The following is a 53,915-nucleotide window of genomic DNA, read 5'->3' as shown; positions in this document are numbered from 1 at the left end:
CCGGGCGGGTGCTGCCGAGGATGATTCCGATCTTGAGGTCGGTCACGATTGTCCCTTCACTGATGGATGACACGTCAACCATACTCCCTATTGGTGATGTGTCAACCACTCGGTAGCATGGGTGCCATGAGCGGGCTCAGCGCCGACGAGCGGCGCCTCTGGATCGACTTCGTCGCCATGCGGCGACAGCTCGATCGCGCCCTCGCCGAGCAGTTGCAGCGCGACGGCTCGCTCTCGTCCGCCGACTTCGACATCCTCATCACGCTCTTCGAGGCGCCAAATCGCCGGCTCCGTGCCGGGGCGCTCGCCGACCTGCTCGGCTGGGAGAAGAGCCGGGTGTCGCACCAGGTGACGCGGATGTCGTCGCGCGGACTGCTCGAACGCGTCGAGTGCGAGGACGACGCCCGCGGCAGTTGGATCTCCCTGACCGCCGACGGCCGTCGCGCCGTGCTCAAGGTCATGCGCGGCCACTTCGCCGAGATCCGACGGCTGTTCTTCGACGCTCTCACCCCCGAGCAGCTCGCGGCCGTGAGCGGCATCTCGCAGTCGGTGCTCCACGCCATCCAGCCGCCCGTCTGCGACGAGGTGCGGCGCGGCGCGTAAGCCACTTCGGCCGAGCGCCCCTCCAACCTGTGGGGGTTCGCGGGCAGGGCATCCACAAGGGGTGGCACTGCGACCCTCGCGTGACCCCCGAACGGGGACTATCGGGGGGTACCGGGTGCAGGGGTACAAATGGAGGACCGGCTACCCGAACCGACGGAATCCCGACCGTCGGAGCCGACCCACCCTAAGGAACCCGAACCCTTGCTTACCGCTACCCTGGCGGCTCTTTCGCGACGTCTCGGACGTCTCGACGCGCTCGCCCACTCCTCCGTCACCCCCGCCGAGCGCTCCTTCATGGGCGCGGTCGCCGTGCTCGCCTTCTGGCTGCTCTTCGTGACCTGCTCAGTGCTCGAGGGCACGTCTGCGTTCGGCCGCTCGGCCAGTGAGGTCGCCGTCACCACGGGCCTCATCACGATCCTCACGTTCTCCGCCCTCACCTACCTCGTGATCCGCACGCTCGGGTCGGAGGAGGACGAGGCCGCCGAGTACGACGACGAGGACCTGCTCGCCGCCGTCTGAGTCAGGCCGATCGCGCTTCCGCGGTCGAGCTGTCAGCCGGTGGGGGCGCCCTCCTCCCTGTTCCCACCTGCTGACAGTCCGACCGCGGATGACGCGGTGCGTGCGCTCGTTCTACGCGGATGCCTCGTGGTGCCGAGGTCTCGATACGCGGGCTGCGCCCGCTGCTCGACCGCCGAGAAGGGCGTCCCGCCACCCGGTGGTCGAGAACAGGCGCCCGTCACTCGTGCCCCCGAGGAGGGCGTCCCGCTAGCCGAAGGCCGGGTCCGCCTCGTCCTCGTCGAGGTCGCTCTTCGGCCCGTGGTCGCGGTAGTGGCGGTTGCGCAGCGCGAGCAGGACGCCGCCGAGCAGCGCCGCGACGAACGAGCCCGTGAGCACGCCGATCTTGACGTGCTCGTCGGCCTCGGAGCCGAGCCCGAACGAGAGCTCCCCGATGAGGAGCGACACGGTGAAGCCGACACCGGCGACGAGCGAGAGCCCGAGCATGTCGACCCACTTGAGCGACGGGTCGATCGCGAGCCCACGCAGGCGGGTCAGCAGGAACGTCGTGCCGGCGATGCCGATCGGCTTGCCGAGCACGAGGCCGAGGATGATGCCGATCGCGATCGGGTCGCCGAGCGCGTCGGCGAAGCCGGCGAGCCCGCCGGTCGTGACGCCAGCCGAGAAGAAGGCGAACACTGCGACCGCGATCGTCGAGACGCCGCTGAAGCGGTCGGCGAAGTGGCCGGCGAGGCCCTCCCAGTGCTCGCGGCCCGAGTCATCCGTGCCGTACGAGACGCGGGCTCTGGCGCTCGCGACGACCGGAACCGTGAAGCCGAGCAGCACGCCGGCGACCGTGGCGTGCACGCCGGACTCGTGCACGAGCACCCAGGTGAGCACGCCGAGCGGGATGAGAATCCACCAGGCGCGGACACCGCGCTGCACGAGCACCGCGAAGAGGGCGAGCGGCACGAGCGCGAGCCCGAGCGCCACGAAGTTCAGCCCGTCCGTGTAGCCGACGGCGATGATCGTGATCGCGATGAGGTCGTCGACGATGGCGAGGGTGACGAGGAAGACGCGCAGCGCCGGGGGCAGGAAGCGCCCGACGACGGCGATGATCGCGATCGCGAACGCGATGTCCGTCGCCGTGGGGATCGCCCAGCCGCGCAAAGCGTCGCCCGATCCGGCGTTGACGACGGCGTAGATGATCGCGGGCACCGCCACGCCGCCGACCGCGGCGACGATCGGGAGCAGCGCGGCGCGCCGGTCGCGGAGGCGCCCGGCGACGAACTCCTCCTTCAGCTCGAGCCCGACGACGAAGAAGAAGATCGCGAGCAGGCCGTCGGCGGCCCACGTGCCGATCGTGAGGTCGAGGTGCAGCGCCTCGGGTCCGATGCGGAAGTCGCGCACCGACTCGTACCAGCCGGCGGCCGGCGAGTTGGCGAGGATCAGCGCGAGCACCGTCGCGCCGAGCAGGAGGGCGCCGCCGAAGATGTCCTGGCGCAGGGTCTGGTAGATGCCGCGCCACAGGCGGTGGCGCTCGACGATGGGGGGAAGGCTCATGGGGATGCCGTTCTCTCGATACCGGGAGGGGACGGATGCGGCGCGCGGGCGCCTAGCGGCGGGGCGGCGGGCAGCCGGCGTCGGCGGCACCCCAGGTGCTGACGCACCCGTTGGTGCCGTTCGAGAGCCGCGTCACGAGCGCGGCGGCGGGGATGTCGTCGACCACGCGCGTCGCGGGGAGGACGAAACCGGGCATGGGTTCGAGCCTACCGAGCCCACTCGCTCGGCGCCTCGGCGCGGGTCGACGGCAGTGCGACGTCGTCCGCCCAGCGCACGAGCCACTCCGGCGCCCGCCACTCGGTGATGTCGACGCCCGAGGCATCCGCGATTTCGCCGATCGACACGGAGCCGCCGGAGCGCTTGAGGAACCGGCCGCGCACGAATCCGCGCGCGTAGATCTCGTCGCCGACGACGAAGCGCTGCTCGACGAAGACGTCGCGGTCGCTGAAACCCGCGATCGCGGTCTCGAGCGTGTAGCGCTGCCCCGGATTCAGGGACTTGCGGTACGTGATGGTCTGCGCGGCGACCACCGGGTACCAGCCGCGGCGCTTGAACTCCTGCCAGATGCCGGCGCGCGTCAGCAGGTCGACGCGGCCGAGATCCATGAGGGAGAGGTAGACGCCGTTGTTCATGTGCCGTAGCACGTCGAGGTCGTCGGGCGTCACCCGGAGCTGGATGCGGCCGACGTCGCGGATCGTCAACGGCGAGCGCCGGCGCATCGTGAGCATGACCCAGAGCATGTGCAGCCACTTGTTCACGAGGGTGCACGTTAGCCGTGGCATCCGACCCGTTCGAAGCGCGCTGTCGCTCCCCGACAACGCGGAGCGGCGACGGATGCCACGGGGTTGCCTCTCCACCACGACGCGGGTGGTCGCGCGTCGTCCGCTCGTGCCATGGTGAGGGCGTGATCGACCTCAACTGCGACCTCGGGGAGTCGTACGGGCGCTGGCGCCTCGGCGACGACGACGTGATGCTGCGCCTCGTCACGAGCGCGAACGTCGCGTGCGGGTTCCACGCCGGCGATCCGTCGACGATGCTCGCGACGTTCCGCCGGGCGGCCGAGCTCGGGGTGAGCGTCGGCGCGCACGTGTCGTACCAGGACCTGGCGGGCTTCGGCCGCCGCGAGATGAACCTCCCCGCCGAGGAGCTGCGGGCCGAGGTGCTGTACCAGCTCGCCGCCGCGGTCGGCGTCGCGCGGACCGCCGGAGCGACCGTCACCTACGTGAAGCCGCACGGGGCGCTGTACAACCGAGCGGCTCGCGACGCCGTGCAGGCCGCCGCCGTCGCGTCGGCCGTCGCCGCGTTCGATCCCTCGCTCGTCGTGCTCGGTCCTCCCGGCAGCCGGCTGCTCGCCGCCGCCGAGGCGGAGGGGCTCGAGGTGCGCACGGAAGGTTTCCCCGACCGCGGGTACGCGGACGACGGCTCGCTGCTCCCCCGCTCGGTACCCGGCGCCGTGCTCACGGACTCGGCGGAGATCGCCCACCGCGCGGTCGCCTTCGCCACCGGTGGACTCGCGTTCGTGCCCGACTCGCTCTGCCTGCACGGCGACACCCCGGGGGCGGTGCAGCACGCGGAGGCGGTGCGCGCCGCGCTCGCCGACGCCGGCATCGAGGTGCGCGCCTTCGCATGACCCGGCGGCTGCTCGACTACGGCGACTCGGCGGTGCTGCTCGAGGTCGACGACCTCGACGCGGTGCTCGCCCTGATGCCCGCGCTCGAGCGCACGCGTCCGCCCGAGGTGGTCGAGCTCGTGCCCGGCGCCCGCACCGTGCTCGCGGTGCACGCGCCCGGTGCCCCGCGCGAAGCCGTGCGGGCGTGGCTGACGAAGACGCCGGCGGACGCGGTCGACGCGTCATCCGCGGCTCTCGTCGAACTGCCCGTGCGCTACGACGGGCCCGACCTCGCGGAGGTCGCGGCGCTGCTCGGGGTGACGGTCGAGGAGGTCGTGCGCCGCCACACCGCTCGCCCGTGGTCGGTCGCGTTCGGCGGCTTCGCGCCCGGGTTCGCCTACCTGAGCGCGCCGGCGTCGGGGCTCGAGGTGCCGCGCCGCACGACGCCGCGACCGCGGGTGCCCGCCGGAAGCGTCGGCCTCGCCGGAACGTTCAGCGGGGTCTACCCCCGCGATTCCCCGGGCGGCTGGCAGCTGATCGGCAGGACCGAGGCGCTGCTGTGGGACGCCGCGCGCACTCCGCCGGCGCTGCTGACTCCGGGCACGCGTGTGCGCTTCGTCGAGGTGCCGCCGTGATCGAGGTGACGGATGCGGGGCCGCTGACGCTCGTGCAGGACGCCGGGCGCCCCGGGCACGCGGCCGTCGGGGTGCCGCCCTCGGGCGCGCTCGACGCCCGGGCGTTCGCCGACGCGAACCGGCTCGTCGGCAACCGGCCGGATGCCGCGGTGCTCGAGCTGCTGCTCGGACCCGTCGTGCTGCACGCCCGAGCTCCCCTGTGGCTTGCGGTCACCGGGGCACGCGGCCCCGTCACCGTGGGCGGTCGCCCCGCGCCCCTCGACCGCGCGGTCCCCGTCGACGTCGGCGAGGACGTCGCGATCGGGCGCGCCGAGTTGGGGCTGCGGTACTACGTCAGCGCGCGCGGCGGGATCGACGTGCCGCCCGTGCTCGGCTCCCGGTCGACCGACACGCTCTCGGGCCTTGGGCCGGCGCCCGTGCGGTCCGGGGACGTGCTCGCCGTGGCATCCGCCGCCGGCCTCGATCCCGTGCCGCCGATCGACTGGCTGCCGACCTCGACGCCGGACGGGCTCGCGCACCTGCGGGTGCTGCCTGGGCCGCGGCGGGACTGGTTCGCGGCATCCGCCTGGCACGCTCTGCTCGGGCAGCCGTGGACCGTGAGCCCGCAGTCGGACCGGGTGGGGCTGCGGCTCGGCGGACGGCCGCTCGAGCGCCGCGTGCACGACGAGCTGCCGAGCGAGGGCACGGTCACCGGAGCGCTCCAGGTGCCGCCGTCGGGCGAGCCGATCCTCTTCCTCGCCGACCATCCGACGACCGGCGGCTACCCCGTCATCGGAGCCGTCGCGTCCGCGGATCTACCGCTGGCTGCGCAGTTGCGTCCCGGAGAGCGCGTGCGCTTCGTCGGAGCCCGGCTATGACCGACGCTGCTGGGCTGAAGGATCGTGGGCTGAGAGGATCGGGGCCATGGTCCTGAGCGCCACCCCGATCTCGTCCACCGCACGGGCGGCCGCCCCCGACCTCGCGCGCGGACTCATGCTGCTGTTCATCGCGGTCGCGAACGCGCCCTGGTACCTGTGGGACGAGACGCAGGGCATCACGTCGGCGCATCCGATCGGAGCGACCGGCGCCGACCTCGTCGTGCAGACCATCGCGCAGATCGCGATCGACGGCCGCACGTACCCGATGTTCGCCGCCCTGTTCGGCTACGGCATCTGGCAGCTGTACCGCCGGCAGCTCGACGCGGGAGCGGAGCCGGCGCTCGCACGACGCCTGCTCCGCCGCCGGCACTGGTGGATGGTCGCGTTCGGTGCCGTGCACGCCGCCCTCCTGTGGATGGGCGACGTCGTCGGCGCGTGGGGCCTCGCCGGGCTCGTGCTCACGTGGCTGTTCCTCGACCGGCGCGACAAGACGCTCGTGATCTGGTCGATCGTGTTCGCGTCGCTGCTCGCCCTCGGCGCGGTGTTCTCCGTGCTCGGCGCCGCCCTCGTGCTCGCCCTCGGGCCCGACGCGATCGCCGACACGTCGAGCTTCGACGCGCGCCTGCCGATCGCGGAGCCCAACTACCTGGTCTCCCTGTCGTACCGGCTCGGTTTCTGGTTGCTGCTCGCACCGTCGCAGGGGCTGCTCGGGCTGGTCGCCCCCGCCGCGATCCTCCTCGCGATCGTCGCCGCACGGCACCGGGTGCTCGAGGCACCTGCCGAGCACCGTCCCCTGCTCCGCCGCGTCGCCTTGATCGGCCTGGCGATCGCATGGGGCGTCGGGGCGCTCGTCGCGGCCCAGAACGCGGGGCTGCTCCTCCCCCGCGACCTCGACTGGGCGTTCGCGCTCAACAATCAGCTCGCCGGGCTCGCGGGCGGCCTCGGCTACGTCGCGCTGTTCGGGCTGATCGCCGCGCGGCTGCGACCGGGCAACCGCGTGGCATCCGCCCTGCAGGCCGTCGGCAAGCGCTCGCTCACCTGCTACCTCGCGCAGTCCGTGGTGTTCGCACCGCTGATGAGCGCGTGGGGCTTCGGCCTCGGGGCGGAGCTCAGCAGCTGGTCGATCGCGCTCGTCGCCGTGCTGACGTGGCTCGCGACCGTCGCGCTCGCGGTGATCCTCGAGGCACGCGGGCTGCGTGGACCCGCGGAGTGGGCGCTGCGACGCCTCGTCTACCCGCGGCGCTGACCATCGCGGGCCGCCCCTGTCAGTGGTGGCGGTGGTCCTGCACCGTCATCCGTGGGCCGAAGCGCGGCTTGCGGAAGCCGCTCGCAACGATGAGCCGCATGATGCGCTGCCGCTGACCCGCCCAGGGCGAGAGCAGTTCGAGCATGCCGTCGTCGTCGACCGGTGCGCCCGCGAGCGCCCAACCGACCACGGCGGGCAGGTGGTAGTCGCCGACCGAGACGGAATCCGCGTCGCCGTGCGCGCGCTGCGTCGTCTCGGCGGCCGTCCACACACCGATGCCGGGGATCGACCGCAGGCGCTTGGCGACCTCCGGGCCGCCGCGGCCGAGCGCGATGGTGCGCTCGAGACCGGATGCCACCGCGGTCGCCCGCATCACGGTGTCGCTGCGCTGCGGCCCGACGCCGGCGCGGTGCCACTCCCACGACGGCACGCGCCGCCAGGTGTCTGCGGAGGGGGCGACGCGCATCCCTGCGGGGGCGGGGCCGGGTGCGGGGGTGCCGTACTTCGTGACGAGGATGCGCCAGGCGCCCCACGACTCCTTCGTCGTGACCTTCTGCTCGAGGATCGCGGGCACTAGGGAGTCGATCACGAGGCGGCTGCGGGTGAGGCGGAGGCCAGGGCAGCGCCGCAGCGCCTCGGCGAGGAACGGGTTCGCGGAGACGTCGAGGTCGGACCAGTCGTCGCCCGCGCCGAGCAGTTCCGGCACGCCGTCGATGACCCACTCGGCGCCCTCGCCCCAGGCCGTCGCGTCGACGCCGTCGGCGGTCGCGACGAGGCGCAGCGTCGCCGGCCCGTCGGGGGTGCGGAACGTGCGCCAGTACCCGCTGTCGGTCCACCGCGTCGTCGGGTCGCCCGCGCCGCGACCGAGCGGGCCGAGCGTGCGCCGCAGGTCGACCGGATGCCGCGGGCGGTACGCGGTGCGCACGCAGGCGGCCTCGGCGGTGGCCTCGACGATGGTGGTCATGGTGCAGGAAGTGTAAGCACGGGCTGGCGACATCCGGAGCCGGGCCCGGGGTGCAGCGAGCTCCTCACGCCTCAGGGCGCTCGCGACATAGGGCTGCTGTTCCTTCGGCAGGACAACCGGCCCGACACACCGCCCCACGGGCGCGACGCGCCGACCGGCACCGCGATTTGTCCTGCTGAAGGTCCATCAGCGCGGCCATCTCACGCCCGACAACGCTGTCGAGCAACCGTTTTCCCTCCAACCCTTGACACCCGTGCGGGGTACAACTCACGATGGAACGCGTTCCAGGAAAGCGATTTCCAGGAGCTGGGCGCGGAGCGGGGAGGCTCCTTCGCCGAGACACCACAACATCAAGGGAGATGGTTTTGGGTTCATTCCTCGGTCGACGACCGGCACGGAAGGCCACGTGCGCGGCGGCCGCAGCAGCGGTCGCGGGCGGACTGTTCATCGCGACGCCGGCGACGGCGGCACCGGAGTCCCCGGTGCGCCAGGCGGAGTACCTCGACCGCGTACCGGTCGCGGTCGTCAGCGACGGAGGCGTCTACGTGGGCTGGCGCATGCTCGGCCTCGACGACGACTCGATCGCGTTCCACGTCTATCGCGACGGGGCGCGGATCACCGACGCCCCGATCACGGGCAGCACGAACCTGCTCGACCCTGAGGGCACGGCCGACTCGGTCTACCGGGTCACCGCCCTCATCGGCGACCGGGAGGTCACCGTCACCGACGAGTTCACCCCGTGGGGGGACCAGTCCCTCGACATCCCGCTCGACCGTCCGGCCGGAGGCAACACCCCGACCGGCGAGGCCTACACCTATGAGGCCAACGACGCCTCGGTCGGCGACCTCGACGGCGACGGCGACTACGAGATCGTCGTCAAGTGGAACCCGACCAACGCGAAGGACAACTCGCGCTCGGGCTACACGGGCAACGTCTACGTCGACGCGTACGAGCTCGACGGCACCAAGCTGTGGCGCATCGACCTCGGGCGCAACATCCGCGCCGGCGCGCACTACACGCAGTTCCAGGTCTTCGACTACGACGGCGACGGCAAGGCCGAGGTCGCCATGAAGACCGCGGATGCCACGGTCGACGGCGCCGGCACGGTCATCGGAAACGCCGCCGCGGATCACCGCAACACGAGCGGCTACGTGCTGACCGGCCCTGAATTCCTGACCGTGTTCGAGGGTGAGACGGGCAAGGCCCTCGACACGATCGACTACGTGCCTGCGCGCGGCACCCTCTCGTCGTGGGGCGACACCTACGGCAACCGGATGGACCGCTTCCTCGCCGGCACCGCCTACCTCGACGGCGCGACCCCGAGCATGATCTTCAGCCGCGGGTACTACACGAAGACCTACATCGCGGCCTTCGATTTCGTCGACGGCGAGATCCAGCAGCGCTGGCTCTTCGACTCGACCAAGGCGGGCCCCGAGTACTCGGGTCAGGGCAACCACAACCTGTCGGTCGCCGACGTCGACTCCGACGGCGCCGACGAGATCGTGTTCGGCTCGATGACCATCGACGACGACGGCACGCCGCTCTACAACACCCGCCTCGGCCACGGTGACGCCATGCACGTGACCGACCACATCCCCTCCCGCGAGGGCCTCGAGGTCTTCGCCGTGCACGAGGACATGCGCAGCAGCGGCAACCGCGCCGCCACGATGCGCGACGCGGCCACCGGCGAGATCATCTGGGCGACGCCCGGCACCCGCGACACCGGTCGCGGTGCGGCCGGCGACATCGACCCCACGCACGAGGGCAACGAGGCGTGGTCGATCGGCGGCACCTACAAGTTCTATTCGAAGGTCGGCAACCTGCACGCCGCCGACGGTGAGCTGATCTCGACGAGCATCCCCGCGGCGAACTTCCTCACCTGGTGGGACGGCGACCTGCTGCGCGAGGTGACCGACCACGACTACACCGACCCCACCGAGACCTCGACGGGCGCGACCCCGACGATCTCCAAGTGGAACTGGGAGACCCAGAGCGAGGACCGGCTGCTCACGCTCGACGGCACCCTCACCGGCAACGGCACGAAGGGCAACCCGGCGCTGCAGGCCGACCTGTTCGGCGACTGGCGTGAGGAGCTCGTGTACCGCAGCGCCGACCACACATCGCTCGAGGTGTTCACCACGACGGATGTCACCGAGCACCGCCTCCGCACCCTGATGCACGACCCGGTCTACCGACTCGGTGTCGCGTGGCAGAACACGGCCTACAACCAGCCCCCGCACACGAGCTACTTCCTGGGGTCGGGCATGGAGCAGCCGGCCGCGCCGAGCATCGAGTACGTCAACGCTCCTGCGCAGGACGAGACCGCGCCGACGATCAGCGGTGTCGAGGACACCGAGGTCGCCGCGAAGCAGGGCCTCGTGGTCGAGGTCGTGGCTGAGGACGCCGAGTCGGGCATCCGCGAGCTCACCGTCACCTTCGACGGTCAGGAGCTCGAGGGCACCGACGGACGCTACGAGCTGCCGGTCGCGGACCTCAAGGGCACGTACGAGCTGACGGCGACCGCCGTCAACCACGCCGGCATCGAGACCACGGTCACCGCCGAGATCACGGTGCGCCCGGGCAACAGCCAGGGCAACGGCAACGCGTACGGGCACGACAAGCAGGACTAGTCGACTGACCGCCGGGACGGGCGGCAGGAACGCAGATGACGCGGGCCTGCCGCCCGTTCTCGTGGGCGGGCCCGTTCTGTGGCGTCTGTAGGAGTTCGCGGTGCGACTCGCCGCGGCGAGCGGGCGACGCGCGGCGGCATCCGGTGCCCGCTCCTACAGACGCCACAGGGCTGCCGGGGTGCGTTCTTTCAGCAGGACATCCGCGGCCGACACGCGGAGCCCTCGGGACAGGCTGCGGCGCGTCGCGGGCTTCGTCCTGCTGAAGGAACAGCCCGTGGCGTGTGTAGGAACCGGCGACGCGACACGCCGTGGCGAGAGGGCGACGCGCCGGGGCATCCGGCGTCGGCTCCTACAGACGCCACCCGGCCCTCCGGTGCGTTCCTTGAGCAGGACATCTGAGCGGACACGCCGAGCCCTCGGATGAGCTGCGGCGCGTCGCCGGGCTTCGTCCTGCTGAAGGAACAACCCGTGGCGTCTGTAGGAAGCGGCGACGCGACACGCCGCAGCGAGTGAGCGACGCGCCGGGGCATCCGGCGCCCGCTCCTACAGACGCCACGAGGGCTGCGGATGACGCAACGTGCGCCGGCCCGTGGCGACGCCCGGAAACGACGAACGCGCCGGCCCCCGAGGGGAACCGGCGCGTCCGAGGGAACTGGCCTACTGGAAGGCGGAGCAGTCGAGCGTGCCGCCGTCTTCGAGCGGTGCTCCGTCGCCATAGGTCGCACACAACTCGGCGAGGCCGACGCTGTAGGTGATCAGGCTGACGATGCCCACCGTGAACAGGATGTTCAGCAGCAGCACGATGAAGCCGACGACGATCGCGGCGACCGCGAGACCCGACTTCTCACCGGCCTTCTTCGCGCGGTTGAGCGCGACGAAGCCGAGGATGATGCCGACGATCGGCGCGATGTACCAGACGATCAGACCCGCGATGCTCGCGATGAGCGCACCGATCTGCAGACCCTTGCTGCTCTTGCCGGTGCCCGTCTGGCCGGGGGCGTAGCCCTGGGGCGGGAAGCCCTGGCCACCCGGAGGCGGCGGCACGGGCTGCGAGCCCTGCGGCTGACCGTATCCGCCGGGCTGCTGCTGACCGGGCTGCTGCTGACCCGGCTGCGGGGCCGAGGCGGGCGGCGGGGTGAAGCCGGGCTGGGGAGCGGATGCCGGGGGCGGCGTGAACCCGGGTTGAGGAGCGGATGCGGGCGGCGGCGTGAACCCCGGCTGCGGAGCCGATGCGGGCGGGGGCGCGTAGCCCGGCGCGGGCGGCGGGGTGTAGCCCGGCTGAGGAGCGGAGCCCGGCTGCGGGGCCGACGACGGCGGGGGCGTGTATCCGGGGGGCGGCGGCGGGGGCGGCGGGAAGCCCGAGTCAGACGAGGGCTCGTTGTCGTTCGGCTGCTGTGGCGGGTAGGTCACAGGGTCCCTTTCGGTCGGGGCGCTCAGGCGCGTCTCGAGGCGCTCCTGCGCCGCAGAGTCCGACTCTATCGATCCCCCTTGTGGCAGGCGAGGGGCCCACTGTTGCGGAAAGGTCCCGGTTCCGTGAGGGTTCCTGCCCGAGTCATCCGCGAACCGAATTCACGGAAAGCGTTTGCCACAGGGAGGATGTGCGCATGGCGATTGGCATGCTCACCAGTGGTGGTGACTGCCCCGGTCTCAACGCGGTCATCCGGGGCGCTGTTCTCAAGGGATACAAGGTCTACGACCAGGAGTTCGTCGGCTTCCGCAACGGGTGGAAGGGCGTCGTCGAGGGCGACATCATGCCGCTCGGGCGGCCACAGATCATCGGTATCGGCAAGCAGGGCGGCACGATCCTCGGCACCTCCCGCACCAACCCCTTCGAGGGCGGCGGCGCGGAGCGCGTGGCCGAGGTGATGGAGCAGAACGGCATCGACGCGCTCATCGCCATCGGTGGCGAGGGCACGCTCGCCGCGGCCAAGCGCCTCACCGACGCGGGCATCAAGATCGTCGGCGTTCCGAAGACCATCGACAACGACCTCTCCGCCACCGACTACACCTTCGGCTTCGACACCGCCGTGCAGATCGCGACAGAGGCCATGGACCGCCTGCGCACCACCGGCGACTCGCACGGCCGCTGCATGGTCGCCGAGGTCATGGGCCGCCACGTCGGCTGGATCGCCCTGCACTCCGGCATGGCCGCGGGCGCGCACGCGATCCTCATCCCCGAGCGCAAGACGTCGATCGAGCAGATCTGCGAGTGGGTGCAGTCCGCGATGGACCGCGGCCGCGCGCCGCTCGTCGTCGTCGCCGAGGGCTTCAAGCTCGACTCGATGGACGACGAGCACTCCGAGCGCGGCCTCGACGCCTTCGGGCGTCCGCGCCTGGGCGGCATCGGCGAGATCATTGCGCCCATGATCGAGGCGCGCACCGGCATCGAGACCCGCGCGACGACGCTCGGCCACATCCAGCGCGGCGGCACCCCGACCTCGTACGACCGCGTGCTCGCCACCCGCTACGGCATGGCCGCGACCGACAGCGTGATGGACGGGCACTGGGGTCGCATGATCTCCCTCAGCGGCACGAGCATCACGCACGTCTCGTTCGAGGACGCGCTCGGCACCCTCAAGACGGTGCCGGACTTCCGCTACGACGAGGCCGCGGTCCTCTTCGGCTGACGGTTCTCATTCACTGACAGGGGCGACGGAGGACTCGGGCGGTGCGCATCGCGCTCGTCGCCGTGGCATCCGTCGTGCTGCTCGCCGGGTGCGCGACCGGGCAGCCCGCGTCGATCGCGGAAGCCAGCTATCCCGGGTATCCGCCGGGCGTCCCGATCGCCGAACAGCAGAGACCGGGCGTGCGATGGCTGGACGAACCGGTGTTCGCGCTCACGCTCCTGGAGAGTCCCGACTGCCCCGCGGTGCCGACCGCGATGAGCGTCGTGGGCGACTCGCTGGCAATCGAGTTGAGCGCCAGCGGCACCGGTCCGTGTCGCGAATCGGCGACGCCGATCACGTACGAGTTGACCGCTCCGGCAGACGCCGCTCGGCCTCTGACGGTCGTCGGTACTCGCACCCACGGCGATCAGGAACTCGGGGTGCTCGAGTGACGGGGCGGTACGCGCGCATCGCGCTCGTCGCCGTGGCATCCGTCGTGCTGCTCGCCGGGTGCGCGACCGGCCCCGGCGCCGCCGAGCCGGGGTCGATCGCCGAGAAGAGCTACCGCGGACTGCCCGAGCAGGCCGCCGTCGAGGCGCTCGAGCAGCCGCTCGTCACGCCGCTCGGCGGCAGCCGCTTCGCCCTCACGCTGTGGGGCAGCTCGTCGTGCCCGCGCATCCCGACGGCGATCACGACCGACGGTGCCGAAGTGCTCGTGCAGCTTGCGGAGTCGGGCGGAGAGGTGTGCACCGCCGACATGGCCCCGATGACGCACGAACTGCTCTCCCCCGTGCCGCCCCCGTTCACGGTCGCCGTCGAGCTCGATGGCATCCGCAGCGAGGTCGGCACCGTCAGCTGACCTGCGTAGGTTGACGGTATGACCAGAGCGATCCTCGTCAGCAAGGGCGCCGACGGCGTCACCGCGTCCGTGACCGACGTCCCCGACACGGAACTCGGCGAGGGCGACGTCGTCGTCGACGTGGAGTACTCAGGCGTTAACTTCAAGGACGGCCTCGCGGTGACCGGGCGCCCCGGCGTCATCCGCTCGTATCCGCTGATCCCGGGCATCGACCTCGTCGGCACCGTCGCCTCGTCGGAGTCGCCGCAGTGGCAGCCCGGCGACCGGGTGCTCGTCAACGGCTGGGGCATCGGGGAGTCGCGCCACGGCGGGCTCGCGGAGCGGGCGCGCGTCAAGGGCGACTGGCTCGTGCGCGTGCCCGAGGCCCTCTCCGCGCAGCAGGCGGCGGCGATCGGCACCGCCGGCTTCACCGCGATGCTGAGCGTGCTCGCGCTCGAGGACGCGGATGCCACCGGCGGCGACGTGCTCGTCACCGGCGCCTCTGGCGGGGTGGGCAGCATCGCGGTCGCGCTGCTCGCGAAGCTCGGCCACCGGGTCGTCGCCTCGACCGGCCGCACCGAGGAGGAGCCGTACCTGCGCCGGCTCGGCGCCGCCGAGGTGATCGACCGCGGCACGCTGTCGGAGCCGGGCAAGCCGATGCAGTCCCAGCGGTGGTCGGGCGCCGTGGACTCGGTCGGCGGGCACACGCTCGCAAACGTGCTCGCACAGACGACCTACGGCGGTACCGTCGCCGCGTGCGGGCTGGCGCAGAGCGCCGAGCTGCCGGCATCCGTGCTGCCGTTCATCCTGCGCGCGGTGACGCTCGTCGGCATCAACTCGGTCGAGAACCCGGCAGCGTCGCGGCAGCGCGCCTGGGACCGTCTCGCCGCCGACCTCGACCTCGGGCTGCTCGAGGAGATGACGACGGTCGTGCCGCTCGGCGAGGTGGTCGGGGTCGGCGAGCGGATCCTGCAGGGCCAGGTGCGCGGACGCACCGTCGTCGACGTGCGCGCCTAGCCCCCTACCCCTGCTTCGAGCACGCGACGTAGCCTCGAAGGGTGATCTTCGAGGGCGTCCCGAGCATCGTGGTGCTGCTGCCCCTCGTCGGCCTGATGTGGCTGCTGCTCGCGTACACCTACCGCACGAAGGCCGACAAGCAGCGGGCCCAGGACAAGCGCGTCATCCGTCGGATGGAGCGCGACCTGCGCGACTTCGAGTAGGGCGGCGGATGGCTCGGGGCGGGCACCTGGGTGGGTCGCTGTGCCGGTGTGCTCAGCCGCGTGAGGAGCGCGGCGGCGTAAGTCATGAGTGGCGGGCGCGGCACGCCGGAGGGCACGGCGTGCCGGAGCGCTGACTCGTGAGTTACGCCGAACCAGCGGGGACGCATGGGCGGGAGGGCCTGGATACGCGCCGCTACTGGCCCGTCGAGTGGGGGCGCTCGTGCCGCGGCACTTAGGGACCGCGGGGCGACGCGCCGGTGGCATCCGCGTGTCGCCAGCGCCGTTCCTAACCTGCGCGGGCGGAGGGGCGTCGGCGCAAGCCATGAGTAGCGGCCCCGCCGCGCCGGGGCGGGCGGCGTGGCGGAGCCGTCACTCGTGGATAGCCCCGGGCGTAAGGCCGGCGTGGGTAGACGCAGCAGCTCAGCCCGCGGCCGCAGCCCCCGTCGGGCGTGCCGCCGCAGCCGCGCGGGCTGCGATGGGCAGCGCCTCGAGGATGCGCGAGACCGCCGCGTCGTCGTGAGCCGCGTTGACGAACCAGGCCTCGAACACCGACGGCGGGAGGTAGATCCCCGCGTCGAGCATTGCGTGGAAGAACGGCGGGTAGCGCCAGTCGTGCTGGGCGCGCACCTGAGCGTAGTTCGTCGCCGGAGTGTCGCTGAACACGATCGAGAACAGGTTGCCCGCGCGCTGGATCACGTGCTCGACGCCCTCGGCGGCCAACGCCTCGGAGGCGGCGGTGGCGATCGTGTCGGAGACCCGGTCGATGTGCGAGTACACCTCGGCGGTCGCGAGCCGCAGCGTCGCGATGCCAGCGGCGACGGCGACGGGGTTCCCGCTCAGCGTGCCCGCCTGGTACACGGGGCCGAGCGGGGCGAGGTGCTCCATGACATCCGCCCGCCCGCCGAGTGCGGCGAGGGGCATGCCGCCGCCGATGACCTTGCCGAACGTGACGAGGTCGGGCGTCCAGCCGGCACCGTCGGGCACGACCCGCGACGCCTCGAGTCCCCACCAGCCGGCGGGGCCGACGCGGAACCCGGTGAGCACCTCGTCGACGATGAGCAGCGCGCCGTACTCGTGCACGAGCTGCGACAGGGCGCGGTTGAAGCCGCGCGACGGCGGCACGATGCCCATGTTGGCGGCGGATGCCTCGGTGATGACCGCGGCGATCTGGCCCGGGTGCGCCTCGAACGCGGCGCGCACGGCGTCGAGGTCGTTGTAGGGCAGCACGAGGGTCTGGCCCGCGGTCGCCGCGGTGACGCCGGCGCTGCCGGGCAGCGAGAGCGTCGCGACGCCGCTGCCGGCCTCCGCGAGGAGCGGGTCGGAGTGGCCGTGGTAGTGCCCGGCGAACTTGATGAGCAGCTCGCGGCCGGTGAAGCCGCGGGCGAGGCGGATGGCCGTCATCGTCGCCTCGGTGCCCGTGGAGACGAGGCGGATGCGCTCGACCGGATGCACGGAGCCGACGCTCACGCGCTCCTTGACCAGCTCCGCGAGCTCGGTCTCACCGGGGGTCGACGCGCCGAAGGAGAGTCCGCGTGCCGCGGCATCCTGCACCGCCTCGACGACGGCGGGGTGTGCGTGCCCGAGCAGGGCGGGACCCCACGAGCTGACGAGGTCGACGTACTCGCGCCCCTCGACGTCGGTGACGTGCGGTCCCTTCGCCGAGACGAGGAAGCGCGGTGCACCACCGACGGAGCGGAACGCGCGCACGGGTGAGTTCACCCCGCCCGGGATGGACTGCTTCGCGCGGGTGAAGTAGTGCTCGTTTCCGCCCATCAGATGCGCCCCTGTCGGATCCAGGTCGCGACCTCGGTCGCGTAGTAGGTGAGCACGGCGTCGGCGCCGGCACGCACGATCGACGTGAGGCTCTCGGCGACCGCGCGGTCGCGGTCGATCCAGCCGTTGGCGCCGGCGGCCTCGATCATCGCGTACTCCCCCGACACCTGGTACGCCCAGACGGGCACGGTGGAGGTGGCGGCGGTGTCGGCGAGCACGTCGAGGTAGCTCATCGCGGGCTTGACCATGACGACGTCGGCGCCCTCGGCGATGTCGAGCTCGACCTCGCGCAGGCCCTCGCGACGGTTCGCGGGGTCGAGCTGATACGAGCGGCGGTCGCCCTGCAGCGTCGACTGCACGGCCTCGCGGAAGGGCCCGTAGAACGCGCTCGCGTACTTCGCCGCGTAGGCGAGCAGCACGACGTGCTCGAACCCGTTGGCGTCGAGCTCGTCGCGCACGGCGGCGACCTGGCCGTCCATCATGCCGCTGAGCCCGAGCAGCTGCGACCCGGAGCGGGCCTGCATGAGCGCCATCTCGCGGTAGCGGCCGAGCGTCGCGTCGTTGTCGACGACGCCCTTCTTGTCGAGCACGCCGCAGTGGCCGTGGTCGGTGAACTCGTCGAGGCAGAGGTCGGTCTGCACGACGAGCTCGCCGCCGACCTCGCGCTGCGCGACCGCGGTGGCGAGGTTGAGGATGCCGTTCTCGTCGGTGGCCTGGCTGCCGACCGCGTCCTTGGTCTCGGGGATGCCGAAGAGCATCACACCGCCGATGCCCGCGTCCGCCGCCTCGGCGAGGGCCTTCGGCAGCGACTCGAGCGAGTGCTGCACGATGCCGGGCATCGAGCCGAGCGGCACGGCCTCGGTGATCCCCTCACGCACGAACATCGGCAGCACGAGCTGCGCGGGGCTGAGCCGGGTCTCGGCGACGAGCCGCCGCATGGCGGGCGTCTGCCGCAGGCGGCGGGGGCGGACGAGCGGGTGGTCGAGCGAGTGCTTGCTCTTGCTCACGAAGGAGAGCCTCCCAGGGTTCTGGCGTGGTCGACGAGGGCCTCGACGAGGCCGTCGGCCGAGCGGGTCTCGGCGATGACGTCCACGCGCAGTCCGGCGGCGCGGGCGTCGAGGGCGGTGCGCGGTCCGATGCAGGCGACCATGACCTCCTCGGGAAGAGGTGCGAGCTGCTCGGCGACCTGACGGGCGACGGACCCGGATGTCACGAGCAGCGCGCGGATCGCGCCCGACGCGACATCCGCCTTGATCTGCGGGTCGACGGCCACGCCGATGGTTCGGTACGCGGCGACGAACTCCGCCTGGTAGCCGAGCTGGTCGAGGCCCCGCACGAGCGTGGGCTCGGCGATGTCGGACTGCGGGATGAGCACGCGGCCCTCGATGTCGGACCGCGGCCACTCGTTGACGAGCCCGCGGGCGCTGTTGTCGGACTCTGGCACGAACTCGACGCGGTACCCGGCGAGGCCGAGCGCGGCCGCGGTGGTCTCGCCCACGGCGGCGATGCGCGTCGACTCGGGCACGACGGTGCCGTGGCTGACGAGCACGTCGACCGTGGTGGCACTGGTCACGACGAGCCAGTCGTACTCTCCGCGCGAGAGCCGCTCGAGCGCGGCGCGCAGCTCCCCGTCATCCGGGATGCTCGCGAAGTTGATCATCGGAGCGATGACGGGCTGGGCGCCGAAGGTGCGCAGGGCAGCGGCGACGTTGTCGCCCCACTTGCCGCCGCGGGGCACGAGCACGCGCCAGCCGCTCAGGGGACCGCGTGGCTTCACAGCGGCTCCCCGCTCGGCCCGCCGCCGAGGGGCGCGAGGTCCGCGGCGCCGGCCGCGAGCAGCTCGTCGACGATCCGGGTCGACAGTTCGTCGGCCGGGTCCTTCGAGTCCTCGGGGTAGAGCGCGTGCGAGGCGGTGAGGTGCTGCGAGCCGTCGAGCGAGTACACCCGGCCGGAGACGAACAGCAGCCCGTCCTCGAGCTCGGCGGTGACGCCGACGGGCGCGGCGCAGCCGGCCTCGAGGCCGGAGAGCACGGCGCGCTCGGCCTGCACGAGCAGGCGGGTGGGCTTGTGGTCGAGCTTGGCGACGGTCTTCTCGTCGCCCTCGCGCACCTCGATGGCGAGAGCACCCTGCCCGGGCGCGGTCGGCCACTCCGACAGCGAGAAGAGCTCGGTGATCACGCCCGAACGGCCCAGGCGGCCGAGACCGGCGGCGGCGAGCACGACGGCGTCGAGCTCCCCGTCGGACACCTTGCGCAGGCGGGTGTCGACGTTGCCGCGGATGTCGACGACCTCGAGGTCCGGCCGGTGCGAGCGCAGCTGCGCCTGGCGCCGGGGCGAGCCGGTGCCGACGCGGGCCCCCTCGGGCAGCTCGGCCAGGGGCACGTCGCCGCGGGAGACGAGCGCGTCACGGGCATCCGCCCGCTTCGGCACGGCCGCGATCGAGAGTCCCGGATGCGGCGCGGTCGGCAGGTCCTTGAGCGAGTGCACGACGAGGTCGCACTCCCCCGCGAGCAGGGCCTCGCGCAGGGCGCTGGCGAACACGCCGGTGCCGCCCATCGAGGCGAGCGAGGCCATGTTGCGGTCGCCCTCGGTCTGCACCGTGACGAGCTCGACGTCGGTCTTGAGCGCCGCGGAGAGCCGGTCGGCGACGTGCGTGGACTGGGCCAGCGCGAGCGCGCTGCCCCTCGTCCCGAGACGGAGTGCGGCCAACTAGGGCGCCAGTCCCGCGAGCGCCGGCTTGAAGCCGAGCCGCACGTTCTCGCAGCAGCCGGGGCGGCACACGTCGTACCAGGGGCCGAGCGGGGTGAGGGCCGGGCGCTCCGCCTTGGGGGTGCCGTTCACGCGCTCGAGCACGAGGTCGACGAGGCCGGCCACGTAGGCGTCGTGAACGCCGGGGGTCTGCGTGCGCACGGCGAACATGCCGTGCTCCTTCGCCGTCTCGAGGGCCTCGGTGTCGAGGTCCCACTTGACCTCCATGTGGTCGCTCACGAAGCCGAGCGGCACGATGACGACGGCCTTGACGCCCTCGGCGGCGAGCTCCTCGATCCGGTCGTTGATGTCCGGCTCGAGCCACGGCTGGCTCGGGGGCCCCGAGCGCGACTGGTACACGAGGTCCCACGGGGTCTCGAGGCCCTGCATGACGACCTCGGCAACGGCGTTGTGCTGCGCCGCGTACGCGCCGTTCTCGTCGAAGCCGCGCTCCTTCGGACCGCTGCGCTCCGCATCGGCCGACGGGATCGAGTGGGTGCTGAAGAGCACTCGGGTCTCGGTCACGGGGTCGATGCCCTGCGCCGCGACATCCGCGAGGCCCTGGCGGGTACCCTCGACGAACGGTGCGACGAAGCCGGGGTGGTCGAAGAACTGGCGCACCTTGTCGATGAAGATCTCGCCCATGAGGCCGGTCTCGTCGAGCGCGATGTGGAAGTCCTCGCGGTACTGGCGGCAGCTCGAGTACGAGCTGTAGGCGCTCGTCGCGACGGCGATGAGCTTGGTGAAGCCGCGCTCCTTCGCCTCGGCGAGCGCGTCGCGCAGGTACGGGTCCCAGTTGCGGTTGCCCCACAGCACGGGCAGGTCGATGCCGCGCTTGGCGAGCTCCGCCTCGATGGCCGCCTTCAGCTCGCGGTTCTGCTCGTTGATCGGGCTGACGCCACCGAAGGCGCGGTAGTGGTGGGCCACCTCCTCGAGCCGCTCGTCGGGGATGCCGCGGCCGCGGGTGACGTTGCGCAGGAAGGGGATGACGTCATCCTGGCCCTCGGGTCCGCCGAAGCTCGCCAGGAGGATCGCGTCGTACTGGACGGGCTCCTCGACATGCTCGGGTCCGCAGGCGGCGGCGGGCGTCGCGCCCGGAACCAGCTGGCCGTTCGTGATGGTGGTCAAGACAGCACCTCGGGGATCTCCTCGATCGTGATTCTGCGTCCGGTGAAGAAGGGCACCTCTTCGCGCACGTGCCGGCGGGCCTCGGTGTTGCGGAGGTGCCGCATGAGGTCGACGAGGTCGACGAGCTCCTTCGCCTCGAGGGCGAGGATCCACTCGTAGTCGCCGAGCGCGAAGGAGGCCACGGTGTTCGACAGCACCTGCGGGTACTGCGAGCCCTTGCGGCCGTGGTCGGAGAGCATCGCGCGCCGCTCCTCCTCGGGCAGCAGGTACCACTCGTAGCTGCGCACGAAGGGATACACGGTGACCCACGCCTCGGGGTCCTTGCCGCGCATGAAGGCGGGCGAGTGGTTGCGCGTGAACTCGGCCTCGCGGTGCACGCCGAGCGCGTTCCACGTGGGCAGCAGCGCGGCGAGCATGGCGTTGCGGCGCAGCATCCGGAGGGCGCGCTGCAGGATCTGCGGGTCCTCGCCGGTGAGCCAGACCATGAGGTCGGCGTCGGCCCGGAGCCCCGACACGTCGTAGAAGCCGCGCACGGTGACCCCGAGGGCTTCGACTTCCTGCACCTGAGTGGCGAGGGTGTCGTCGGCAAGGGCCGCTCGGTCGGGATCGCGCCGGAAGACCGCCCAGAGGGCGTAGCCGAGGCGCTCCTTCGCGGATGCCTCGTCAGGGCGCGCGGAGGCGCTGGAACTCATGCCTCTATTGTCCTCACTTTCACGGGGCCTCGCTGACAGAGGCGGGGATGCCGGGCGGACGTGCAGCCCCTGCAGGATTCGGAGCCGGACGCAGAACGAGGGCGGATCCCGTAGGACCCGCCCTCGTTCCAGACCTGGGTGTCAGTCGTTCGTGAACAGCGCCCACGCGACCAGGCCGCCGACGACCGCGACGACCGCGCCGGCCACGAGGTAGTACGGCACGGGGTTGTCGTTGTACGACTCCTTGGCCTTGTCACCCACCTCGGTCGCCCGCTTCTTGACGTCGAGCCGCTCCTCGAGCTCGTCGAGCGTCTCCTGCAGGCGGGCCCGCTTCAGCTTGATGTCGGCGTCGACCCGGGGATCGGTCATCAGACCCTCCCGGTGGTGGTCGAGCCGGGGGTGCCGGACAGCGTCTTCACGTCCTTCTTCACGCTGTCGATCGTCTCCTCCGGGGTGGGAGGGACGCCCTGCTTGAGCTTCTTGACGCCGAGCAGCGCGAGCACCGCGATGACGATGATCAGCAGCACGGCGACGATGAGGGCCGACAGCCAGATCGGCAGGAACTCGCCGAGGCCCCAGATGGCCGCGACGAGCAGCACGCCGAACAGGTACAGCGCGAGCACGCCCGCGCCGATGAGCAGCCCCGCTCCGATGCCGACCGCCTTGAGCTTGGCCGTCACCTCATTCTTGAGGTTCGCCAGTTCGCTCTTGATCAGGTCGATCAGCAGCGTGGGGATGTCGGCGATGAGTTTGAAGACCGATCGCCGCTCGTTGACGGGTACCGACATAGCGGCTCCTTACGTCTGGGGGTCGGTCAGATGGACGGCGTCGAGGTGGTGTCGCTCGAGGAGGACTTGCCCTGGACCTTCTTCGCGGTGGCCGACACCTTCTCGCCTGCGGTCTTGGCGGCCTCCGAAGCGGCGTGCGCCACCTCCGGGCCCTTCTCCTTGGCGAAGGTCTGAGCGGTGCTCACCTGCTTCTGGACGCGCGGGTCCCGCCAGAGCTTCTCGGCGCCCGACACGATCTGCTCGTAGCGCTCACGTCCGGCACGCGCGCCGAGCACGTAGCCGACGCCGAGGCCGACGACCAGAAGGATCTTCCCTCGCATGTTGTCTCCAATTCGTAGGTGGTCTGAGTCCACCTTTACCCGGAGGCCCCTCACTTGGAAAGTTCTTCAAGCCAACGTTCAGACTCACGGAGGGCGTGCGACACCACATTGGCGAGCCCCGTGCCCGCGACGGTCTCGCCGACGACCGGGTAGCCGCGGTCCGTTCCGGCGGGCGGGCGCGTCCACTCGACGGCGTCGGCACCGAGCACCGCGGATGCCGGCAGCTCGACGCCGAGCAGCGTCGAGGCATCCGTGCGCGCGAGCTCGAACAGGTCCTCGTTCTTCTCGAACCGGTCCGGGTCGAAGGAGAGGCGCAACACGTGCCGGCCGCCGGCGCGCGAGGCGAGCCACGGCCACTTCGCGGTGGAGTGGGTCAGCGCCTTCGCGCGCACGCCCGGGGCATCCGGATGCACGAGCACGCCCGTTCCGCGCGGAGCAGCGTCGAGCTCGGGGGCGTCGACGACGAGGGTCACGAGGGCGATGCGCGTTCCCATGACGCCCATCGCGGGTCCGGCCGCGACCACGAGGTCGGCGTGCTGCGCGACCCCGCCGACGAGCACGCTCTGCGGCTTGATCGCCCACGCGCGGCTGCCGGTGCGCACCTCGACGCCGCGGCGCTCGAGGTCGGTGGCGAGCTCCTCGACGAGGCGGAACATGCCGCCGTCGATGCCGGCGACCGCCGTGCCGGCGGGGCTGTTCTCGCGCTGCTTGGCGACCGCGGCGGCCAGCGAGCCGTTCTGCACGAGCCCCTCACGCAGACCGGGTGCGACGCGGTCGAGCGGGAGATCGTTCGGATGCTGCGAGTGCACCCCGAACACGATCGGGGTGACGAGCCGTTCGAGCAGCTCGGCGCCCATGCGCACGCGCACGAGGTCGCCGAGCGTCTCGACGTCGGCGCCGATGCGGCGGTCGAGTGTCGCGTCCTCGGCGGCGCGGTTGGCGGCGTCCTGCCCGATCACGGCCACGACGTCGGGAGCCAGCGGGTCGGCGGGGATGCCGTACACGCTCGTCGCGGGCAGCTTCACCGGGCGGCCGTCGGCGTCGTGCAGCCAGCTGCCGAGCTCGGCGGGCAGCACGGTGGTCAGCCCGAGGGAGTGCGCGAGGCGCGCGACGGAGTCGTTGCGGGTGGCGAAGCTCTCGGCGCCGGCGTCGAGATCGATGCCCGCGACAGTGTGCTTGGCGACGGTACCGCCGAGGCGGTCGGATGCCTCGAACACGCGCACGTCGACGTCGCCGCGCGCGAGCTGCCGGGCGGTGACGAGGCCCGCCACTCCCCCGCCGACGACGATCGCGGTCTTCTGGAACACCTCGGGCATGTCAGGCTCCGTGCGCGAGGGCGACGATGCGGGTGAGCACGTCGGGATCGGTCTCCGGGGGCACGCCGTGACCCAGGTTGAGTACGTGCGCGGGGGCCTCGCGGCCGCGGTCGAGCACGTCCCGGACGTGTGCGGCGAGCACCGGCCAGGGGGCGGCGAGCAGGGCGGGGTCGATGTTCCCCTGCAGCGGGGTCGTTCCGCCGAGGCGGCGGTTCGCCTCGTCGAGCGGAAGGCGCCAGTCGACGCCGATGGTGTCGGCGCCGATGCCCTTCATCTCGGGCAGGATCTCGCTCGACCCCACGCCGAAGTGCACAGTCGGCACGCCGGTGTCGATCACGTGGCGCAGCGCCCGCTTGGAGTGCGGCGCGACCCGCTTGAGGTAGTTCTGCTTCGACAGCGAGCCGACCCAGGAGTCGAAGAGCTGCGCTGCGCTCGCGCCGGCGTCGACCTGGGCGCGGAGGAACTGCCCCGTGACATCCGCTGCCCAGTTCAGCAGCGCCGCCCAGGTGTGCGGGTCGGAGTACATGAGGGTGCGGGCGGCGAGGTGCTCCTTCGACGGACCGCCCTCGACGAGGTAGGCCGCGAGCGTGAAGGGGGCGCCGGCGAAACCGATCAGCGGGGTCGACCCGAGCTCGGCGACGGTCTGCGAGACCGCCTGCCGGATCGGATCGAGCGCCTCCGGGTCGAGCGGACGCAGCGCCGTCACGTCGAGGGCCGTGCGGATGGGCTTCGCGAGCACCGGACCGCGGCCGGGCACGATGTCGACGTCGACCCCCGCGAGCTTCAGCGGCACGACGATGTCGGAGAAGAAGATGGCCGCGTCGACCTGGTGGCGGCGCACGGGCTGCAGGGTGATCTCGGTCGCAACATCCGGGGTCAGGCAGGCCTCGAGCATGCCCTGGCCCTCGCGGAGCGCCCGGTACTCGGGCAGCGAACGCCCGGCCTGACGCATGAACCAGACGGGCTGACGCTCGGGTCGGTCACCGCGGTAGGCGCGGACGAGGGGCGCCGCGGTCGTGCGCCCGTCGACGAGGGGATGGTCGGGCGGGAGGATCACGGTTTCCAGCGTACGGGGACGAGGGTGGACGGATGCCGACGGTGTCGGTGCCCGGATGGTTCACATCCCTGTGGTAAGGGTGCCCTCGGCTGCGCCGATTACTACAAGCTCGTAGAATTGGACGGTGCTCGTGTGTTTGACCGCGAATCATCGCAACGCCAGCTTCGACCTCCTCGAGAAGCTGTCGGTCGGCGCACCCGGAGCCGCTCCCGCGCTCGTCGAGGGCAGCGACGCCGTCTCCGGCGCCGTCGTGCTCGCCACCTGCAACCGCTTCGAGGCCTACCTCGACGTCGCCGAGCCGCTCTCGCACGAGGTCGCGGCCGTCGACCGCGTCGTGAAGGTCGTCAGCGACGCGAGCGGCGTCGACGCGGCCGAGCTGCGCGAGTCGGTCAACGTGCTGACCGGTGACGCCGTCGCCGAGCACCTGTTCGCCGTGTCATCCGGTCTCGAGTCCGTCGTCGTCGGCGAGGACGAGATCGCCGGTCAGGTGAAGCGCTCCCTGCTCGCAGCACGCGAGTCGGGCACCACCTCGAGCAACCTCGAGCGGCTGTTCCAGAGAGCGTCGCGCACCTCGCGCGGCGTCAAGACCCGCACCGCCCTCGGCGGGGCCGGCCGCTCGCTCGTGCGCCTGGGCCTCGAGCTCGCGTCGAGCCGCATCCGCGACTGGGCGGACACGTCCGTGCTGCTCGTCGGCACCGGCCAGTACGCCGCGACCACCGTGGCGGCGCTCCGCGACCGCGGGGTCGAGCGCATCACCGTCTTCTCCCCCTCCGGCCGCGCCCCCCGCTTCGCGCTCAAGCACGGCATCACCGCGGTGACGAGCCTCCCCGGCGGGATCGCCGCGGCCGACGTCGTGATCACCTGCACCTCGGCGCAGAACCCAGTCGTCACCCCGGCCACGATGCCGGCCGCCGGGCGCACGCTCGTCATCGACCTCGGCCTGCCCCGCAACGTCGACCCCGCCGTCGCCACCCTCCCCGACGTGCAACTGCTCGACCTCGAGACCATCCGCCTGCACGCCCCGCTGCCCGAGCTGCGCGCCGCGACCGAGGCCCGCGAGATCGTCGGATCGGCCGCCGCCGAGTTCGCCGCCGCCACCGCCGACGCCAAAGTCTCCGGCTCCGTCACCGCGCTGCGACAGCACATGATGGACACCCTCGACGCCGAGATCGCCCGCGCCCGCAGCCGCGGCGACTCGTCCGAGAAGACCGAGCAGGCCCTGCGCCACCTCGTGTCGGTGCTCCTGCACACCCCGTCGGTGCGCGCCCGCGAACTCGCCCGCGAGGGCGACGCCGGCCGCGTCGAGGACGCGATCGAGGCCCTCTTCGGGCTGCACCCCGTGACCCGCCACGAGGTCGCGCGCACGGACGACGCCGCCGCGGGCTGAGGCCCCCTTCCCAGCACGCGGGTAGCCCGCGCAGCGGGCGTATCGAGACCTGCGCGCCCCTCGTGGATCGATGACGGAGGCGTTCTTGGGCTGACGCGTCGACATCCGACCTGTGCCCGCGGTTTCGCCTCCGTTATCGACGTAACGGATGACCCGGGGCGCCGCGTCCAGCTCGCCCAGCCCCGGGGACGGGCCTAACGGAGGAGAAATCGGCGCTCGCCGGTCCGAAACCGACCGGATCGGGCTGTTTCTCCTCCGTTAGGGCACGCCCACGAGTGCGAGGGTCTCGGTACGGCGGCTGCGCCGCCTACTCGACCGCTGGGAGACGGGGCCGCCGGAGCCCCTAGTGCACGTGCTCCAGCAGCTCCGAGCCGAGGGTGCGCATCGCCTCGAGCACGCGGAGGCGCGTGGGGAGGCTGCCGTCGGTGAAGCGCACCGTGACCGCGTAAGCCACGGCGCCGCGGCTGCCGCGCAGCAGGCCCGCCTCGCTGCGGAGTCCCGTGTCGGTGCCGGTCTTGTTGACGAGCGACAGTCCGTGGTCGGCGAACCGGTGGGCGAGGGGGTCGAGGCCGAAGGCACTCGCGACCATCGACAGGTCCATGTTGAGCCCGAGCCATCCGATCACGCGCTGGCTGGTCACCGGGTCGACGATCTCGCCCTTCGAGAGGGCGGCGAAGAGCCAGCTGAGCTCGGCGGTCGATCCGAGGGAGAGCTGCGGCGCGTCATCCGGCCCCCGCTCGTCGCGCACGAGGTCGAGCAGCGCGGTGCGCGAGAGCCCGAGCGACTCGGCGCGCTTGCGCACCGCCTCGAGGCCGATCTGCCCGAGCAGCACGTTCGTCGCGAGGTTGTCGCTGGTCGAGGCGACGAGCACCGCGAGGTCGGCCACCGGCAGGGCGGGCACCTGCAGGTGCTGCCAGATCCCCGAGTCGCCGACCTCGTCGACGGGAGCGCGGTCGAGCACCGTGAGGTCGGAGATGCGGCCGGCGGTCATGCGCGCCGAGAGCTCCACGAGCAGCAGCACCTTGCCGACCGACGCGGTGGGCAGCGTGATGCGGTCGTCGATCGAGAGCAGCTGCTCGCCCGACTCGACGTCGAGCACGCTCGCCGAGACGGATGCCCCGGAGTACGCCACCTCGCCCAGCGCCTCGAAGCTCCCCGTGAACCGTCCGCCGACGAGCTGACCGCGATGCCGGCCGTCGCGGGGACGGCGCAGGCGGTCGCGGCGCAAGGGTCCCGAAGAGGAGGCTCCGACGCCTACCAGATCGTCACCCGCTCCGCCGGCGGAAGCCACAGAGCATCCCCCTCCGTCACGTCGAAGGCGTCGTAGAACTCGTCGATGTTGCGCACGATCTGGTTGCACCGGAACTCGTTGGGCGAGTGCGGGTCGATCGAGAGCAGGCGGATGACCTCCTCGTCGCGCGACTTCTGCTGCCAGGCCTGCGCCCACGACAGGAAGAAGCGCTGGGCGGCGGGCAGCCCGTCGACGACCGGGGGCTCCTCGCCGTGCAGCGACAGCAGGTACGCCTTCCACGCGATCGCGAGACCGCCGAGGTCGCCGATGTTCTCGCCGATCGTGAGCGCGCCGTTGACGTGGTGGTCGGGCACCTGCTTCGGGGCGAGGGCGTCGTACTGCGCGATGAGCGACTTGGTGCGCTGCTCGAACGCGGCGCGGTCCTCGTCGGTCCACCAGTCGGTGAGCTTGCCGTCGCCGTCGTACTTCGAGCCCTGGTCGTCGAAGCCGTGGCCGATCTCGTGGCCGATCACGGCCCCGATCGCGCCGTAGTTCGCGGCCGCGTCGCGGGTCTCGTCGAAGAACGGGAACTGCAGGATCGCGGCCGGGAAGACGATCTCGTTGAAGCCGGGGTTGTAGTACGCGTTGATCGTCTGGGGCGTCATGAACCACTCGTCGCGGTCGATCGGTTTGCCGATCTTGCCGAGCTCGCGGTGGAACTCGAACTCGTTCACGCGGCGCACGTTGCCGAGCAGGTCGGTCGCGTCGGCCTCGAGCGCGGAGTAGTCGCGCCACTTGACCGGGTAGCCGATCTTCGGGGTGAACTTCTCGAGCTTGTCGAGGGCACGGGCGCGGGTCTCCTCGCCCATCCACTCGAGTCCGTCGATGCTCTGCCGGTACGCCTCGATGAGGTTCGCGACGAGTGAGTCCATCGCCTCCTTCGCGGATGCCGGGAAGTGCCGCTCCACGTAGATGCGCCCGACGGCCTCGCCCATGGCGTGCTCGACGAAGCCGACACCGCGCTTCCATCGGGCGCGCAGCTCGGGGGTGCCGGTGAGGGTGCGGCCGTAGAAGTCGAAGTTCGCCTCGACGAACGCGTCGCTGAGGTACGGCGCGAGCGAGCGGACGACCTGCCAGCGCAGCCAGTCCTTCCACGCGTCGAGGTTCGCCACGTCGAGCGCCGCGGTCAGCCCGTTGAGGAAGCTCGGCTGGCGGAGCACGACCTCGTCGAGGGCGCCGGCGGGCACGTCGAGGCCGCGGAGCCAGGCGCCGAGGTCGACGGGCGCGGCGGCATCCGTCACCTGCTGCCACGTGCGCAGGTTGTAGGTCGCGCTCGAGTCGCGGCTTCGCACGTTGTCCCAGTGGGCGCCCGCGAGCAGGGTCTCGAGCTCCATGACGCGGGCGGCGCGCTCGGCCGCGTCGGGGAGCCCGGCGAGCGTGAACATGCGCTCGACGAAGGGCGGGTACTTGTCGCGCACGGGCGCGAGACGCTCCTCGCGGTAGTACGACTCGTCGGGCAGGCCGAGGCCCGCCTGTTCGAGCAGCACGAGGTAGCGGTCGGGGTCGCCGGGGTCGTTGTCGACGAAGGCGCCGTAGAAGCCGCCGATGCCCTGACGCTCGAGCACGCCGACGGTCTCGAGCAGCGAGGGGATGTCGGTGACCGCGTCGACCTGCGCGAGCAGCGGTTCGAGCGGGGCGGCGCCGAGCGCCTCGATGCGCTCGGTGTCCATGAAGCTCGCGTAGAGCTCGCCGAACTTGCGCTGCTCGGTGCCGGGCTCGGCGCCCTGCGCCTCCTCGATGATCGCGCGGACGGCCTTCTCGGCCTCCTCGGCGAGCTGGTAGAAGGAGCCGTAGCGCGCCTTGTCGTCGGGGATGCGCGTGCGCTCGATCCACCTGCCGTTGACGTGCCGGAACAGGTCGTCCTGCGGGCGGACCTGCGGGTCGAGTTCGTTCAGATCGATGCCGGAAGCCGAGTTCGCAGTCACGAGGATCTAGCCTACGGCGGCAACCTGCGCCCGCCAGTAGGCACGAAGGGCGCGTTACAGCGACTAGGCCGGAACGGCCGCGCCGCTACTGCGAGAGCCGGATGAGGGCGAGCAGCGCCTGCCCGTAGGCCTCGGCCGCGCTGACCTGCTCGAACGCGCGCTCCTCACCGCCGATCTGCGCGGTCACGCGGTAGAGGCCGTTCTCGTCGAGCTCGAGCGATCGGAACGCGGTGCGCAGCAGGTCGCGCAACTGGTGCTCCTGCGGCATCCAGACGGCGTCGCCGAGCGACACCGAGTCGAGGGCCCACTCGGTCGTGCCGTTGAACCCGAGCACGGTGCCGGTCGGGTAGGTGTGCGCCTCGATCGTCATGTCGCTGACCGTGAAGACGTCCGCGTCGAAGGTCGGCCGGTCGATGATGAACCGGTCGCCCGACTGCGGCTTCCACACGAGGCCCGCGCGGCGCAGCTCGCGGGCGAGTTCGGTCGAGATCACTTGGTCGACGTGGCCTCGGGAGTCATGACGAGGATGACCCGGTCGGCGGCATCCGGCGGCGGCGCCTCGCTCGAACCGGAGTAGCGGCGCTCGAGCTCCTGATAGAAAGCGCCGGTCGGGTCGTCGACGATCTCGCTCAGCCGGCCGCGCACCTCGAGGTAGCGGTACTCGTCGTCCGGATCGACGACGGAGATCGTCATGGCCGGGTTCTCCTGCAGGTTGCGGAACTTGCCGCGCTTGCGCGTGTGCGTGAACCGCACGTTCTCGCCGTCGAAGAGGAACCACATCGGGTTGACGTGCACGAGCCCGTCGGGCCGCACGGTGCCGAGGTGGGCGATGTTCGCCCCTTCCAGGAGATTGCGGTGGGAGTCGGGGATCGTCGCCATGCTTCTCACCATAAGGACCGCGGATGCCTCGAGGCTGGGTTGTCGGCCAGTGCACCGTTAGCGTTGAGCCACCGCTCTCGATCGAGGAAGTCCTCCCCCGTGTCATCCACGCTCTCCCAGCCGCGCGTCTCCGCCTGGCGCACCGCCGTCTTCGTGATCTTCGCCCTCAACGGCATCGCCACCGGCACCTGGGTGTCGCGCACCCCGGCGGTGCGCGAGGGCCTCGGCATCGGCAACTCCGAGCTCGGCGTGCTCATCGCGTCGCTCTCGGTCGGCGCCGTCGTCGGCCTGATCGCGTCGAGTCACGTGCTCGCCTGGCTCGCCCCGCGGCGCACGCTCTTCGTGATGATGACCGCGCTGTCGCTCGCGCTCGCGCTCGTCGGCATCGCCACCGGGGTGGGGTCGTTCGCGCTCGCCGCGGCCGGCATGGTGCTGTTCGGCTTCTCGACGGGCATCGCGGATGTCGCGCAGAACGTCGAGGGCGCCGGGGTCGAGGTCGCCAGCGGGCGCACGATCATGCCGCTGTTCCACGCGCTCTGGAGCATCGGCACCGTCATCGGTGCGGGCGGCGGCACGCTCGCCTCGGCGATCGAGCTGCCCCTCGCGGTGCACGCGAGCATCGTCGCCGCCGTCGTGCTCGTCGGCAGCCTCGCGGTCGTGCGGAACACCCGCTCCGTGATCGAGGAGGAGCACGCGGACGGCGGCAAGTCCGGCGGTCTCGCCGCGCGTCTGTCGATCTGGCTCGAACCGCGCACGCTGCTCATCGGCGTCGTGGTGCTCGGCTTCGCGTTCGCGGAGGGGTCGGCGAACGACTGGCTCGCGATCGCGATGGTCGACGGCCACGGCGTCGAGGAGGAGTTCGCGGCCGGCACCTTCACCGTCTTCGCCGTCGCGATGACCGTCGGCCGGGTCGCCGGCATCTGGGTGCTCGACCGCTTCGGGCGGGTGCGCGTGCTCGCGGCATCGGCGGTGCTCGCGATCATCGGCCTCGCGGTCGTCATCGTCGCGCCGAACCCCGCCATCGCGATCGTCGGCAGTGTGCTGTGGGGCCTCGGCGCGTGCCTCGGTTTCCCCGTCGGCATGTCGGCGGCGTCGGATGACCCGGCGCGCGCGGCCGCGCGAGTGAGCGCCGTCGCGACGATCGGCTACTTCGCGTTCCTCGTCGGCCCGCCCGTCATCGGCGTGCTGAGCGACGGCGTCGGCATCCTCAACGCGCTGCTGCTCGTGCTCGGCCTCATCGCCCTCGCCGGACTCTGCGTGCGCGCGGTGCGTCCGCCGGCCGCCGCCGTCACGGAGCAGCACGCGGGGCACTAGCCCGCGAGAGCGCGCAGATCGACGCATCCGCGCGCTCTTCGGTCCGTTCGCGCGCTCTCGGTGCGGCACGGACTCGACCCCGCCCGGCACTGCTGGCACGCTGAGGGGATGGCCGGTATCGACGTATCCGTGGTGTCCGTCTTCCCCGATGAGCAGGGGGCGCACGGCAACCCGCTCGGGATCGTGACCAACCGCATCGCCACGGCGGGGCGCGAGCAGGAGCTCGCCGCGCTGCTCGGCTTCAGCGAGACCGTCTTCGTCGACAGCGTCGAGGGCGGCCGCGCCACGATCCGGATCTTCACCCCCGCCGCGGAGCTGCCCTTCGCCGGGCACCCCACCGTGGGCACCGCGTGGTGGCTGAGCTGGCGCGGCACCCCCGTCCAGGCGCTCGACGCGCCGGCCGGCACGGTGACGGTGCGCACCGAGGGCGACCTGGTGCACGTGACCGCGCGGCCGGAGTGGGCGCCCGAGTTCGCGTGGCATCCGTACGCCACCGTCGCCGAGGTCGACGAGCTCGACCCGACGTGGTTCGACACGGGCTCGCACTACGCCTACGCGTGGGTCGACGAAGACGCGGGCGTCGTGCGCTCGCGGATGTTCTCGCCGGAGCTCGGGGTGCCCGAGGACGAGGCGACCGGCGCGGCCGCCGTGCGGCTCACGGCGCTGCTCGGCCGCGACCTCGAGATCCGCCAGGGCGAGGGCTCCCGCCTGTTCACGCGGCTGCTGCCCGACGGCTCGGTCGAGCTCGGCGGGCGCACGGTGGTCAATGAGTCCCGCGTAATCACCCTGCCCTGACCGTCGAGGGCGCCGGCGCCGTTTAGGCTCGTCCGGTGCGTCTCGTCATCGCCCGTTGCTCCGTCGACTACGCCGGGCGTCTGAGCGCTCATCTGCCGCTCGCGACCCGGCTGCTCATGCTCAAGGCCGACGGCAGCGTGCTCGTGCACTCCGACGGGGGCTCGTACAAGCCGCTCAACTGGATGAGCCCGCCCTGCACGCTCACGGTCATGGACCCCGACGACGACCAGCGGGAGATCGGCGTCACCGAGGTGTGGCGCGTCGCTCAGGCGAAGACCGCCGACCTGCTCGTCGTGTCGATCCACGAGGTGCTGCACGACAGCGCCCACGAGCTCGGCATCGACCCGGGCCTCGTCAAGGACGGCGTCGAGGCGCACCTGCAGAAGCTGCTCGCGGAGCAGATCGAGCTACTCGGCGACGGTCACCGCCTCGTGCGCCGCGAGTACATGACGGCGATCGGGCCCGTCGACATTCTTGCGACGGATGCCTCGGGCCGCAGCGTCGCGGTCGAGATCAAGCGCCGCGGCGACATCGACGGCGTGGAGCAGCTGACCCGCTACCTCGAGCTGATGAACCGCGACCCGCTGCTCGCCCCGGTCGAGGGCGTCTTCGCCGCACAGGAGATCAAGCCGCAGGCGCGCACCCTCGCCGAAGACCGCGGCATCCGCTGCCTCGTGCTCGACTACGACGCGATGCGCGGGCTCGACGACTCCGAGTCGCGGCTCTTCTAGGCCCGGCCGGGGGACGAGGAAAGCTCGACTGCTAGGCATCCGGTTCCCCCGCGCGCCTATAGTGACGGCATGAAGCCCTGGTCAGCGATTCTCTTCGACCTGGACGGGACGATCGCCGACAGTGCGCCGGGGATCACCTCGTCCCTCGCGCACACCTTCGAGACGCTGGGCCTGCCGGTGCCCTCGCCGGCGGAGCTCGTGAAGTACGTCGGCCCGCCGCTGCTCGAGGCGTTCGAGGAGTTCGAGGGCTTCACGCGCGATCAGGCCGAGCGCGCGCTGCAGATCTACCGGGCGCACTACTACGAGAAGGGTGCCCTCGACTCGACGATCTTCCCCGGCATGCCAGAGGTGCTCGCGGCGGTGCACGACGCGGGCATCCCGACCTCGCTCGCGACGTCGAAGCCGGAGTACCCGGCGACGATGATCCTCGACCACGCCGGCCTGACCGGCTACCTCGACATCATCACGGGCGCCTCGGAGGACGAGGTGCGCAGCGCGAAGAAGGACGTCGTCGAGGAGGCCCTCCGCCGGCTGCGGGCCCGAGGAGTCGACCTGTCGAATCCCGTGCTCATCGGCGACCGCCACCACGACGTCGAGGGTGCCGCGGTGCACGGCGTGCCGACGATCTTCGTCGAGTGGGGCTACGGCTCCCCCGCGGAGCAGGTGGGCGCGGTCGACGTGGTGAGCACGCCGTCCGAGCTCGCGGATGCCCTGGGCGTCGCGCTCGAGGAGAAGCCCGCCGCCTGACCGCGGGCGGTCGCCCGCCCGGGTACCCTGAGGACATGGACCGCATCTACAAGGCGATCGCGGCGGTCGGCCTTCTGATCCTCGTGGGGATCGGCCTCATCCTCGTGCCGTCGTCGCTGCTGCTCATCGGCACCTCGATCTTCAACCAGGGCTCGATCGACCTCGGCCACTAGGCCCCGTTAGCGGGCGACCCGGTCGACGATCCTGCCGAATACACCGGGCACCGCGAGCATCGCGGGCACGAGCAGCGGTCGCAGCGGCGACGTCGCCAGCACGACCAGCTGATTCGTGAGGATGCGGAACTCGCGGGTGTCCCGCGCCCAGGCCCGCTCGTAGCGGCGCAGATCGCCGGCCGTGATCGCCGCGATGGCCGAGCGCGCCTGCGCCATCCCGACGCGCAGCCCCTCGCCGGTGATGGCGTCGGTGTAGCCGGACGCGTCGCCCACGAGGGCGGCCCGGCCGCGCACCCGGTGCGTCGTCTCCTGGCGTAGTGGCCCCGCTCCGCGGAGCGACGTGACCGGCTCGGCGCCGTCGAGGTGACGCATGATGCGCGGGAACGTCGTCAGCTCCTCGTCGAAGTCGATGCCCTGCGGTCCGAGCAGGTTGATGCCGACGGTGCGTTCGTCGACGGGGGTGATGTACGCCTCGGCGCGCCGGCCGAAGTGCACCTCCACGGTGTCGGTCCACGGCTCGACCGCGAAGTGCCGCCGCAGTCCGTAGCGGCGCCGCTCGTCGGGGATCCGCTTCGGCGACTCCAGCCCGAGGCGCCGGCGCACCGTGCTGTGCAGGCCGTCGCAGGCGAGGAGGTGCCGCGCGGTGACATCCGCCGCCCGCACGGTGTCGCCGTCGAACTCGACGTCGTCGACGCGGCCCTCGAGGCGGGTCACTCCGAGCTCGTCGGCGCGCGCGCTCAGTGCCTCGTGCAGCGCGAGCCGCCGCACCCCACGACCCTCGACCCCGTTGAAGCGGTGCTCGAGCATCCGCTCGCCGTCGAGGTACCGGATGCCGCGCAGCGGCCGGCCGGGCGGATCGATCCCGAGCCGTCGGGCCGCGGCGAGCGCGCCGGGCATCAGCCCCTCGCCGCACGCCTTGTCGATCGGGCCGCTGCGCCGCTCGACGACCGTCGCGCTGAGCCCGGCCAGCCGGGCCTCGATCGCGGTCGCGAGCCCGATCGGCCCGCCGCCCACGACGAGGACGTCGACAGTCACCGCCGCGGTCCCACCTCGGTGCCGGAGGCCTCGCGCAGGGCGCGCTCCTCGAGCGGGATGCGGAAGCCGAAGAGCAGCACCGCGTTCAGCACCGTGAAGGCGATCGCGGTGATCCACGCGTTGTAGACCAGCGGCAGCGCGATGCCCTCGACGATGACGACGAGGTAGTTCGGGTGCGGGAGGAAGCGGTAGGGGCCGCGCGCCGACAGGGTCATGCCCGGTTGCACGATGACGCGGGTGTTCCAGTACTCGCCGAGGGAGTGGATGCACCAGTAGCGCAGCAGCTGGCAGGCGATCGCGATGACGAGCAGGGGCACCCCGGTCCACGGCGTGAACTCGCGGTTGAGTGCGATCGGCTCGATGAGGCAGCCGAGCAGCAGCGCCGTGTGCAGCGGGATCATGAACGCCATCTGCCCGCGGCCGTACTCGCGCCCGCCACGGCCGATGACGATCGCGGCGTGCCGCCGCGAGATCACCATCTCGACGAGGCGTTCGACGCCCGTCGCGAGGATGAACAGCACCCAGAGGATCACGCGGCGCCCTCCAGCACCGGAGCGGCGGGCAGTGCGGCCGCGGCGTCCCACTCGAGCAGGACGAGCTCGGCCGTGACGCCGGGCCCGAGCGCGAAGAGCAGCCCGCGGGTGCCCAGCGGCTGCTCGAGCATGTCGGCGAGCACGTGCAGCACGGCGCTCGAGGAGAGGTTGCCGGCCCGCGCGAGCAGGTCCCAGCTCGGCTGCAGCGCGGAGTCGGGGATCGCGAGCGACCGCGCGAAGGCCTCGAGCACGCGCGGCCCGCCGGGGTGCGCGACGTACGCGGTGACCTCGTCGCGGTCGATGCCGTTGGCGGCGAGCAGCCCCGAGACATCCGTCTCGAAGTGCGCGTCGACGACGGCGGGGACCCCGGCGCCGAGCACGATCGAAAAGCCGCTGCCGCCGACGTCCCAGCCGATGACGTCCATCGTGTCGGGGTAGAGCGAACTGCGGGTGTCGACGATGCGGGGGCCGCGGGCGGCCGGATGCTGGTCGCCCGTGACGACGACGGCGGAGGCGCCGTCACCGAACAGGCCGCTCGCGACGAGGTTCGCGACGCTGTCGTCCTGCCGCTGGATCGTGAGCGAGCACAGCTCGACGCTGAGCAGCAGGGCGACCTCGCCGGGGTGCCCCTCGAGGTAGTCGTGCACGCTGCGGAGGCCGGAGGCGCCCGCGACACAGCCGAGCCCGAAGCTCGGCACGCGCTTGACGTCGGGCCGGAAGCCCACCCGCGGCACGAGAAGGGCGTCGAGCGACGGGGCGGAGATCCCGGTGACGGAGGTGAAGAAGATGTGGTCGACGTCGGTGGCCGCGAGGCCGGCCTTGTCGAGGGCGTCGGCGGTCGCCTCCTCGAGCAGCTCGAGTCCGACGCGGATGAACGTGTCGTTCGCCCGGTGGAAGTCGCGCAGCTCGCGGTACTCGCCGAGCGGCAGTGCGAGATGCCGTCGCTCGACGCCGGCGCCCCGGTGCATCCGCTGCAGCACGGCGAGCTTCGAGGCGTCGCCGGAGAGGAGCGGACCGATCTCCGCGGTGATCTCGTCCTGGGCGTACGAGAAGCGCGGCAGCACCGCGGAGACGGCGGCGATTCTCGACATGGCCGGAACATAACACGGTCATGCTGCAGGCGTCCGGGGTGCGCCGGCGCCCTGTGCGAGCGGACTGTGGAGACGGACGAGCTCCGCCCGGGTGGGGAGGAGCGGGCGGCCCGCGACCTCGAGCCTCTATCGTGGCCGAATGACCGATCTCGGCCTTCCGACGCTGCGTTCCGCCGGCGCGCACGCGGGGGTCGGGGGTGCACGTCTCGTCGGCGTGACCGGTCGGCCGGACACCCCTCTGCTCGTCGATCGCTTCGGCCGGGTCGCCCGCGACCTGCGGGTGTCGGTCACCGAGAAGTGCTCGCTGCGCTGCACCTACTGCATGCCGGCCGAGGGCCTGCCGCCGATCGCGCGCTCCGAGCTGCTGACCGCCGCCGAGATCGCGCGGCTCATCGGGCTCGGCGCCCGCGACCTCGGCCTGCGCGAGGTGCGCTTCACCGGCGGCGAGCCGCTCATGCGGCACGACCTCGCCGAGATCGTGGCGCTCAGCAAGGCGGCCGCCCCCGGCATCCGGATCGCCCTCACGACCAACGGGATCGGCCTGGACAAGCGGATCGGCGAGCTCGTCGACGCCGGCCTCGACCGCGTGAACGTGTCGCTCGACACGGTGAACCGCGACCACTTCGCCGCTCTGACCCGCCGCGACCGGCTGCCGGCAGTGCTCGCGGGGATCCGCGCGGCGGCGGACGCCGGCCTCACCCCGCTCAAGGTCAACGCCGTGATGATGCGACAGACGCTCGCCGGCGCCCCCGAGCTGCTGGCGTGGGCGCTCGCCGAGGGCGTGTGGCTGCGCTTCATCGAGCAGATGCCGCTCGACGCCGATCGCACCTGGCTGCGCGACAACATGGTGACCGCGGAGGAGCTGCTCGCGGTGCTGCGCGAGCGCTTCGATCTCGAGGAGGTCGGCCGCGAGGACCCGTCGGCGCCCGCCGAGGAGTGGCTCGTCGACGGCGGGCCGCTCACCGTGGGCATCATCGCGTCGGTGACGCGCAGCTTCTGCGCCGACTGCGACCGCACGCGCATCACGGCCGAGGGCACGGTGCGCTCGTGCCTGTTCGGCGACGACGAGACCGACCTCAAACAGGTGCTGCGCGGCGGCGGCAGCGACGAGGAGCTCGCAGCGCTCTGGCGCGGAGCGATGTGGACGAAGCAGGCGGGCCACGGCATGGACGCCGCGACATTCGCGCCACCGACCCGGACGATGGGAGCGATCGGTGGCTGACGTTCTCGTGCGCTACTTCGCCGCCGCGGCCGATGCGGCCGGGCGCGAGGAGGAGACCGTCTCACTGCCCGAGGGCGCGACGACGGGCGACCTCAAGCGCCTGCTCGTCGAGCGCTACGGCGACGAGATGGCACGCGTGTTCCGCTCCGGGTCGCTGCTGGTCGACGGTCGCGCGACGCGTGATGAGCACGTGCCGCTCGGCGCGAGGGCCGACGTACTGCCGCCCTTCGCCGGCGGCTGAGCGAACGTCGCCTGGGACGGCACGTGTCCCGGACAGCAGAAAGCCCGGGCCTTTCCGGCCCGGGCTCCCCACAGGTGCTGAACGATCAGCCCTTGAAAACGTCTTTGATCTTCTCACCGGCCTGCTTGAGGTCGGCCTTGTCCTGCTGGGCCTGACCCTCGGCCTTCGTGTCGGGGTCGTTCGTCAGGTTGCCCCATGCCTCCTTGGCCTGACCGCCGAGCTTCTCGCCGGTGTTCTGAGCCTTGTCATCGGTACCCATAGGCAACTCCCTTCGATCGGAACTGGTCTTCGACGCTACGCCTCCGCCCCCGCAAGGGGAGCGCTTTTCAGCAGCCTCTCCGGCAACGCTCACCCGACACGCCGGACCGGACCCCCTCTCACTGGGGCCTGTCGCGACCTTCAGGCGTTGGTTGAAACTTGGGTGATCAAGAAAGGCCAGGTCATGTCGATCATCAGCAGCGCTCCGCTGCCCACCGTCGCCGTCCTCCACTCGGCGACCGTCACGGATTCCCGCGTGGATCTCCTCCTCGCTTGGAACGGGGACGAACTCGTCCTCCGCAACGTCGGCCGTAAGGCCGCCCGCGACCTGACGCTCGACGTGCCCTTCGGCCACTCCCTGTCGATCGCGCGTCTAAAGCGCCGCGCGCAGCAGGTCGTCGCCGAGCCCGGACAGCACGCCGTGCTCGCCGATGTCGGCGTGGTCTTCGTCGACTGGACCCACCCCGACGGCTCCCGGCGCGCGACCGCGCTGCGCGTGCCGCCGGTGCCCGCGCGCCTGTCCGTCGGCCTCGCGGCCTAGACCGCGCGCCTGGCCCCGGCCGCCGTCCCGTCCTAGCCTGGGCACGACGGAAGGAGCGAGGATGCTGCGGGTCGGATCGATCGTGCTCCGCGTCGAAGACCTCGGCCGGCAGGCCGAATTCTGGTCGAAGGCGCTCGACTACGTGCCGCGCGAACCCATCACGCCCGACACGGACTTCCTGCTGCTGCGGCCGAAGCACGGCGGCGGACCGAACGTGTCGCTCGACACGATGCGCTCCGAGGTGCACGTGCCGCCGCGCATCCACCTCGACCTCTACGCCGACGACCAGCAGGCCGAGGTCGACCGGTTGAAGACGCTCGGCGCGACCGAGGTGCAGTGGAGCGGACGCCCCGTCGACGCGGACTACGTGATCCTCGCCGACCCCGAGGGCAACCGCTTCTGCGTGATCGACGCCGCCTGAGCCCGCCCTAGACTCCCGAGCATGACCGCGCCCGGCCCTCGACCCGGCGCCGCCGAGCGCCTCGCGCGGATGGTGCAACTGCCCACCGTCTCGGCCGAACTCGCTGAACGCGGCCTCGCCGACTTCGAGCGGTTCCGGATGCTGCTGGGCGAGCTGTACCCGCTCGTGACCGAGCACCTCGAGCTCGAGCAGGTCACGGAGCTGGGCCTGCTCTACCGCTGGCGCGGAAGCGGCGGCGGCGACCCGCTCGTGCTCATGGCGCACTTCGACGTGGTGCCCGCAGCGGAGCGCGACGGCTGGCGCGTGCCGCCCTTCGAGGGCCGCATCGCGGACGGCGCCGTGTGGGGCCGCGGCACCCTCGACGACAAGGGCCCGCTGCTCGTCATCCTCGAGGCCGTCGAGAACCTGCTCGCCGAGGGCTTCGTGCCGCCCCGCGACGTCTACCTCTCCTTCGGCGGCGACGAGGAGAGCCACGGCGCGGCCGCCCGCGCGATCTCCGACCTGCTGCACGAGCGCGGGATCGTGCCGTGGCTCGTGCTCGACGAGGGCGGCGCCGTCGTCGACGCACCGCTGCCTTTCGTGCGCGTGCCGGCCGCGATGATCGGCGTCGGGGAGAAGGGCGTGCTCACGGTGCGCCTGAGCGCCCGCAGCGACGGCGGGCACGCCTCGGCACCACCGCCGCTGACGGCGGCGTCCCGGGTCGGCCGCGCGCTCGCCCGGCTGCGGCCCACCGTGTTTCCCGCGCGCGCTCCACGCTCCACCCGCCAGATGCTCGCCGCCTTCGCCCCGCACGTGCGCGGGCCGGCGCGGCTGCTGCTGCGCGTGCTCGCCGGCGCCCCGTGGCTGACCGCGCGCCTGTTCGCGGCGCTCGGCGGCGAGCCCGCCGCCCTCGTGCGCACGACCGTGGCGCCGACGATGCTGCAGGCCGGGAGCGCCCACAACGTGCTGCCCGCCGAGGCATCCGCCGTCGTCAACCTGCGGATCGCCGGCGGCGAGACGATCCACTCGACCGTGCGCCGGCTGCGCCGGGCGGTGCGCGATCGCCTCGTCACGATCGAGGTGATCGAGGGCAGCGACCCCTCCCCCGAGTCCCCCGTCGACGACGCCCGCTTCGCCGCGATCGCCGCCGCCGTCGAGGTCGCCTACCCGGATGCCGTGCCGGCGCCGTACCTGATGATGGCCGCGACCGACTCGCGCTGGTTCCACCGCTTCGCCCCCGCGGTGTACCGCTTCGCGCCGCTCGCGATGACCGCGGCGCAGCGCGCGGGCATCCACGGCGTCGACGAGCACGTGACGATCGACAGCCTCGAGCGCGGCGAGCGCTTCCACCGCGCCCTGCTCCGCACCCTCCCGGCCGGCGCTCCTGCGAGCGACGGCCTGCCGCCCGGCGCGACGGCGCGGCGCTAGAGTTCCGTCACCTTCCCCACCGCGGCCACCGCAGGCCGCCGAGCGAGGAGCACCGGATGACCCGTGCCACCACCACCCGCCCCGCCCGTCCCGTGCTCGGGCCGCTGGGCGTCATCGTGGGGTTCCTCGCGTTCGTGGAGTTCACGAGCGGCATCCTGCAGGGCTACTACACGCCGATGCTCACCGACATCGCGCGCAACCTGCGGATTGAGGACGCCGACGTCAACTGGTTGGAGGGGTCGCAGCTCGCGCTGTCGGCGCTCGTCGTGCCGGCGCTCGCCAAGCTCGGCGACATGGTCGGGCACAAGCGCATCCTGCTGTGGTCGACGGCGGTCACCGCGCTCGCGTCGCTCGTGCTGCCGTTCACCGACTCGTTCGCCGTGTTCCTCACCGCGTGGGCGCTGCAGGGCTTCTACGTCGTCTGGCTCCCGCTCGAGGTCGCGCTGATCTGGTCGCGGTCGCGCGCGGCGGGGCACTCGGCCGCGGTCACGGCGAAGGCAGCGGGGCTGCTCGTCGCGGCGCTCGAACTCGGCGCGATCAGCGGTGCCCTCGCGGGCGGCGCGCTCATCGACGCTCTGCCGCTCGAGGTCGTGCTGCTGGTTCCGGCTCTCGCGGTGGTGGTCTGCTTCGTCGTCATCCGCTTCGGGGTGAAGGAGTCCCCGGAGGTCGCGGGCGGCCGCCTCGACACCGTCGGGCTCGTGCTGGTCTCGCTGTCGCTCGTCGCGCTCACCGGCGGCCTGAGCTTCCTGCGGCTGAACGGCGTCGGCGATCTGCTGTCGTGGGCGCTCGTGCTGCTCGGCGTGCTGCTGCTCGTGCCGTTCGCCCGGTGGGAGCTGCGGCACCCCGACCCGCTGATCGACGTGCGCCTGTTCCGCTCCCCCGCCCTGTGGCCGGTGTTCGTGACGGCGGGACTCTTCGGCGTCAGCGTGCTCGGGGCGCAGGCTCCGCTGTCGACGTTCGCCCGCACCGACCCCGCCGAGGTCGGCTACGGCCTCGGCACGACGGGCTTCGCGACCTCGCTCATCATCGGGCTGTACCTCGTGGCGATGATCGTGGGCGCCCTCGCCTATCCCGCGGTTGCGCGGCGCACGACTCCGCGGGTGACGCTCATGGCCGCCTCGTCGCTCGTCGCGGTCGGCTACCTGCTCTTCCTGCCGTTCCATGACACGTACGCGCAGGCGATCACGAACATGCTCGTCGCGGGGCTCGGCTCCGGCGCGCTGGTCGCCGCGCTTCCCGCAGCGGCCGCCGCCGCCGCACCGTCCCGGCAGACCGGCGTCGCCACGGGGCTGACCAACTCGGTGAAGACCGTCGGCGGCGCGATCGCGTCCTGCGTCTTCGGCATCGCGCTCGCGAGCGGAGTCGCCGGCGCGGGCTCCGCAACCGCCGGCTCCTTCGCCGGGTACGTCACCGTGTGGCTCGTCTGCGGGCTCACCGCGGTCGTCGCGACCGTGCTGCTCGCGTTCGTCCCACGGCAGGCGTTCACCGACTCCGCGACCGAATTCGCACCCGTGATGCGCTGAGTCGCGGCATCCGACCTCACATTCCGCCGCTGTCGCCCGTCTACGGTGTGATGGGCACCATGACCGAGACCAGCACCCCGCGAGCCGGCACCGCCGTGCGGGGCAGCTTCGACGCGGTCGTCGAGCAGCACGGCGCGACGGTGCTGCGCGTGTGCCGCGTGATCGTCGGACCGCACGACGCGGACGACGCTTGGAGCGAGACGTTCCTCGCGGCACTGCGCGCGTGGCCGACCCTTCCACCAGACGCCAACGTCGAGGCCTGGCTCGTCACCATCGCGCACCGCAAGGCGATCGACATCGTGCGCGCCCGCCGCACCGTGCCCCTCGAGCACGCGCGCGAGCCGGTCTCGGCGCACGGCGTGCCGGGCGACGGCTTCGAGCTGTGGGCCCGCGTCGCCGCACTGCCCGAGAAGCAGCGCCTCGCGGTCGCGTATCACCACGTCGCCGGCCTGCCGTACCGGGAGGTCGCCGCCCTGCTCGGCGGCACACCGGAAGCCGCCCGGCGCGCCGCCTCGGACGGCATCGCCGCCCTCCGCACCCGACTCACCCTGGAGGAATCGTGATCGACTTCGGCTCCGTGGACCTCGCTCCCCTGCGCGAGCGCCTCGCCGCGCGCGCCGCCGAGGAGGAGCTGCTCGACGTCGCGTACCGCGTGATCGACAGCCCCGTCGGCCGGCTGCTGCTCGCTGCGACGCCGGCCGGTCTCGTGCGCATCGCCTTCGAGCGGGAGGACTTCGACGTCGTGCTCGACGATCTCGCCCGGCGGGTGGGCCCGCGCGTGCTGCGCGGCACCGACCGGCTGGATGACGTCGAGCGCGAGCTCGCGGAGTACTTCGCTGGCCAGCGGCGCGCGTTCGACCTGCCGCTCGACACCCGCCTCTCGACCGGGTTCCGCCGCGCGGTGCAGGCCCACCTGCCCTCGATCCCGTACGGCCACACCGAGAGCTACACCGAGGTCGCGACGGCCACGGGCTCTCCGAGGGCGGTGCGGGCGGTCGGCACGGCGTGCGCGACGAACCCGCTGCCGGTGGTGGTGCCGTGCCACCGCGTGCTGCGCTCCGACGGCTCGCTCGGCGGATACCTCGGCGGCCTCGAGGCGAAGCGCACGTTGCTCGAGCTCGAGCGCCGGGCGGCGTAGCCCGGTTGGGAGAATGGGGTGTGAGCTTCGACATCCGCCCCGTCCACCCCGCCGACCGCGAGCAGTGGGCCGCGCTGTACCGGGGCTACCGCGACTTCTACGAGCAGACCCCCGACGAGTCCGTGATCGACGGCGTCTGGTCGTGGCTGATGGACGAGGCGCGCGACTTCCACGGCTTCGTCGCCGACCGCGACGGCACGCTGCTCGGGCTCGCGCACTGGCGGCACTTCGACCGGCCGATCGTCGCCCGCGTCGCGGTCTACCTCGACGACCTCTTCGTCGCGCCCGACCTGCGCGGGGGCGGCGTCGGGCGGGCGCTGATCGGCGCCGTCGAGCAGGTGGCACGCGACGAGGGCGCACCGCTCGTGCGCTGGATCACGGATGCCTCGAACGAGACGGCCCGACGGCTCTACGACTCGGTCGCGACCGCGACGCCCTACGTCACCTACGACCTGAGGGTCACTGGTAGCTGATCAGGTCCGGCTGCGGCACGACCTGCTGCATCGTCTGCTCGGGGGTGAGCATCGGGAGGTCCTCGTCGTAGAAGTTCTTCCAGCCCCAGGCCACCGGCGGGGCGTCGCGGCGCAGGCTGGCCCACGTCGCCTGCTTGTCACCCTGACCGCCCTGACCGTCGGCGTGGATGAGCACGCTCACCTCATCGCGGCCCGTGTCGATGGCCTGACGGTCGGTGATCATCGACGTGCGGAACTGGTGCAGCACGAGCAGCTTCGGCGGCAGGCCGTTCGCGTGCACGAGACCGGTCAGGTAGTCGATCACCGCGTTCACCTCGGCCGCCCCGACGCTGCCGATCGTCACGAGGTGGCGCTGGTCGGGCGCGAGCCGCCACTCCGGATCGAGCGCGAGGCCCACCCACGGCAGCGCCAGCACCTTCTCGTACCGCTTCGCCTGCGTCACGAAGTCCGTGCGCCCCGGCTGCAGATCGACGACGACGTAGAGCCCGGCGTCGCCCGCGGCCTTCGCCCACTCGTACATGAGCTCCGGGTCGAGCTCGTTGGAGTAGTCGCCGTCGGCGCCCGCGCTTCCGGATGCCACGGTCGCGATCAGCTCGAACGCCGGCAGCACGGTGTCGGTCGTGAGGGAGCGGTACGGCTCCGCCAGCTCGCGGGCGCGCTCGATCGACGCCTCGAGGCCTTGCTCGCCGAGCACTCCGAGCACCGGCACGTGCGGGCTGCCGTACATGGCGACGACGGTGTGCGCCGGGAAGAGCGTCTGTCCGCCGCCCGGCAGCTGCAGGCCGCCGGCGGCCGCCTCGAGCTGCCAGTCGAGGTTCGGAGCATCGGCGAAACCGGCCCCGATCGCGAGCACCGGGCCGTCCCCGCCAGCGAGGAACTCGATCGCGGCGGGCGAGCGCTGCACCGTGGGCGCGTCCGGCGCCAGCAGCCGCACCTCGGCGCCCGCGGCGCGGGCGGTCGCGACGGCGGCGAGCTGCTCGGGAGCGTCGACCGCGACGACCCGCACGCCGGATGCCTCCGGCCGCTCGACCACGATCGCGGCGTCGCCCTCGGGTTCGGCGCCCGCGTCGGAACCGAAGAGCACGGGCGCGCCCGGATCGGCGCCCGCGAGGGCGGCGACGGCGCTCGCCTCGAGCGGTGCCGCGTCGACGGGCATGCCGAGCAGGTCGGCGATCCCCGCGGCGGTCGGCTCGAGCGGCACGACGTCGTACCCGTCGAGCGCGGCGTCCTCCGGCTCGCCGGCGAGCACGACGTCCTCCGCCCCGAGCCGCTCGAGCTCGTCGAGCACGGCGTCGCCGGTCCCCTCGAGCACCGGGACGCCGAGGGCGGCTCCCGCGACGGCCGCGGCGAGGTCGGCGGTGTCGTCGCCGGCGGCGATCACCACGGCGGGGGACGACTCGAAGAGGGCGCGGCTCGTCTGCACGGCGGCCGCGGCGGCATCCGGACCGGGAGCGGTGAGCACCTCGTCGCCCTCGCTCTGCAGCACGGGCACGCGGCTGCGCTCGTCGTCCTCCACCGGGGTCGTCGCGACGCAGCCCGTCGTGGTCATCAGAGCCACGAGGGCCGCGAACACCGCACCGTCACGGAGGAAACGCATCGCCTCCACGGTAGCGGGCGCGCTGCCTGCGGCGAGGAGGTGCGCCGAGTGGCGGCTCAGTCCAGTTCTTCGAACAGGGTGAGCTGCAGGTCGGCGGGGCCGCGCAGGCGCGAGTTGAGCGAGCGCCACGGCGTCTCGCGCGGCTCGGCGATGAGTTCCGCGCCGGCATCCGTGAGCCGTCGCGTCACGCCCGCGGAGTCGGTCACCTCGAGCGCGACGCGGAGGCGGTCGCTCGGGCGGCCCTCCGCCTCGACGGAGTCGATGAGCCGCTTCTGCGCGGGGTTCGCGAGCTCGAGCGTGGCCCGGCCGGCGTCCAGGATCACGACGCGGGCGTCGTCCTCGCCCTCGTACGCCTCCTGCTCGGGCAGTCCGAGGACGTCGCGGTAGAACCGCACGGCCTCGTCGAAGTCGGGGGCCTCGACGACGAGGCGCAGCTGGTGAACGGTGCGATCGGTCATGTTCCGTTCTACCGCCGACGCACCCGTTCTAATCCCGCTTGCGCCGCAGCCGGCCCTTCATGCGCTCGGTCATGGCATCCGTGAAGTCGTTCGCGAGACCGAGCGAGAGTTCGCCCGGGTTCGCGCCCTGCGAGATGGCGTGCACGGCCTCCTCCGCCTTACGGCGACGTTCCTCGGCGGCGTCCGGCTCCTCGTGCTCGGTCACAGGCCGACCCAGTCGCTCGCCCGGCCGTCGTAGTGCTGCTTCTTCCAGATGGGCACCTCGACCTTGATGCGGTCGACGAGCGCCTGGCAGGCGGCGAAGGCCTCGGCGCGGTGCGGGGCGGCGACGGATGCCGCGAGCGCGACGTCGCCGATCGTCAGCGCGCCGACGCGGTGCACGGCCGCGACGGGCAGGCCCGACTCCGCGGCGACGGCGGTGCAGACGCGGCGCAGGAACTCCTCGGCATCCGGGTGCCCCTGGTAGTCGAGCGCGGTGACCGTCTCGCCGCCGTCGTGGTCGCGCACGACCCCGCGGAACGTGACGACGGCGCCGTGCTCGCGCCCAGCGACGAAGTCCTCGACCTCGGCGACGTCGATCGAGGTGTCGGCGATGCGGGCGAGCACGCGCTCAGTCATGCCGCCCCTCCCCGGCGACCTGGCCGAGCAGGTGCCCGAGGATCGGCTCGAGCACGCCGAGCCCGTCGCGCACGCCGCCGGGCGAGCCGGGCAGGTTGACCACGACGGTCGAGCCGGCGAGGCCGGCGAGCCCGCGGCTGAGGGCGGAGGTCGGCACCGCGTCCGACCCCGCGCGGCGGATCGCGTCGGCGACGCCGGGCAGCTCGCGGTCGAGCACGGCGGCGGTCGCCTCGGGGGTGCGGTCGGTGGGCGAGACGCCGGTGCCGCCCGTCGTCAGCACGAGCGCGGGGGCGGATGCCACGGCGTCGGCGAGCGCGGCGGCGATCTCGGCGTCGGCGACGACGACGGTCGCCTCGACCTCGAGCCCCTGCCCGGCGAGCCACTCGGCGATCAGCGGGCCGGTCGTGTCCTCGCGCTCGCCCGCGGCGGCCCGCGTCGAGGACACGAGCACGCGGGCGGTGCGCCGCGGCACCGGGGCCAGCGCCTCGGCGGAAGCGTCGGGTGAGAGTTCTGCGGTGACGCCGAGCGCCGGGGCGGGCGCGGCGGGCTCGAGGTCGCGCGCGGTCTCGGCATCCGACTGCTCGGCGTCATCCGGGGCCGGCGGTCGCTCGGCGTCGTCGTCGCGGCGCCACGAACCGCGCTTACCGCCGTCCTTCGCGACGAGCCGGAGGGCGGTCAGCGTCGCCGCGGGGTCGACGGCCTTGACCATGTCGTGCAGCGTGAGCCCGGCGACGGAGGCGGCCGTCAGGGCTTCCATCTCGACGCCGGTCTGCGCGGTGGTCTTCGCGGTCGCCTCGATGCGGATCGAGCTCTCACGCAGCTCGAAGTCGACCTTGACGCTCGACAGGGGCAGCTGGTGGCAGAGCGGGATGAGCTCCCACGTGCGCTTGGCGGCCTGGATACCGGCGAGGCGGGCGGTCGCGAGCACGTCGGCCTTCGGCAGGCCGTCGCGGGCGACGAGCGCGAGCACCTCGGCGGTGGTCTCGAACACCGCCTCTGCCGTCGCGGTGCGGGCGGTCACGTCCTTGTGGCTGACGTCGACCATGCGGGCGCGGCCGTCGGAGTCGAGATGGGTGAGCTCGCTCATAGCGGCAACACTCTCACGGTCTCCCCGGCGGCGAGCTCGGTCGTCTCGGCGGGCACGTCGACGAGCACGTTCGCCCGCGCCATGGCGGCGACGAGGTGCGACCCGGGTCCGCCGACGATCTCGACGATGCCGCCCGTGCGGAGCCCGCGCAGGAACTGGCGGCGCCCGGGCACGGAGCTCACCGCGTGCGCGAGCTCCGCGGCATCCGCCTCGATCGGCGGCAGCCCGGCGACGCGGCGCAGCAGGGGGCGCGCGAACACGGCGAACGACACCTGCGTCGAGACCGGGTTGCCGGGGAAGCACAGCACGGGGGTGCCGTCGACGACGCCGATGCCCTGCGGGCCGCCCGGCTGCATCGCGACCGAGCCGAACTCGACGCCGCGCGGCTCGAGCACGTCACGGACGACCTCGTAGGCGCCCTTCGAGACGCCGCCCGAGGTGATGACGAGCGAGGCGCGGTGCACCTCCTCGAACGCGGCCGCGAACTCCGAGGGGTCGTCGCTCGTGCGGCGGCGCAGGCCGACGCCGATGCCGTTCACGGCGAGGCCGGTCTCGAGGGCCACGCGGTTGGCGTCGTAGATGCGGCCAGGGGTGAGGGGTTCGCCGGGCGGCAGCAGCTCGGCGCCGGTCGTGATGATCGGCACGCTGAGGTGGCCGAGCACGGGCACCTCGGCGACCCCGGCCGCGGCGAGCGCTGCGAGGTGCCGCGGCTCGAGCAGCGTGCCGGCGGGCACGAGCACCTCCTCGGAGTGCACGTCGCTGCCGCGGTTGCGCACGTACTCGCCGATCCCGCGGCCACGCTCGATCCGGACGCGGCCGTCGCCGGCATCCGTCGTGTCCTCGACCGGGATGACGCAGTCGGCGCCGTCGGGCAGCGGTGCGCCCGTCATGATGCGGGCGACCCCGCCGTGCGCGAGCGGCCGCGGCTCGACCGCGCCGGCCGGGATCTCCGCGACGACGGGCAGCTCGACCGGCGCGCCCGCGACGTCCGCGGACCGGGCGGCGAAGCCGTCCATCTGCGAGTTGCGGAAGAGCGGGAGGTCGACGGGCGAGCGCAGGTCCTCGGCGGCGACGCGGTGCACCGCCCACTGCAGCTGCTCCACCTGCACGGCCGAGGGCCGCACCGGCAGGTCGGCGACGCGCTCGGCGTACTCCTCGACGCTCAGCCGGAACATCAGTAGCGCGGCAGCGAGGGGTCGACCTCGCGCGAGTACGCGTCGATGCCGCCCTCGAGGTGCTGCACGTTGCCGAAGCCGATCGCCGTAAGGTGCTGCAGCGCGCGCTCGGACCGCACCCCGTGGTGGCAGTAGAGCACGGTCGGGGCGGTGCGGTCGAGCTCGTCGGCGGCGGAGCCGATGGTGCCGAGCGGCACGTTGACGGCACCGGGGATCGCGGTGAGCTCGACCTCCCAGGGCTCGCGCACGTCGATCAGCTGCAGCCCCTCCTTGTCCATGGCGGCGAGCTCGGCGGGGGTGATGCTGTCGGTCATCGGGTTCTCCTCGGTCTGGGGCTGGGGAAGGCTGTCGGGGGCGGGTTGTTCGGTCGGACCGTACTCGAGCTCGCGGAAGCGCGCCCGTCGGGCGTCGTACACGGCGATGCGGCCGAGCAGCGCGTCGCCGGTGCCGGTCAGCAGGCTGACCACCTCCGACGACATGAGCGAGCCGATCACGGCGCACACGGCGGGCAGCACGCCGCCGATCGCGCACGTGAGCACGTCCTCGTCGGCGGGCGGCTGCGGGAAGAGGTCGCGGTACTCCGGAGAGCGCCAGACGCTGCCGACCTGACCGCCCCACTGCGAGATCGCGCCCCAGACGAGCGGCACGTCGCGGCGCACGCACTCGTCGTTCACGAGGAAGCGCGTCTCGAAGTTGTCGCTGCCGTCGACCACGAGGTGCCAGCTGTCGAGCATCCGCCCGGCGTTCTCCGGCGTCAGCCGTTCAGCTACGGGAACGACGGATGCCTCGGGCGCGAGCGCGCGCAGCCGGTCGGCCGCGCTCTCCACCTTGAGCCGCCCCACGTCGACTGCCGTGTGGATGGTCTGCCGATGCAGATTGGAGGGCTCGACCACGTCGTGGTCGACGATGCCGATCGTGCCGACGCCGGCCGCGGCGAGCGCGGGGAGCACGATGCTGCCGAGACCGCCGGCGCCGATCACGAGCACGCGGGCGGCGAGCAGGCGGCGCTGCGCCACCTCGTCGAAGCCGGGCAGGGTCAGCTGGCGGATGAAGCGGCGGCGCTGGTCGAGCGTGAGCTCGGGCCCCGGCTCGACGGCGGCCACGCGCGCTGCCGTGGGGGTCGCCGTCATGGGGTCAGTCTTCCATCCGGCGCGGGTGGCGGGCTGGTGGCGCCCAGCCACGTTCCTTCAGCAGGACGGACGCGGCGACACGCCGCCGGCGGGGCGAACACGCCGGCGTCGCGCGCCATTCGTCCTGCTGGAGGACCAGGATGCTCTCGCTCCGAGTCATCCGTCGCCCTCTCCTGACCGTTGCGTGAGAGAGGCGCGGGCGGGCGCCATCGGCGCGGCGGTAGGTGTCAGGCTCTTGCCATGGCGGAGATGGCGATGTTCCCCCTGGGCTCCGTGCTGTTCCCGGGGATGCCGACGGCACTGCACCTGTTCGAGGAGCGGTACCTGATCATGCTGTCCCGGCTCATCGAGCAGGAGCCGCCGGAGTTCGCCATCGTGCTGATCGAGCGCGGCACCGAGGCCGGCGGTGGGGAGACCCGCTTCCGCACGGCCACCGTCGCGCAGATCACCCAGCTGCAGTCATCCACCGACGGCACGATCGACCTCATCGCGGAAGGCACGCGCCGCATCGAGGTCGACGAGTGGCTGCCCGACGACCCGCACCCCCGCGCGCGGGTGCACGACCTGCCCGAGCTCGAGTGGGACGAGTCGCTGCGTCCGCTGCGCGAGGAGGCCGAGCGCGTCGTGCGGCGCGAGCTCGCCCGGGCGAGCGAGTTCGGCAACATCGTCTGGTCGCCGGATGTCATGGTGTCCGACGATCCCGTCGAGGCCGTGTGGCAGCTCGCGGGCGTGGCCCCGCTCGGGCAGCTCGACCAGTTCACGCTGCTGCGCAGCACCTCGATGGAGCAGCTGCTCACCTCGCTCATCCGCCTCACCACCGAGGCCGCGGAGATGCGCACCGCGTTCGAGGACGACGACCTGGGCCGCGAGCTCGATGAGCTGACGGGCGACGACGAGGACTGACGCGGGGGCGCTCGGGGCGCCCTCGTTCCGGGCGCTTACTCCTGACCGAAACGGCAGGCCCGGTGCAGGTCCACTCCAGAGTTGCCGCAACCGCCCGGACACAGGGTCGAGCGCCGCCGTCCATCCCCGCCGCATCCGTTCGGCATCCGACTCCTCTGCACCGGCGTGCCCGCGCCCGCTCTCAGCCGACTTCATACGAGCGCATGGAATAGTGGGGCGACCCCCAGGAATCACTTCTCAGGGAACCGCCGTGCCATCCCCGCGGCGACAGAAAGGAACACGGATGACGTACAAGGTCGGCTACATCGTCGGAAGCCTCAGCACGAACTCCATCAACCGTCAGCTGGCGGACGCGCTCGTGAAGCTCGCCCCCGAGGCGGACCTCGAGCTCGTCGAGATCCCGATCAAGGACCTCCCGCTGTACAACCACGACTACGACGCCGAGTACCCGGCCGAGGGCAAGGCGCTCAAGCAGGCGATCGCCGATGTCGACGCCGTGCTCTTCGTCACCCCCGAGTACAACCGCTCGGTGCCGGGTGCCCTCAAGAACGCGATCGACTGGGCGTCGCGTCCGTGGGGGCAGAACTCCCTCACCGGCAAGCCCTCCGCGGTGACCGGTGCCTCGATCGGCGCGATCGGCACCGCGGTCGCGCAGCAGCACCTCCGCAGCATCCTCTCGTTCTGCGCCTCGCCCGAACTGGCACAGCCCGAGGCCTACATCCAGGTGACGGAGGGGCTCATCGCCGAGGACGGCACGGTGACCAACGAGTCGACGCGCGAGTTCCTCACGACGTGGCTCAAGGCGTTCACGGCGCACATCGCCCGCTACGCCGACGACGAGGTCGCGGCCTAGTCGTCGAACGGATGCCTCGGAGGGGCCGGTCACTGCAGGAGTGGCCGGCCCCTCCGCCGTATCCGGCCGCGCACCTCCAGCGGAGCGCCGGCCCCGCCGGCATCCGCCCCGGCGCATCGACCCGCACCGCAACTAAACTCGCCGCCCGTGAAGTGCGCCGCGTTCGATGCCGGGATCTGCCGGTCGTGCGCACTCATGGGCACCACGTACGCCGAGCAGCTCGCCGGCAAGCAGCGGCACTGCGAGACGCTGCTTGCCGGGCATCCGTCGCTCGAGTGGCTGCCGCCGGTGGCGAGTCCCGAGGAGGGGTTCCGCACCAAGGCGAAGATGGTCGTCGGCGGCACCGCGGATGACCCGACGCTCGGCATCCTCGACGACGAGGGCCGCGGCGTGGATCTCAGCGAGTGCGGCGTCATCGCGCCGGGCATCCTCGCGACGTTCCCCACTCTGACGGCGTTCATCGGGCACGCGCGCCTCACTCCCTACGACGTGCCCTCGCGCCGGGGCGAGCTCAAGCACATCATCGTGACCGAGGCCCCCGACGGCGGGCTCATGGTGCGCTTCGTGCTGCGCTCGGAGGAGGCGGTGCCGCGCATCCGCAAGCACCTGCCGGCGCTGCTCGACGCGCTTCCCCGCATCGCGGTCGTGTCGGCCAACATCCACCCCGAGCACAAGGCGACGCTCGAGGGCGACCGCGAGCTGCACCTCACCGAGCGCGAGACGCTGCCGATGCGCATCGGCGACGTCGACCTGCTGTTGCGCACCCGCAGCTTCGTGCAGACGAACACGACGATCGCGTCGGCGCTGTACCGGCAGGCGCGCGAGTGGATCGACGCCGCGGACCCGCGCACGGTCTGGGACCTGTACTGCGGCGTCGGCGGGTTCGCGCTGCACGCGGCGGCACCCGGGCGCGAGGTGACCGGCATCGAGACGAGCGCCGACGCGATCGAGAGCGCACGCACGACGGCGAGGCAGCAGGGCCTCGAGGGGCTTCGCTTCGAGGCGACGGATGCCACGGCGTTCGCGCTCGCGCAGACCGAGGCGCCCGACCTCGTGATCGTGAACCCGCCGCGCCGCGGCATCGGACGCGAGCTCGCGGGCTGGCTGGAGCGCTCCGGCGTGCGGACGGTGCTCTACTCGAGCTGCAACGCGGTCACGCTCGCGAAGGACCTCGAGGCGATGCCCTCCCTCGCGCCCGTGCGCGGCCGGGTGCTCGACATGTTCCCGCAGACGAAGCACTACGAGGCGATCGTGCTGCTGGAGCGCAGGTAGGCCACCGGCGAACCCGGTCAGGGCGCGGTGCGCCGCTCCCTGACATCCGCCGCCGTCCCGCGCCACCGGCTGTCGCGGAGCACCCACGGCATCGCGAGCCCCGCGAGCAGCGAGCCGAGCCCGCCGACCGCGAGGTCGCCGATCGTGTCGTCGTAGCTGACGAAGATGTCGGCGTCGACGAAGGTGTTGCCCGCCCACTCGCCGAACTCCCACAGCACGCCGAGCGACAGCCCGAGGGCGGTCGTGACGAGCACCGTTGCCACCCTGGGCATCTTCGGCAGCACCCGGGTGCGGACGAGGAGCACCGCGGCGAGCGCCGCTAGCAGCCCGTTGAGCAGCAGGTGCACGGGGATGTCGACCGGGGGCGCGGTCACGTACAGGTCGAGCGCGGCGGACCACGCCGCGACGAGCAGCACGACCCCGGTCGCGATGTCGACGCCCGGCCGCACCCCGAGGAACCGGGGCACCACGAGTCCGAGCAGGGTCAGCGCGAAGACGAAGAAGTAGACCGGACCGAAGACGACGCCCGCGACGACGGCGCTGACGAGCCCGACGAGGCGCAGCACGTCGGCGAGCACCTCGCCCGCGTCCGCCGGCCGACGCAGGAAG

The 53,915-nt window shown here is 72.3% G+C and carries 63 protein-coding genes (2 of these 63 cut by a window edge); 30 read left to right on the top strand and 33 right to left on the bottom strand.

Going from position 1 to position 53,915, the window contains the following annotated elements:
• Positions 1–46, bottom strand: partial view of an NADPH-dependent FMN reductase gene (locus tag JUB10_RS08945; protein WP_307859165.1) — the 5' portion only. The gene continues 536 nt to the left of window position 1, outside the view; 46 of the gene's 582 nt are visible here — the first part of the coding sequence; the start codon lies at positions 44–46; its stop codon lies beyond the left edge, outside the window.
• A gap of 80 nt (positions 47–126) precedes the next feature.
• On the opposite strand from JUB10_RS08945, the gene JUB10_RS08940 reads away from it, so the two are divergent.
• The gene (locus JUB10_RS08940) at positions 127–603 is read left to right on the top strand and encodes a MarR family winged helix-turn-helix transcriptional regulator (protein ID WP_242682338.1); all 477 of its coding nucleotides are present in this window, start codon (positions 127–129) and stop codon (positions 601–603) included.
• 201 nt (positions 604–804) lie between these two features.
• On the top strand, positions 805–1,122 hold the full coding sequence (locus tag JUB10_RS08935; protein ID WP_207455657.1) for a hypothetical protein: 318 nt from the start codon (positions 805–807) through the stop codon (positions 1,120–1,122).
• A gap of 246 nt (positions 1,123–1,368) precedes the next feature.
• Here the strand turns inward: JUB10_RS08935 and nhaA are convergent, their stop codons facing one another.
• From nhaA to JUB10_RS08920, 3 genes are read right to left on the bottom strand one after another with little or no spacing between them, the layout of a single operon-like run.
• Positions 1,369–2,661, bottom strand: a complete 1,293-nt coding sequence (gene nhaA, locus JUB10_RS08930; protein WP_207455656.1) for a Na+/H+ antiporter NhaA — start codon at positions 2,659–2,661, stop codon at positions 1,369–1,371.
• Positions 2,662–2,713: 52 nt separating this feature from the next.
• Positions 2,714–2,857: a hypothetical protein gene (locus JUB10_RS08925; protein ID WP_207455654.1), complete on the bottom strand. Its 144-nt coding sequence runs from the start codon at positions 2,855–2,857 to the stop codon at positions 2,714–2,716.
• Between the two features lie 10 nt (positions 2,858–2,867).
• Positions 2,868–3,443, bottom strand: a complete 576-nt coding sequence (locus JUB10_RS08920) for an acyl-CoA thioesterase (protein ID WP_242682337.1) — start codon at positions 3,441–3,443, stop codon at positions 2,868–2,870.
• Positions 3,444–3,568: 125 nt separating this feature from the next.
• Here JUB10_RS08920 and JUB10_RS08915 point away from each other — a divergent pair, with 125 nt between their 5' ends.
• The 4 genes from JUB10_RS08915 to JUB10_RS08900 are packed head-to-tail and all read left to right on the top strand — an operon-like array spanning position 3,569 to position 7,008.
• A complete protein-coding gene (locus JUB10_RS08915; RefSeq protein ID WP_207456067.1) occupies positions 3,569–4,291 on the top strand; it encodes a LamB/YcsF family protein in 723 nt (240 codons plus the stop codon).
• The gene (locus JUB10_RS08910; RefSeq protein ID WP_207455652.1) at positions 4,288–4,905 is read left to right on the top strand and encodes a 5-oxoprolinase subunit B family protein; all 618 of its coding nucleotides are present in this window, start codon (positions 4,288–4,290) and stop codon (positions 4,903–4,905) included. Before JUB10_RS08915 ends, JUB10_RS08910 begins: the two co-directional genes overlap by 4 nt.
• Positions 4,902–5,762 carry a 5-oxoprolinase subunit C family protein gene (locus JUB10_RS08905; RefSeq protein ID WP_207455650.1) on the top strand — a complete coding sequence of 287 codons (861 nt, stop codon included), beginning with the start codon at positions 4,902–4,904 and terminating at the stop codon, positions 5,760–5,762. Before JUB10_RS08910 ends, JUB10_RS08905 begins: the two co-directional genes overlap by 4 nt.
• A gap of 46 nt (positions 5,763–5,808) precedes the next feature.
• On the top strand, positions 5,809–7,008 hold the full coding sequence (locus JUB10_RS08900; protein WP_207455648.1) for a DUF418 domain-containing protein: 1,200 nt from the start codon (positions 5,809–5,811) through the stop codon (positions 7,006–7,008).
• A 19-nt stretch (positions 7,009–7,027) separates the two neighbouring features.
• On the opposite strand, the gene JUB10_RS08895 is transcribed toward JUB10_RS08900, so the two are convergent.
• Positions 7,028–7,972: a DNA-3-methyladenine glycosylase family protein gene (locus JUB10_RS08895; RefSeq protein WP_207455646.1), complete on the bottom strand. Its 945-nt coding sequence runs from the start codon at positions 7,970–7,972 to the stop codon at positions 7,028–7,030.
• A 365-nt stretch (positions 7,973–8,337) separates the two neighbouring features.
• On the opposite strand from JUB10_RS08895, the gene JUB10_RS08890 reads away from it, so the two are divergent.
• The gene (locus tag JUB10_RS08890) at positions 8,338–10,602 is read left to right on the top strand and encodes a rhamnogalacturonan lyase (RefSeq protein WP_307859164.1); all 2,265 of its coding nucleotides are present in this window, start codon (positions 8,338–8,340) and stop codon (positions 10,600–10,602) included.
• 657 nt (positions 10,603–11,259) lie between these two features.
• On the opposite strand, the gene JUB10_RS15055 is transcribed toward JUB10_RS08890, so the two are convergent.
• Positions 11,260–12,012: a DUF4190 domain-containing protein gene (locus JUB10_RS15055; RefSeq protein WP_207455642.1), complete on the bottom strand. Its 753-nt coding sequence runs from the start codon at positions 12,010–12,012 to the stop codon at positions 11,260–11,262.
• 194 nt (positions 12,013–12,206) lie between these two features.
• Here JUB10_RS15055 and JUB10_RS08880 point away from each other — a divergent pair, with 194 nt between their 5' ends.
• The 5 genes from JUB10_RS08880 to JUB10_RS08860 are packed head-to-tail and all read left to right on the top strand — an operon-like array spanning position 12,207 to position 15,266.
• On the top strand, positions 12,207–13,229 hold the full coding sequence (locus JUB10_RS08880) for a 6-phosphofructokinase (protein WP_207455640.1): 1,023 nt from the start codon (positions 12,207–12,209) through the stop codon (positions 13,227–13,229).
• A 41-nt stretch (positions 13,230–13,270) separates the two neighbouring features.
• Complete coding sequence (locus tag JUB10_RS08875) at positions 13,271–13,660, top strand: hypothetical protein (RefSeq protein WP_207455638.1); 390 nt, start codon at positions 13,271–13,273, stop codon at positions 13,658–13,660.
• Positions 13,657–14,067: a hypothetical protein gene (locus tag JUB10_RS08870; protein ID WP_207455636.1), complete on the top strand. Its 411-nt coding sequence runs from the start codon at positions 13,657–13,659 to the stop codon at positions 14,065–14,067. The genes JUB10_RS08875 and JUB10_RS08870 overlap by 4 nt, the downstream gene beginning before the upstream one ends.
• 18 nt (positions 14,068–14,085) lie before the next feature.
• Positions 14,086–15,063, top strand: a complete 978-nt coding sequence (gene acuI, locus JUB10_RS08865) for an acrylyl-CoA reductase (NADPH) (RefSeq protein WP_207455635.1) — start codon at positions 14,086–14,088, stop codon at positions 15,061–15,063.
• A 41-nt stretch (positions 15,064–15,104) separates the two neighbouring features.
• The gene (locus JUB10_RS08860; RefSeq protein ID WP_207455632.1) at positions 15,105–15,266 is read left to right on the top strand and encodes a hypothetical protein; all 162 of its coding nucleotides are present in this window, start codon (positions 15,105–15,107) and stop codon (positions 15,264–15,266) included.
• A gap of 420 nt (positions 15,267–15,686) precedes the next feature.
• On the opposite strand, the gene hemL is transcribed toward JUB10_RS08860, so the two are convergent.
• From hemL to hemE, 11 genes are all read right to left on the bottom strand, one after another.
• Entirely contained in the window at positions 15,687–17,039 is a 1,353-nt protein-coding gene (gene hemL, locus JUB10_RS08855; RefSeq protein ID WP_207455631.1) for a glutamate-1-semialdehyde 2,1-aminomutase, read from the bottom strand.
• Complete coding sequence (hemB, locus tag JUB10_RS08850) at positions 17,039–18,046, bottom strand: porphobilinogen synthase (protein ID WP_307859163.1); 1,008 nt, start codon at positions 18,044–18,046, stop codon at positions 17,039–17,041. Before hemB ends, hemL begins: the two co-directional genes overlap by 1 nt.
• Positions 18,043–18,816, bottom strand: a complete 774-nt coding sequence (locus tag JUB10_RS08845) for a uroporphyrinogen-III synthase (RefSeq protein WP_207455628.1) — start codon at positions 18,814–18,816, stop codon at positions 18,043–18,045. The genes hemB and JUB10_RS08845 overlap by 4 nt, the downstream gene beginning before the upstream one ends.
• Positions 18,813–19,748, bottom strand: coding sequence for a hydroxymethylbilane synthase (hemC, locus tag JUB10_RS08840; RefSeq protein WP_207455626.1), 936 nt, complete (start codon positions 19,746–19,748; stop codon positions 18,813–18,815). Before hemC ends, JUB10_RS08845 begins: the two co-directional genes overlap by 4 nt.
• Complete coding sequence (locus tag JUB10_RS08835) at positions 19,749–20,915, bottom strand: ferrochelatase (RefSeq protein ID WP_207455620.1); 1,167 nt, start codon at positions 20,913–20,915, stop codon at positions 19,749–19,751. It abuts the gene before it with no gap.
• Entirely contained in the window at positions 20,912–21,607 is a 696-nt protein-coding gene (hemQ, locus tag JUB10_RS08830) for a hydrogen peroxide-dependent heme synthase (protein WP_207455619.1), read from the bottom strand. Before hemQ ends, JUB10_RS08835 begins: the two co-directional genes overlap by 4 nt.
• A gap of 141 nt (positions 21,608–21,748) precedes the next feature.
• On the bottom strand, positions 21,749–21,976 hold the full coding sequence (locus JUB10_RS08825) for a DUF3618 domain-containing protein (RefSeq protein ID WP_207455618.1): 228 nt from the start codon (positions 21,974–21,976) through the stop codon (positions 21,749–21,751).
• Positions 21,976–22,395: a phage holin family protein gene (locus tag JUB10_RS08820; RefSeq protein WP_207455617.1), complete on the bottom strand. Its 420-nt coding sequence runs from the start codon at positions 22,393–22,395 to the stop codon at positions 21,976–21,978. Before JUB10_RS08820 ends, JUB10_RS08825 begins: the two co-directional genes overlap by 1 nt.
• A gap of 26 nt (positions 22,396–22,421) precedes the next feature.
• Positions 22,422–22,715 (bottom strand): YtxH domain-containing protein, encoded by a 294-nt coding sequence (locus JUB10_RS08815; protein WP_207455616.1) that lies wholly within the window; start codon positions 22,713–22,715, stop codon positions 22,422–22,424.
• Between the two features lie 50 nt (positions 22,716–22,765).
• On the bottom strand, positions 22,766–24,031 hold the full coding sequence (locus JUB10_RS08810; protein ID WP_207455614.1) for a protoporphyrinogen/coproporphyrinogen oxidase: 1,266 nt from the start codon (positions 24,029–24,031) through the stop codon (positions 22,766–22,768).
• A 1-nt stretch (position 24,032) separates the two neighbouring features.
• The gene (gene hemE, locus JUB10_RS08805) at positions 24,033–25,088 is read right to left on the bottom strand and encodes a uroporphyrinogen decarboxylase (RefSeq protein ID WP_207455612.1); all 1,056 of its coding nucleotides are present in this window, start codon (positions 25,086–25,088) and stop codon (positions 24,033–24,035) included.
• 124 nt (positions 25,089–25,212) lie between these two features.
• Between hemE and JUB10_RS08800 the strand changes: the two genes are divergently transcribed.
• Complete coding sequence (locus JUB10_RS08800; protein ID WP_207455611.1) at positions 25,213–26,475, top strand: glutamyl-tRNA reductase; 1,263 nt, start codon at positions 25,213–25,215, stop codon at positions 26,473–26,475.
• Positions 26,476–26,818: 343 nt separating this feature from the next.
• Here the strand turns inward: JUB10_RS08800 and JUB10_RS08795 are convergent, their stop codons facing one another.
• The 4 genes from JUB10_RS08795 to JUB10_RS08780 form a co-directional block, all read right to left on the bottom strand.
• Positions 26,819–27,703, bottom strand: coding sequence for a serine hydrolase (locus tag JUB10_RS08795; protein WP_207455609.1), 885 nt, complete (start codon positions 27,701–27,703; stop codon positions 26,819–26,821).
• A gap of 26 nt (positions 27,704–27,729) precedes the next feature.
• The gene (locus tag JUB10_RS08790) at positions 27,730–29,691 is read right to left on the bottom strand and encodes a M13 family metallopeptidase (RefSeq protein WP_207455607.1); all 1,962 of its coding nucleotides are present in this window, start codon (positions 29,689–29,691) and stop codon (positions 27,730–27,732) included.
• A gap of 85 nt (positions 29,692–29,776) precedes the next feature.
• The gene (locus tag JUB10_RS08785; RefSeq protein WP_207455605.1) at positions 29,777–30,184 is read right to left on the bottom strand and encodes a pilus assembly protein CpaE; all 408 of its coding nucleotides are present in this window, start codon (positions 30,182–30,184) and stop codon (positions 29,777–29,779) included.
• Positions 30,181–30,570: a PPOX class F420-dependent oxidoreductase gene (locus JUB10_RS08780; RefSeq protein ID WP_207455603.1), complete on the bottom strand. Its 390-nt coding sequence runs from the start codon at positions 30,568–30,570 to the stop codon at positions 30,181–30,183. The genes JUB10_RS08785 and JUB10_RS08780 overlap by 4 nt, the downstream gene beginning before the upstream one ends.
• Positions 30,571–30,669: 99 nt before the next feature.
• Between JUB10_RS08780 and JUB10_RS08775 the strand changes: the two genes are divergently transcribed.
• The 5 genes from JUB10_RS08775 (at position 30,670) to JUB10_RS08755 (ending at position 34,330) form a co-directional block, all read left to right on the top strand.
• The gene (locus tag JUB10_RS08775) at positions 30,670–31,884 is read left to right on the top strand and encodes an MFS transporter (protein WP_207455601.1); all 1,215 of its coding nucleotides are present in this window, start codon (positions 30,670–30,672) and stop codon (positions 31,882–31,884) included.
• Positions 31,885–31,992: 108 nt separating this feature from the next.
• Complete coding sequence (locus JUB10_RS08770) at positions 31,993–32,679, top strand: PhzF family phenazine biosynthesis protein (RefSeq protein WP_207455599.1); 687 nt, start codon at positions 31,993–31,995, stop codon at positions 32,677–32,679.
• Between the two features lie 35 nt (positions 32,680–32,714).
• Complete coding sequence (gene nucS, locus JUB10_RS08765; RefSeq protein WP_207455597.1) at positions 32,715–33,410, top strand: endonuclease NucS; 696 nt, start codon at positions 32,715–32,717, stop codon at positions 33,408–33,410.
• A 69-nt stretch (positions 33,411–33,479) separates the two neighbouring features.
• Positions 33,480–34,157, top strand: a complete 678-nt coding sequence (locus tag JUB10_RS08760) for an HAD hydrolase-like protein (RefSeq protein ID WP_207455596.1) — start codon at positions 33,480–33,482, stop codon at positions 34,155–34,157.
• A gap of 35 nt (positions 34,158–34,192) precedes the next feature.
• The gene (locus JUB10_RS08755) at positions 34,193–34,330 is read left to right on the top strand and encodes a hypothetical protein (RefSeq protein WP_207455594.1); all 138 of its coding nucleotides are present in this window, start codon (positions 34,193–34,195) and stop codon (positions 34,328–34,330) included.
• Positions 34,331–34,336: 6 nt separating this feature from the next.
• On the opposite strand, the gene JUB10_RS08750 is transcribed toward JUB10_RS08755, so the two are convergent.
• The 3 genes from JUB10_RS08750 to JUB10_RS08740 are packed head-to-tail and all read right to left on the bottom strand — an operon-like array spanning position 34,337 to position 36,989.
• Entirely contained in the window at positions 34,337–35,365 is a 1,029-nt protein-coding gene (locus JUB10_RS08750; protein ID WP_207455592.1) for an NAD(P)/FAD-dependent oxidoreductase, read from the bottom strand.
• Positions 35,362–35,898 (bottom strand): isoprenylcysteine carboxyl methyltransferase family protein, encoded by a 537-nt coding sequence (locus JUB10_RS08745; protein ID WP_307859162.1) that lies wholly within the window; start codon positions 35,896–35,898, stop codon positions 35,362–35,364. Before JUB10_RS08745 ends, JUB10_RS08750 begins: the two co-directional genes overlap by 4 nt.
• A complete protein-coding gene (locus JUB10_RS08740; RefSeq protein ID WP_207455590.1) occupies positions 35,895–36,989 on the bottom strand; it encodes a type III polyketide synthase in 1,095 nt (364 codons plus the stop codon). Before JUB10_RS08740 ends, JUB10_RS08745 begins: the two co-directional genes overlap by 4 nt.
• Positions 36,990–37,128: 139 nt before the next feature.
• On the opposite strand from JUB10_RS08740, the gene moaA reads away from it, so the two are divergent.
• Both moaA and JUB10_RS08730 read left to right on the top strand, forming a co-directional pair.
• Entirely contained in the window at positions 37,129–38,211 is a 1,083-nt protein-coding gene (gene moaA, locus JUB10_RS08735; protein WP_207455588.1) for a GTP 3',8-cyclase MoaA, read from the top strand.
• Positions 38,204–38,452, top strand: coding sequence for a MoaD/ThiS family protein (locus JUB10_RS08730; RefSeq protein ID WP_207455586.1), 249 nt, complete (start codon positions 38,204–38,206; stop codon positions 38,450–38,452). Before moaA ends, JUB10_RS08730 begins: the two co-directional genes overlap by 8 nt.
• A gap of 85 nt (positions 38,453–38,537) precedes the next feature.
• Here the strand turns inward: JUB10_RS08730 and JUB10_RS08725 are convergent, their stop codons facing one another.
• A complete protein-coding gene (locus JUB10_RS08725; protein ID WP_207455584.1) occupies positions 38,538–38,711 on the bottom strand; it encodes a CsbD family protein in 174 nt (57 codons plus the stop codon).
• 183 nt (positions 38,712–38,894) lie between these two features.
• On the opposite strand from JUB10_RS08725, the gene JUB10_RS08720 reads away from it, so the two are divergent.
• The 7 genes from JUB10_RS08720 to JUB10_RS08690 all read left to right on the top strand — a co-directional run bounded on the left by JUB10_RS08720 (position 38,895) and on the right by JUB10_RS08690 (position 44,213).
• Complete coding sequence (locus JUB10_RS08720) at positions 38,895–39,251, top strand: hypothetical protein (RefSeq protein ID WP_207455582.1); 357 nt, start codon at positions 38,895–38,897, stop codon at positions 39,249–39,251.
• Positions 39,252–39,312: 61 nt separating this feature from the next.
• Positions 39,313–39,672: a VOC family protein gene (locus JUB10_RS08715; RefSeq protein ID WP_207455580.1), complete on the top strand. Its 360-nt coding sequence runs from the start codon at positions 39,313–39,315 to the stop codon at positions 39,670–39,672.
• A gap of 21 nt (positions 39,673–39,693) precedes the next feature.
• Positions 39,694–41,079, top strand: a complete 1,386-nt coding sequence (locus tag JUB10_RS08710; protein ID WP_207455578.1) for a M20/M25/M40 family metallo-hydrolase — start codon at positions 39,694–39,696, stop codon at positions 41,077–41,079.
• A 56-nt stretch (positions 41,080–41,135) separates the two neighbouring features.
• Positions 41,136–42,602 carry an MFS transporter gene (locus tag JUB10_RS08705; RefSeq protein WP_207455576.1) on the top strand — a complete coding sequence of 489 codons (1,467 nt, stop codon included), beginning with the start codon at positions 41,136–41,138 and terminating at the stop codon, positions 42,600–42,602.
• Between the two features lie 59 nt (positions 42,603–42,661).
• Positions 42,662–43,165 carry an RNA polymerase sigma factor gene (locus tag JUB10_RS08700; RefSeq protein ID WP_207455574.1) on the top strand — a complete coding sequence of 168 codons (504 nt, stop codon included), beginning with the start codon at positions 42,662–42,664 and terminating at the stop codon, positions 43,163–43,165.
• The gene (locus JUB10_RS08695; protein WP_307859161.1) at positions 43,162–43,740 is read left to right on the top strand and encodes a methylated-DNA--[protein]-cysteine S-methyltransferase; all 579 of its coding nucleotides are present in this window, start codon (positions 43,162–43,164) and stop codon (positions 43,738–43,740) included. The genes JUB10_RS08700 and JUB10_RS08695 overlap by 4 nt, the downstream gene beginning before the upstream one ends.
• Positions 43,741–43,760: 20 nt before the next feature.
• Positions 43,761–44,213: a GNAT family N-acetyltransferase gene (locus tag JUB10_RS08690; protein WP_307859160.1), complete on the top strand. Its 453-nt coding sequence runs from the start codon at positions 43,761–43,763 to the stop codon at positions 44,211–44,213.
• On the opposite strand, the gene JUB10_RS08685 is transcribed toward JUB10_RS08690, so the two are convergent.
• Genes JUB10_RS08685 through JUB10_RS08655 form a run of 7 tightly spaced genes read right to left on the bottom strand, consistent with a single transcriptional unit; the run spans position 44,200 to position 50,278 of the window.
• The gene (locus JUB10_RS08685; protein WP_207455570.1) at positions 44,200–45,810 is read right to left on the bottom strand and encodes a hypothetical protein; all 1,611 of its coding nucleotides are present in this window, start codon (positions 45,808–45,810) and stop codon (positions 44,200–44,202) included. The genes JUB10_RS08690 and JUB10_RS08685 overlap by 14 nt on opposite strands.
• A 56-nt stretch (positions 45,811–45,866) precedes the next feature.
• Complete coding sequence (locus JUB10_RS08680) at positions 45,867–46,268, bottom strand: VOC family protein (RefSeq protein WP_207455568.1); 402 nt, start codon at positions 46,266–46,268, stop codon at positions 45,867–45,869.
• A gap of 28 nt (positions 46,269–46,296) precedes the next feature.
• Positions 46,297–46,473: a hypothetical protein gene (locus tag JUB10_RS08675; protein WP_207455566.1), complete on the bottom strand. Its 177-nt coding sequence runs from the start codon at positions 46,471–46,473 to the stop codon at positions 46,297–46,299.
• Positions 46,470–46,886: a molybdopterin synthase catalytic subunit gene (locus JUB10_RS08670; protein WP_207455564.1), complete on the bottom strand. Its 417-nt coding sequence runs from the start codon at positions 46,884–46,886 to the stop codon at positions 46,470–46,472. The genes JUB10_RS08675 and JUB10_RS08670 overlap by 4 nt, the downstream gene beginning before the upstream one ends.
• Positions 46,879–47,973 carry a bifunctional molybdenum cofactor biosynthesis protein MoaC/MoaB gene (gene moaCB, locus JUB10_RS08665; RefSeq protein ID WP_207455562.1) on the bottom strand — a complete coding sequence of 365 codons (1,095 nt, stop codon included), beginning with the start codon at positions 47,971–47,973 and terminating at the stop codon, positions 46,879–46,881. Before moaCB ends, JUB10_RS08670 begins: the two co-directional genes overlap by 8 nt.
• Positions 47,970–49,148, bottom strand: coding sequence for a molybdopterin molybdotransferase MoeA (locus tag JUB10_RS08660; protein ID WP_207455560.1), 1,179 nt, complete (start codon positions 49,146–49,148; stop codon positions 47,970–47,972). Before JUB10_RS08660 ends, moaCB begins: the two co-directional genes overlap by 4 nt.
• On the bottom strand, positions 49,148–50,278 hold the full coding sequence (locus JUB10_RS08655; protein WP_207455558.1) for a ThiF family adenylyltransferase: 1,131 nt from the start codon (positions 50,276–50,278) through the stop codon (positions 49,148–49,150). Before JUB10_RS08655 ends, JUB10_RS08660 begins: the two co-directional genes overlap by 1 nt.
• A gap of 240 nt (positions 50,279–50,518) precedes the next feature.
• Here JUB10_RS08655 and JUB10_RS08650 point away from each other — a divergent pair, with 240 nt between their 5' ends.
• The 3 genes from JUB10_RS08650 to rlmC all read left to right on the top strand — a co-directional run bounded on the left by JUB10_RS08650 (position 50,519) and on the right by rlmC (position 53,306).
• Positions 50,519–51,181, top strand: a complete 663-nt coding sequence (locus JUB10_RS08650; RefSeq protein ID WP_242682335.1) for an LON peptidase substrate-binding domain-containing protein — start codon at positions 50,519–50,521, stop codon at positions 51,179–51,181.
• 283 nt (positions 51,182–51,464) lie between these two features.
• A complete protein-coding gene (locus JUB10_RS08645; RefSeq protein WP_207455551.1) occupies positions 51,465–52,034 on the top strand; it encodes an NADPH-dependent FMN reductase in 570 nt (189 codons plus the stop codon).
• A gap of 147 nt (positions 52,035–52,181) precedes the next feature.
• Positions 52,182–53,306 (top strand): 23S rRNA (uracil(747)-C(5))-methyltransferase RlmC, encoded by a 1,125-nt coding sequence (gene rlmC, locus JUB10_RS08640; protein ID WP_207455549.1) that lies wholly within the window; start codon positions 52,182–52,184, stop codon positions 53,304–53,306.
• 17 nt (positions 53,307–53,323) lie between these two features.
• Here rlmC and JUB10_RS08635 read toward each other — a convergent pair whose 3' ends face one another.
• Positions 53,324–53,915 carry the 3' portion of a hypothetical protein gene (locus tag JUB10_RS08635; protein ID WP_207455547.1) on the bottom strand. The gene runs 11 nt beyond the window's last position, so the window shows 592 of its 603 coding nt (coding positions 12–603); the start codon falls outside the window, past its right edge; its stop codon occupies positions 53,324–53,326.

The sequence above is a fragment of the Desertivibrio insolitus genome (assembly GCF_017355965.1).
GTDB lineage: Bacteria > Actinomycetota > Actinomycetes > Actinomycetales > Microbacteriaceae > JAFIQW01.
The sequence above is the reverse complement of the archived record's forward strand: the minus strand, read 5'-3'. Positions and strand labels throughout refer to the sequence as shown.

Excerpts from the sequence above, each read along its gene's own strand:
- JUB10_RS08645 (WP_207455551.1), top strand. The coding sequence starts at position 51,465 with ATGACGTACAAGGTCGGCTACATCGTCGGAAGCCTCAGCACGAACTCC.
- JUB10_RS08920 (WP_242682337.1), bottom strand. The coding sequence starts at position 3,443 with ATGCCACGGCTAACGTGCACCCTCGTGAACAAGTGGCTGCACATGCTC.
- JUB10_RS08700 (WP_207455574.1), top strand. The coding sequence starts at position 42,662 with ATGACCGAGACCAGCACCCCGCGAGCCGGCACCGCCGTGCGGGGCAGC.
- JUB10_RS08925 (WP_207455654.1), bottom strand. The coding sequence starts at position 2,857 with ATGCCCGGTTTCGTCCTCCCCGCGACGCGCGTGGTCGACGACATCCCC.
- JUB10_RS08770 (WP_207455599.1), top strand. The coding sequence starts at position 31,993 with ATGGCCGGTATCGACGTATCCGTGGTGTCCGTCTTCCCCGATGAGCAG.
- JUB10_RS08910 (WP_207455652.1), top strand. The coding sequence starts at position 4,288 with ATGACCCGGCGGCTGCTCGACTACGGCGACTCGGCGGTGCTGCTCGAG.
- JUB10_RS08650 (WP_242682335.1), top strand. The coding sequence starts at position 50,519 with ATGGCGGAGATGGCGATGTTCCCCCTGGGCTCCGTGCTGTTCCCGGGG.
- JUB10_RS08660 (WP_207455560.1), bottom strand. The coding sequence starts at position 49,148 with ATGTTCCGGCTGAGCGTCGAGGAGTACGCCGAGCGCGTCGCCGACCTG.
- JUB10_RS08880 (WP_207455640.1), top strand. The coding sequence starts at position 12,207 with ATGGCGATTGGCATGCTCACCAGTGGTGGTGACTGCCCCGGTCTCAAC.
- JUB10_RS08780 (WP_207455603.1), bottom strand. The coding sequence starts at position 30,570 with ATGGCGACGATCCCCGACTCCCACCGCAATCTCCTGGAAGGGGCGAAC.
- nhaA (WP_207455656.1), bottom strand. The coding sequence starts at position 2,661 with ATGAGCCTTCCCCCCATCGTCGAGCGCCACCGCCTGTGGCGCGGCATC.
- JUB10_RS08710 (WP_207455578.1), top strand. The coding sequence starts at position 39,694 with ATGACCGCGCCCGGCCCTCGACCCGGCGCCGCCGAGCGCCTCGCGCGG.
- JUB10_RS08815 (WP_207455616.1), bottom strand. The coding sequence starts at position 22,715 with ATGCGAGGGAAGATCCTTCTGGTCGTCGGCCTCGGCGTCGGCTACGTG.
- moaCB (WP_207455562.1), bottom strand. The coding sequence starts at position 47,973 with ATGAGCGAGCTCACCCATCTCGACTCCGACGGCCGCGCCCGCATGGTC.
- JUB10_RS08900 (WP_207455648.1), top strand. The coding sequence starts at position 5,809 with ATGGTCCTGAGCGCCACCCCGATCTCGTCCACCGCACGGGCGGCCGCC.
- JUB10_RS08725 (WP_207455584.1), bottom strand. The coding sequence starts at position 38,711 with ATGGGTACCGATGACAAGGCTCAGAACACCGGCGAGAAGCTCGGCGGT.
- JUB10_RS08895 (WP_207455646.1), bottom strand. The coding sequence starts at position 7,972 with ATGACCACCATCGTCGAGGCCACCGCCGAGGCCGCCTGCGTGCGCACC.
- JUB10_RS08940 (WP_242682338.1), top strand. The coding sequence starts at position 127 with ATGAGCGGGCTCAGCGCCGACGAGCGGCGCCTCTGGATCGACTTCGTC.
- JUB10_RS08810 (WP_207455614.1), bottom strand. The coding sequence starts at position 24,031 with ATGCCCGAGGTGTTCCAGAAGACCGCGATCGTCGTCGGCGGGGGAGTG.
- hemL (WP_207455631.1), bottom strand. The coding sequence starts at position 17,039 with ATGGGCGGAAACGAGCACTACTTCACCCGCGCGAAGCAGTCCATCCCG.
- JUB10_RS08715 (WP_207455580.1), top strand. The coding sequence starts at position 39,313 with ATGCTGCGGGTCGGATCGATCGTGCTCCGCGTCGAAGACCTCGGCCGG.
- JUB10_RS08655 (WP_207455558.1), bottom strand. The coding sequence starts at position 50,278 with ATGACGGCGACCCCCACGGCAGCGCGCGTGGCCGCCGTCGAGCCGGGG.
- moaA (WP_207455588.1), top strand. The coding sequence starts at position 37,129 with ATGACCGATCTCGGCCTTCCGACGCTGCGTTCCGCCGGCGCGCACGCG.
- hemQ (WP_207455619.1), bottom strand. The coding sequence starts at position 21,607 with ATGAGTTCCAGCGCCTCCGCGCGCCCTGACGAGGCATCCGCGAAGGAG.
- JUB10_RS08670 (WP_207455564.1), bottom strand. The coding sequence starts at position 46,886 with ATGACTGAGCGCGTGCTCGCCCGCATCGCCGACACCTCGATCGACGTC.
- acuI (WP_207455635.1), top strand. The coding sequence starts at position 14,086 with ATGACCAGAGCGATCCTCGTCAGCAAGGGCGCCGACGGCGTCACCGCG.
- JUB10_RS08685 (WP_207455570.1), bottom strand. The coding sequence starts at position 45,810 with ATGCGTTTCCTCCGTGACGGTGCGGTGTTCGCGGCCCTCGTGGCTCTG.
- JUB10_RS08705 (WP_207455576.1), top strand. The coding sequence starts at position 41,136 with ATGACCCGTGCCACCACCACCCGCCCCGCCCGTCCCGTGCTCGGGCCG.
- JUB10_RS08755 (WP_207455594.1), top strand. The coding sequence starts at position 34,193 with ATGGACCGCATCTACAAGGCGATCGCGGCGGTCGGCCTTCTGATCCTC.
- JUB10_RS08820 (WP_207455617.1), bottom strand. The coding sequence starts at position 22,395 with ATGTCGGTACCCGTCAACGAGCGGCGATCGGTCTTCAAACTCATCGCC.
- JUB10_RS08825 (WP_207455618.1), bottom strand. The coding sequence starts at position 21,976 with ATGACCGATCCCCGGGTCGACGCCGACATCAAGCTGAAGCGGGCCCGC.
- JUB10_RS08720 (WP_207455582.1), top strand. The coding sequence starts at position 38,895 with ATGTCGATCATCAGCAGCGCTCCGCTGCCCACCGTCGCCGTCCTCCAC.
- JUB10_RS08680 (WP_207455568.1), bottom strand. The coding sequence starts at position 46,268 with ATGACCGATCGCACCGTTCACCAGCTGCGCCTCGTCGTCGAGGCCCCC.
- JUB10_RS08740 (WP_207455590.1), bottom strand. The coding sequence starts at position 36,989 with ATGTCGAGAATCGCCGCCGTCTCCGCGGTGCTGCCGCGCTTCTCGTAC.
- JUB10_RS08760 (WP_207455596.1), top strand. The coding sequence starts at position 33,480 with ATGAAGCCCTGGTCAGCGATTCTCTTCGACCTGGACGGGACGATCGCC.